The organism is Occultella glacieicola, from assembly GCF_004353825.1.
Classification (GTDB): domain Bacteria; phylum Actinomycetota; class Actinomycetes; order Actinomycetales; family Beutenbergiaceae; genus Occultella; species Occultella glacieicola.
This window is the reverse complement of the sequence record NZ_SMNA01000012.1, coordinates 1-56254: the sequence shown is the minus strand read 5'-3', so window position 1 is coordinate 56254 and position 56254 is coordinate 1. Positions and strand designations below refer to the sequence as shown.

Below are 56254 nucleotides of genomic sequence, written 5' to 3'. Positions count from 1 at the left end.
GGCGACCGGGACGGGATCGTCGGCGTCGGCCTGGTGCGCGTGCCGGACGGCCACGGGGTCCGGGTGAACCTGCGCACCGCCGACGACGCCCATGACCTGCCCGACACGGTCGACGGCGTGCCGGTCCGGACCGTGGTGGTGGGGACGGTCCAACCCCGGGCCTGAGCCCGCCCCGGCGACCGCGACGTCAGTGCCCGAACTGGATCTGCTTGAAATCGATGAGGTGCAGCTTCTTCTTCGGTGCGCTCGCATCGTCCGGGTGCGGGACCGACTGGGTGGTGACGATCGTCTCCAACCGGATCTGGGTGGTTCCCTGGGACAGCCGGATGTGGAACTGCTGCTTGTCCCCGGTCCCGATGATGGTGACGCTGTTGGCGTGGGTCTTCGCGGCCACGGCCAGCTGGTCACCGTGCTGGACGGCCGTGATGACGTTCGTGCCCTTGGCGATGGCCGCCGAGTTGCTCAGCGGGACCAGGATCAGCGGGCTCGCGTTCGTGATCACCTGATTGTGACCGTCGTGGGCGCCGTAGTACCGGCTCAGGCCGGAGGCTCCGGTCGGCTTCCCGGCGAGCTTCAGGTTCGCGGCACGCTCGGCCAGGTCGATCACGTCGGCCGTGAGATGGTCGAAACCGTCCCGCAGGTCGAGGATCCGCACGACCTTGAACCTGAGGCCGGAGAACGTCTGGTTCAGGGCGTCGACCTCCTTCTTCAGGGCCGTCTTGTTCTGCAGGCCGGAGGTGCCGAGGTGGTCGCGGATGTTGATGAGCGCGGTCTCGATCGTCACGGTCCGCGGGTTCAGCGCCGTCTTGACCGTCGACGCGGCGATCCGCTCGGCCCGGTAGGTGTCCCGGATGTTGGCGAACAGCGTCTCGATCTCGACGCGCTTCTCCAGGCATCGCTTCGCCCGGACAGCGTCCTGCAGTGCCTGGTCGGCCTTGCGGTAGGCCGCGACCAGGCTCGGCCGGCTCGCCACCCCGCGGGCCAGCTGGACGCCGACGAAGGTGCTCCACTGGAATTTCAGTTCCCGCATGGCCGCGTACTCGCTGTGCCGGCGGTCCTGGCGTTGCGCCTTGGTTCCGGTCGGATCGACCGGCGGCGGCTTGGGCAGGCCCTTCGTCTCGATCCGGCGCCGCAACTGCCGGCGCGCCTCGCTGACGATCCCGATCTGGCGGTGCTCGTCCGGGGTGCCGGTGATGGCGTCGAGCAGCCGCGAGAGGCGGCCGATGCTCATCTTCTCGAACTGGTAGTCCGTGCCGTTGAACGTGATGACGTTCCGGCCGCCGACGGCCTGCGGGGGCCCGCCGACGCGTTGCACCGGGGTGCGCAGGAGGGCGGCGACGGCCCGGTTGCCGGCGGTCCGCTGCAACGTGTGCACGTCCGCGTGACCCAGCGACGCGGCATCGGCCAGGGCCCGCTGAGTGACCCGCTCGTCCCGGTGCGGCGCGCCCGCACGGCCGCGCTCGCGGTCGACGGTGCTTCTCGAACTGCTCCGACTCAGGACCTGGTGCACGCCCATCGGATCCTCCCGTGGCGGACCGTCGATGTGTCCGAGCCACGTCCAGGGTAGTGACGGTCCCCCGACCCAGCAAGGCCGTGGGGGCCCAGCGGGTGTGGCCCCACGCCCGTGAGGGCTCCCGTGTCGGTGGTCGTCGCCAAAGACACCGGAGCTCACCTCGGCGGCTGCGGCTACTCGAACAGACGGATCGAGTTGATCGGGGTCAGGTCGAGGTCGCGGTAGCCGCCCGCGAGCACCCCGATCCGGCAGGAGGTGCCGTGGCTCGTGGCGCACAGGGTGGCGCCGGCGCCACCGGTCTGGTTGTTGAAGATGCGGTGCTCGCCGTACTGGTTGTAGATCCGGTGGGCACCGTAGGAGAAGAAGATGTACGACGGATTGCCGCCGTTCCAGTCCGCATCCGGGTAAACGCACACGGCTCCGCGCGGGCAGCCGGTGTACGCCCCACCGGGCGGGTCGTTGGAGGACGCCTGCGCGGCGGGGGTTGCCGTGCCGACGGCGGTCAGCGCGAGCGTCAGGGCGGCCAGCACCGCGAGGGTGCTCTGGCGGATACGGGCGATGATCACGGGTTGATGCTCCTCATCATGGGTGTTCGGTCGTGACCACCCTGGGCCGGCGTGGTTTCATCTCGCTTACATCGTGCTGACGCCCGTGCGGACGCTCGGCGATCGCGGCCCGGCACGGCAGGATGGCCCCCATGACTCTCAGCGACGACGAGCTAGCGGTCAGCGTGATCGGGCAGGCGGTGCGGGCCGGGCGCAAACGCTTGGGCCTGTCGGTGCAGCAGTTCGCCGACCGCGCCGACGTCAGCCTCGGCCTGGTCAGCACGCTGGAACGGGGGCGCGGGAACCCGTCGCTGCACACGCTGCGCCGGCTCGCGACGGTGCTGGGCGTCGGCGTGGCGGACCTGCTCGAGCCGGCCCTGGAGGATGTCAGCGTGGTCCGGGCGGGGGAGCGGCACCGGCTCCCGATTCGCGAGGGATCGGAGCGCCAGCGAGTCGTGCGCGAGCTGCTCACCCCGCGCGGGGACACCCGCCTGCAGGTGATCCGGTCGACGCTGCCGATCGGGTTCTCCAACGAGGAGCAGCCGTTCCGGCACCTGGCCACCGAGTCGATCACGGTCGAGAGCGGACGACTGCTGCTCGCCCATGGGGAGCGCCGGGAGACACTCGAGCCGGGGGACTCGGCGACCTACGGGTGCGAGACCCCGCACTGGTGGGCGAATGTCGCCGACGTGCCCACCGTGGTGATCGGGGCCGTCACGGCGTCCGAACGGTGACGGCGGCCGCGCGAGGCGCTTCCGCGGAAGCGGGTGGGCCCGTTGAGATCGGACCCGGCGTGCTGACCTCGTACGGCTCGGGGTACTAGGTCAGAGTGCCGGGTGCGAGGTCGGGCCAGCAGGTCCCGATTCGTCGGCGGCCAGGCATGATCTCACCGCCGCTTCCGCGGAAGCGGGTGGGCCCGTTGAGATCGGACCTGGCGTGCTGACCTCGTACGGCTCGGGGTACTAGGTCAGAGTGCCGGGTACGAGGTCGGGGCCACGGGTCCCGAGTCGGAGGCCGCCAAAGGCGCGGTCCCCTCCGTTCACGCCGCGCCGGTCCGCCGCGAGCGGGGCGCCGTGGGCTATCCCGCCCGTCCTCGCCCCTGGTCGAAGAGTTCGATCCGTGACTCGAGGACCCGAGTCATCGCCGTTGCCGCGTGCTCGGAGCCCTGGTCCCGCAACTCCTGGGCCGCCAGGTGCTTCAGGGTGGTGTCGTCCTCGAGGGTCTCGTCGGCGGCGGCCAGGTAGGCGTCACCGAGTTCGGCCAGGCCCCGCTCCGCGGCGTCGAGTGCCACCGTCTCGGCCCCCTCGGGCTGCGACGTAGCCACCGCCAACCAGGCCTTCGCCGCGGCCACCCGGCGGTGCGCCGGCCGCTCCGGCTCGCCCGCGGCGAGAGTCACCTCGCCTACACCGGCCGCCGCACCGTCGCCCACCGAGCGTTCCTCACGGATCACGGTCGAACCGTCCGGATCGGCCATCCTGTCCTCCTCGCGTCGTCACCTGCCATCATCGTGTAGCTGTAGCGGGCCGACCGCTCTCACCCGCCCGTGATCCAGGACCAGAGCCGGCCGAGCCATGACTGCTGCACCGGGGTGCCGGTGCCCTTCGCCGCGGTGTCGGTCGCGGCCTGCTCCGTGGTGGGCACGGGTGGCAGCTTCGCAGGCTCGGGCGGCAGGGTCGGTGCCGCGCTCTCCACGTGGGCCTGTGGCTTGGCGGTGACGGTGTCGTCCTTGCCCGCGTAGTACACCAGGTGGTACTTGTCGCAGACGGCCTGCGCCGCCTGCTCGACCCGGATCTTGAAGGCGAGCTTCTTCGCCGCGCCGGCGGCGAACGTGGTGTTCCAGAGCGCGTTCATCTCCAGGCGCAGCGCCGTCTTCTTCTCCGGGGTGTCCGCGGCGGCGACGAGCGCATCGAACTCGCTGGTCTTGGCGACGGCGAAACGCGCCGTGCCGGACTGCACCACCTTGACCCGCTCCTGCTGCCACACCATGTTGGACAGGTCGCCGGCGCTGAAGGCGATGTCGGTGAAGCCGCCCTCCGACGTGTCGTAGGGGTGGGTGTGGCCGGAGGCGACCAGCACCTCGTCCGGTCCGACGTCCTTGTAGTTGACCTGGAACGAGCCGCTGGCCTTGCCGACGCCCGCGCGCCAGACGTACTTGCCGTCCTTGGTCTTGACCAGGATCCCGCCCTGCTCCATCGACTTGCCCTCGGGGAAGGACGCGTCCCAGGCCGCCGCGAGCCCGGCGGCGAGTTCCGGCGGTAGCCCGAGCGAGTCCGGGGCGCCCTCCACGTCGAAGGCCTTGCCGAGGGCTGCCTCGTCGAACTTCGCGTTCCGCTGGACCGCCGGCAGGTGCGCGAGCGTCGGCTGCCCGCGGCCCGCACGGGCCAGGAGCTGGGCCACCGCGCGGTTCCCGGCCGCACCCTGCAGGGTGGCGAGAGTCAGCGGCCGACCGGGAGCGTCGATCTCGTCCGCCGGCCGCGAGGGGCGTCGCCAGGCCGTGGCCGGCGCGGGCCGTTCGGAGTGTTCGTGAGCCATCGCGGCCCTCCAGGATGCCGCCCGAACGGCGGCGTCAGCCCGGATCCTAGGCCCGCCCACCCGTTCGGTGCGGGGTGGCGGAGGCGGACCCGAGGGCACGTTCGTTGCCCGTTGGGGAACCGCGTCAGGGCGCGGAGGTCGACCCGGCGGCGCGCAGCCGCACCAGGTCCTCGAGGCGAGCGAGCGGGTCGACGTCGTCATCGACGCGCAGATCGTAGGCGACCGCCTCGGCGGCGACCTCGGCGACGAGCAGCGCCGCGCTCTGCCGCCCGCGGGTGTCGCCGCCCGCCTCCTGCCCGGCCACGAGCGAACGGAGCAGCGCCCGGGCGAGCGAACCGGCGCCGTCGGGCTCGGTCGGGGCGCCGAAGGCGGCCAGCATCGCCTCGAGCACCTCGGGCCCGGTGAGCAGATTGCCCAGGGCGATGACGCCGTCGCGCACCACCTGCCCGCGCCACGGCGTGGTGGCGCGGCCGGTGTGGGCGGCGCCGCGTCCGTCCAGCGCGAGCACGGCCACCTGCCGGAGCTCGGGCTCGTCGTCCCAGTGCCCGACGGCGGCGGTCGCCTCCGCGGGGGAGCGTCCAAACCGTACGGCGTCCAGCAGGAGGCCCCGCAGGCGCGGGTTGGTCCAAGCCTGGCTGGCCGCCGCTCCGACGCGCGGATCGAGCGCGGGCACGGTCGCGCCGACCGCGAGCGACCGGCTCGCCGTGGCGATGCCGATGGCCGTGCGGCCGCGGTCCAGAGCGATCACCGTGTACGTCATGTTTCCCCGGGGTCTCGTTTCGGTGACGGTTGCGCGTGCGCCTTGCCTCGACCCGCAGTCTCGCACATACTGATCGAATCATCATTTGAGTGATCGAAGGAGTCCTCATGCGTCGCCCCGCATCTCTGATCGCCGCGCTGGCCGGTCTCGCCCTGCTGGCCGCGTGCTCGCCGGGCGAGGGCGTCGACATCGACGACGGCACCGGCTCCGGGACGGACGCCGGGTCGGCGGGCGAGGTCCTGCGCGTCGCGATCGGCGGCGAACCCGACCAGCTCGACCCGAACAAGACCTCCTCCTACTTCTCCTTCCAGGTGCTCGAGAACGTCTACGACACGCTCGTCGAGACCGACGCGAACCTCGAGATGCAGCCCGCGCTGGCCGAGAGCTGGGATACCAGCGACGACCAGCTCACCTGGACATTCACGCTCCGCGAGGGCGTCACGTTCCACGACGGTTCCGAGTTCACCAGCGAGGACGTGGTCTACAGCTACCGCCGAATCATCGACGAGGAGCTCTCCAACGCGTGGAAGTTCACCTCGATCAGTGACATCCAGGCCCCGGACCCCATCACGGTCGTCATCACCCTGACCCAGCCCACCCCGAACCTGCTGTCCAACCTCGGCGGCTTCAAGGGCATGGCGATCGTGAACCAGGAGAACGTCGAGTCCGGGGAGATCACCACCGCCCCGGTCGGCACCGGGCCGTTCGCGCTGACCGAGTACGCCTCCGGCGACCACATCACCCTGGAGGCGAACCCCGACTACTGGGGCGGCGCGCCGAGCCTCGCCGGCGTCGAGTACCAGTTCATCTCCGAGCCGTCCACGGCGCTGGCGGCACTGCGTTCCGGCGAGATCGACTGGACCGACGTGGTCCCGCCGCAGCAGGTTGAGGAGCTCGAGGGGGACGACGCCGTGGAACTGGGCGTGGCGCCGTCCAGCGACTACTGGTACCTCGCGCTCAACGAGGCCCGCGAGCCCTGGAGCGACCCGCGCGCCCGGCAGGCGATCGCCTACGCGATCGACCGGGACGCGATCATCCAGGCCGTGAGCTACGGCACCGCCGCCGCGAACCAGCTCGCGATCCCGGAGCAGAGCATCTGGTACACCGAGTACGACACCTACTCCACGGACCTGGACCGGGCCCAGGAGCTCCTCGACGAGGTCGGCTACACCGGCGGCACCCTCGACCTGCTGGTCACCACCGACTACCCGGAGACGGTCACGGCCGCGCAGATCATCGCCTCGAACCTGGAACCGCTCGGCATCGAGGTCTCGATCCGCCAGCCGGACTTCTCCACCTGGCTCGACGAACAGAACACCGGCAACTTCGACATGCTGATGATGGGATGGCTCGGCAACATCGACCCGGACGACTTCTACTACGCCCAGCACCACTCCGGCGGCTCCTCCAACGCGCAGGGCTACGCCAACGCCGAGGTGGACGAGCTGCTCGACGCCGGCCGGGTCGAGACCGACCAGGATGCGCGCTACGACCTGTACGCGCAGGCCGCCACGATCATCGCCGACGAGGCCAGTTACATCTACCTCTACAACCCCTCGGTGATCCAGGCCTGGAGCCCGGACCTGACCGGGTACGAGGTGCTGCCGGACCGGGCCATCCGATTCCGGTCCGTGGAGCTCGCAGCCTCGTGAGGTCGGGCTCGCCCCGAGCGCTCTTCGTCTTCCTCGGCAGGCGGCTGCTGTACTCGGCGGTCGTCCTGTTCGGGGTGCTCGTGGTGACGTTCGCGATCGTCCAGCTCGTGCCCGGTGACCCGATCCGGCTCGCCCTGGGGACCCGGTTCAACCAGGACGCCTACGACGCGCTGCGGGCCGCCAGCGGGCTCGACCGGCCGTTGCACGAGCAGTTCGTCTCCTACGTGACCGGTGCGCTCACCGGGGACCTCGGCGTGAGTTTCCGCAGCGGGCAGCCGGTGACGTTGCTGCTTCTCGAACGGCTGCCCGCGACGATCTCGCTGGCGCTGGTCGGCGTGCTGATCGCCCTGCTCATCTCGGTTCCCGCCGGGATCTGGGCCGGGCTGCGGGAGGGCCGGCTGGCCGACGGGATCGTGCGGGTCACCTCGCAGTTCGGGGTGTCGATCCCGGACTTCTGGATGGGGCTGCTGCTGATCACCCTGTTCGCAGGGGTGCTCGGCTGGCTGCCCTCCAGCGGGTACGCCCCGCTAGCGGAGGATCCGGCCGGGTGGGCCCGCCGGGTGATCCTGCCGGCGCTGACCGTGGGCCTGGTGGCGGCCGCGATCCTGACCCGGTACATCCGTGCCGCCGTGCTCGAGGTGGCGCACGCCGGCTTCGTGCGGACCGCCCGCTCGAAGGGGCTGGCGCCGAGCGTGGTCACCGGGCGGCACATCGTGCGCAACGCGCTGGTGCCGGTGCTGACCATCGTGGGGATCCAGCTCGCGACGATCCTGTCCGGGGTGATCGTGGTGGAGGTCGTGTTCGCCTGGCCCGGTCTCGGCCGGCTCGTCTACGACGCGGTGGCCGCCCGCGACTACGCGCTCATCCAGGGCGCCGTGCTGTTGATCGCGGTGATGTTCCTGGTGGTGAACCTGGTCGTGGACGTGCTCTACGCGGTGGTCGACCCGCGGATCCGGCTGTCATGAGCAACGCACAGCGCCCGACGGCGCAGGTCGGGCCGGGCGGGTCGGCGTCCGTTGGCGGGGTGGACCCGCTGGGCGGACCGGCGTTCGGGCCTCCCAGCGCCGGTGGCGCCGGCCCGGTCGACGACGCCGCGCCTGAGCGCCGGGTCGCCGCCTGGCGGCTGCTCGTCGCCAATCCGGTCACCGTCGCCGCCGCGGCCACCCTCGCCGTCGTGGTGTTCGTGGCGCTCACCGCCCAGTGGATCGCTCCGTACGGCGTGAACGAGGTGGACGTCGCCGGCGCGTTGCAGCCGCCGAGCTGGGCGCACCCGTTCGGCACCGACGACCTCGGCCGCGACATCCTCTCCAGGGTGATGCTCGCCGCGAGCACCTCGCTGCAGGTCGCCGTGGTGTCGGTGACGTTCGCGTTCTGCGTCGGGGTGCCGATCGGGATCATCTCCGGGTACGTCGGCGGCTGGCTCGACACCGTCTCGATGCGCGTGGTCGACGTGATGTTCGCGTTCCCGGTGCTGCTGCTGGCCCTGGCGATCGTGGCGATCCTGCAGCCGGGCATGGCGACCACGATGCTCGCCATCGGGATCGTCTACACGCCGATCTTCGCCCGGGTGGCCCGGGCCTCGACGCTGTCGGTGCGCACCGAACCGTACGTGCAGGTGGCCCAGACCATGGGCACCCCGTGGTGGCGGATCCTGCGCCGGCACGTGCTGCCGAACATCACCGGGCCGCTGATCGTGCAGACGTCCCTGTCGCTGGCGTTCGCGATCCTGTCCGAGGCCGCACTGTCCTTCCTCGGCCTCGGTATCCAGCCGCCGCAGCCGTCCTGGGGCGGGATGCTGTTCGCCGCCCAGGGCTTCGTCACCCAGGCGTGGTGGATGAGCGTCTTCCCGGGCCTGGCGATCTTCGTGACCGTGCTGGCGTTCAACCTGCTCGGCGACGGACTGCGGGACGTCCTCGACCCCAAGCAGCGCACCCGGATGGAGGCCCGGCACCGATGAACGTCCTCGAGGTCGCCGACCTGCATGTCTCGATCGGCCGCACCGACATCGTCCGCGGGGTCTCCTTCGCCCTGGAGCGTGAGCAGACCCTCGGCATCGTGGGGGAGTCCGGCTCCGGGAAGTCGATGACCGTGCTCGCCGCCACCGGGCTCCTCGACGCCCCCGGCGCCAGGGTCGGTGGCTCGGCGATCCTGCGCGACGACCGACTCGGGCTGGCCCGGCTCATCGGAGCGAGCCCGAAGGCGCTGCGCCGCGTGCACGGGGACGCCATCGGGTTCGTCTTCCAGGACCCGTCCACGTCCCTGAACCCGCTGCTCACCCTCGAGCGGCAGATCACCGAGTCGCTGGAGGCGCACCGGAACCTGACCCGCCGCGCGGCCCGCACCCGCGCGCTCGACCTGCTCTCCGCCGTCGGGATCCCCACGCCCGAGAACCGCCTGGACGCCTACCCGCACCAGCTCTCCGGCGGCCAGCGCCAGCGCGTCATGATCGCGATCGCGCTCGCCTGTGACCCGGGCCTGCTGATCGCCGACGAGCCCACCACCGCCCTGGACGTGACCACGCAGGCGCAGATCATCGACCTGGTGCGAGACCTGCAGGAGCAACGCGGCACCGCCGTGGTCTGGATCAGCCACGACCTGGGCGTGATCGGGCAGGTCGCCGATGACGTGATCGTGCTGCAGCAGGGCCAGGTGGTCGAACACCGCCCGATCGTCGAACTCGTCGACGCACCCGCTCATCCGTACACGCAGGTGCTGCTCGCGGCCCGGCCGCGCCTCGGTGGCTCGCCCCCGCCGCCGGTGGACGACTCCGGGGCGGTGCTGCTGGACGTGGCGAACCTCGACGTCCGCTTCCCCGTCTCCACGCCGACCGGCCGCGCCCAGATCCACGCGGTTCGGGACGTCTCCTTCCAGGTGCGGCGCGGGACCACGCTGGGCCTGGTGGGGGAGTCGGGTTCGGGCAAGTCCACCATCGCGAACGCGCTCACCGGGCTCGTGCGGGCGAACGGGAGCGCCACGCTGGAGGGGCAGCCGTTGCTCGGCAAGGTGCCACGGGACCGACGGCGGCGCCTCGCCATGGTCTTCCAGGACCCGTTCTCCTCACTCGACCCGCGTATCCGCGCCGGCGACGCCGTCGCCGAGCCATTGCGGGTGCACCGGCTGCGGCCCGGGCGGCACCGCGAGCGGGTCGCCGCGCTGTTCGACCTGGTCCGGCTCCCGACGGCCTTCGCGTCCCGGTTCCCGCACGAACTCTCCGGCGGCCAGCGCCAGCGGGTCTCGATCGCGCGGGCGCTGGCGCTGGAACCGGACCTGCTGATCCTCGACGAGGCGACCGCCTCCCTGGACGCCTCGATCCAGGCGCAGGTGCTCGGCCTGTTGCGCGACCTGCAGCAGGAGCTGGCGCTGACCTACCTGTTCATCGCCCACGACCTCGCGATCGTGCAGGACATGAGTCACGACGTGCTGGTCATGCAGGAGGGTGTCGCGGTGGAGTACCGCCCCGCCGGAGAGTTGTTCGCCGACCCGCGCGAGGAGTACACGCAGCGACTGCTCGCGGCGGTCCCGCCGGAGCGGCCACGGGCCGCGCGTTCGGGGCGGTAGCGGTGTCGCCCTGCCTCAGAGCGGCTCCGCGGGGGTGACCTCCTGCGTGTGGACGAGCACGTCGAACCACTCGCGAAGGGTGCCGCCGTGGGCGAGCGACCCGCTTCCGTACTCGGGAAGGCCGCGGGTCCTGAGCTGGGCGTCGAGCCAGTCGCGGACCGCCCGTGGCACGTGCCGGTCGAGCCCGACGACGAACTGGGCGTGGCGGACGTCCGCGAGGGGCCGCTCGAACCAGCCGGGGGAGGCCGGCGGCATCGCGACGGTCGTGCCGTCCTCGGTGAGGTACGTGCCGTGGTCGAAGGTGAACCCGATGGTCACGTAGTGCCGCCCGTACCAGTCCTCGAGGTGGGATCCCGCGCTCGCGAAGGTGGTGTCCGGCTCACCCGGCTCGGTGATCGTCAGGCGCGGCGCGTCGGCGACGTGCGCGGACGCGGCCCAGTAGACGGTGCGCGCCCCCGTGTGGTGCTGCCACCAGCGCACGTTCTCCGCTGATCTGGCGTCCCGGTAGTCGGGAATGTCGTCCCACGGCAGGCTGAACGCCTCGTACCAGGAGTGGATCTGCCGGGCGTGGTGGGCGGCGAGGTCACCACTGTCGCCGCCTCCGATGGTTTCGACGAGCTGCTCGACCGCGGCGGCAGCCTCCACGTAGGGCGTCTTGTCCACGATCGCCAGGTACTCGCCCAGGTGGGTGCGCGGATCGACCCCGGGATCCGGCCGCACCCACTCGAAGTACGTCAGCAGCTCGGTCATCCGGTCGGGCGCGTTCGCGGCGACATGGGCCTCGACGGCGTCATAGGCGGGCGACCCGGTCGCGAAGTACTCGGTTCCGGCGATCCGCACATCGGTGACGTGCGTGTCGTTGTAGTGGCGGAGCCACTCGAGCACGTCGCGGAACTCGGTGGTCCGCCAGATCCTCTCCTGCACGTCGAGCACGGCGTCGAGATCGTCGCGGACGCCCAGTACGTAGTCGCTGACGCTGAGGGAGAGCGTCCAGTCCATCTCGAACGCGATCGCCCGCACTCCCTCGTGGGTGACCAGGTGGCGCAGGTAGCGGGCCTGCAGCGTGGTGACCTCGCCGATCGTGTGGCCGGGTTCGCCGAGTCCGATCACCTCCGCCCCGGCGGTGGCCCGAGCGATCGCCGCGAGGTCGCGGCCGGGTCGGGTCGGGTCGTCCGGGACGGCGACGGCGTGTCGCTCGACCCACCGGGTGACCGCCGATGTCGGTGTCGGCGGCGATCCCTGCGCGGGCGTGCTCGGCGCGACCAGGGCGAGCGCGAGCACGCCGGCGGCGAGGCCGAACGCGGTGTGACGGACTCTCATGATGACCTCCGTGAGCGAGTGGTGGAGGCCCTACATTCGCGCGTCGGAGGACTGCGCAGGTACCACCGGGCGCGACACTTCCCCTACGTCCTGTGACGTACCTCGGGACGGTGAGCCCGGGTCGCGGGCCCGCCGGGCGCCATGCGTCGATCGACGTAGCCGCGTCTACGCTCTCCGGCCGACGCGAGCCGACCTGCCGGGTCGTATCGTCGACGTGTCTCCGCTACTCCGCGCACTCCTCGGAAAGGTGTGGCATGCCGGTCGAGAGCATTCACCGCGGTTCCGACTCGCCGTATGTGGAGCGGGTCTGGCGCGGGCGCACCAGCGGCGCCGGGAGCATGACGTCGGTCGCGACGTCGACCTGGGAGCTGGTGTTCTGGGAGGACCGGGGCGTCGTCCATGCCGCCGTCCGGGGACCCGAGACGACGGCCTCGACCGTGCCGTTCAACGGCGACTCGGAGGCGTTCGGGATCACGTTCGCGCATGGCACCTCCATGCCGCACCTTCCGGTCGCGGACCTCGTGGATCGTGAGCGGCAGAGTCCGCGCGTCACCGGCCGCACGTTCGAGCTGCGGGACGAGGTGCGGGAGATCCCCGGCCTCGACGACGCCGAACTCCTGGTGCGCGACCTCGTCGGTGCCGGCGTGCTCGTCCGGGACCCGCTGGTGGCCGACGTGGTGTGGGGCGGCCTGGCCAGGGTGGGCTCGCGGTCGGTGCAGCGCCGGGTGGCCGCGGCGACCGGGCTCACCCAGGGGGCGATCCGGCAGATCCACCGCGCGCGGGAGGCGGCCGTGCTGCTCGGTGAGGGAGCCGCACCCCTCGACGCCGTCCACCGGCTCGGCTACTACGACCAGCCGCACCTGGCCCGGTCGCTCCAGCGTTTCATCGGCCGCACCGCGACGCAGCTCCGTCAGCGTGACCGGGTCGCGGAGCCGATGTCGCTCCTGTACAAGCCAGGGGACCCGGCGGGTTCCTAACGTCATTCCCGTCGCGGTGATCGACACCGCGACTCCCGAGAATGAGGAGAAACGTCCATGTCCGACGGCACTGTCACCTCGGCAGACGGCACCACCATCGCCTACACGGCGTGGGGTGACGGCGACCCGATCGTCATCATCGACGGCGCGACCGCCTACCGCGCCAGCACCCCCGAGAACGCGGCGACGGCGGACCTGCTCGCCGACGAGTTCCTCGTCATCAACTACGACCGCCGCGGACGCGGCGAGAGCGGCGACAAGGCGCCCTACGCCGTCGAGCGGGAGTTCGAGGATCTGGCCGCGATCATCGACCAGGCCGGCCACGGCGGTCCCACGACGGTGTTCGGCTGGTCCTCCGGCGGCAACCTGGCCCTGAATGCCGCCCAGGCCGGAGTCCCGATCGCGCGGCTGGCCGTGTTCGAGGCGAACGCCGTGACCGACGACTCCCGCCCGCCCCTGCCGGCCGACTACGTCGAGCGCCTCGAGACCGCCGTGGACGAGGGCCGGCCGGGCGACGCCGTCGCCCTGTTCATGACCGCCGCCGTGATGATGCCGGAGGAGATGGTCGCCGGGATGCGCGGCGAGGACTTCTGGCCCGGTCTCGAGGCCATCGCCCCGACGATCGCCTACGACGGACGCCAAGTGGGCGACGCCATGTCCGGGCGGCCGTTGCGGGCCGATCTGTGGGACCGGGTCGAGGTACCCGTGCTGGCCATGCACGGCATCGACACCTGGCCGTTCCTCGCCGACGCGGCGCGGACCATCGCCGCGCACCTGCCCACCGCGACCCTGAAGCCGGTACCTGGGCAGGAGCACAGCACCACCCCCGAGGTGCTCGCCCAGGCGCTGCGCACCTTCATCAAGGAGAAGTGAGATGGGCACGTTCGCCGTCGCAGGAGCGACCGGCCGGGTGGGATCGGCGACGGCACGCAGCCTGCTCGCGGCCGGTGCGAACGTTCGCGTCCTGGTTCGCCGTCAGTCCGACGGCGACGCCTGGCGGGCGCGGGGCGCCGAGGCCCGGGTCGTCGATCTCGAGGACCGGGCCGGGCTGGGAAGCGCGCTCGAAGGCTGCTCGGGGTTCTTCGTGCTGCTGCCGTTCGACCTGACCGTCGATGACCTCGACGCGCACGCCGGCACCCTGATCGACTCGATCGCAGGTGCGGTCGCCGACCGACGGGTTCCGCACGTCGTCATGCTCTCCTCCGGCGGGGCCGACCTGGCCGAGGGGACGGGTCCCATCACCGGGCTGCACCGGTTGGAGCAGGCGCTGCTCGCCACCGGTACCACCCTGACGGCACTACGCCCGGGCCACTTCCAGGAGAAGGTCACCGACCTGATCGACGTCGCACGCGAGCGCGGGATCTACCCGGTGTTCGCGGCCTCCGCCGACGCGCCCCGACCGATGGTCGCCACCCGCGACCTCGGGCACCTCGCCGCCGACGCGCTCCTCGCGCCTCCCACGGTCAGCGAAGCCGTCGACGTCATCGGGCCCGCATACTCCGAGAGGGCGGTCGCTGTGGCGCTCGGCGATGCGCTCGGCCGCCAGCTCCAGGTCGCCACGCTCCCTGACGAGGCCTGGGCTGGAGCGCTGGCGGACGCGGGCATGCGAGAGCACATCGCCACAAGCGTGGCCGAGCTCTACCGAGCCGATGAGCAAGGACTGCTGGCGCCGCGGGGCGACCGGAGCGTGCGCGTGCACACCAGCGTCGGCGGAACCCTCGACCGGCTTCTCGACGCGGCGGCTTCCGACGAGCGAAACAAGGAGTACTGACATGGGTACGATCGTGATCACCGAATTCATCTCCATCGACGGAGTCGTGGAGGCACCGGGCGGCGAGGACTTCAAGTACCCGGACTGGAGCTTCGAGATCGACCGGGGGCCCGACGGCGAACGGTTCAAGGAGGTGGAAGCGCTCCGGTCCGCGGCGCTGCTTCTCGGGCGCACGACCTACGAAGGGTTCGCGCAGGCCTGGCCAGGGTACGAGGGCGAACTCGCCGACAAGTACAACAGCATGCCGAAGTACGTCGTCTCCCGGACGCTCACCGACCCCGAGTGGACCAACACCACCGTGCTCTCCGGCGACCTCGTCGAGGACGTGTCCCGGCTCAAGAGCGAGATCGACGGCGAGATCTCGGTGGCCGGCAGCATCCAGCTCGCCCAGGGTCTGCTGGCGCACGACCTGGTGGATGAGATCCACCTGATGGTCTCGCCGGTCATCCTCGGGTTCGGCCGTACCCTGTGGCCGCAGACCCCAGACAAGTCCACCTGGGCGCTCACCGAGGCGACGACGTACGGCGACGGCGTGCTGGTCACCATCCACCAGCGCACCCGCTGACTGCCGTGCCCGCTATCGATCTGCCGACGGCGACGCTCGACATCACCGACACCGGCGGCGACGGCCCCACGCTCGTGCTCCTGCACGGGCCACTCCTGGACGCCAGCGTCTGGGACGGGGTGATCGACCGGCTCCCCGACCTTCGGTGCATCGCCCCGACCCTGCCGCTGGGCGCACACCGTCGTCCGGCACCTGGGAACGACCTGACCAACGAGTCATTGACCAGGCTCGTGGCGGACCTGCTCCTCGCGTTGGACCTGCGGGATGTGACGCTGGTGCTCAACGACTGGGGCGGGGCGCAGATCATCGTGGAACTGGGCCTTGCCGACCGGGTCGCCCGCCTTGCCCTGGTCGCCTGCGAGGCGTTCGACAATGTGCCCGCCGGACAGCCGGGGCGGATGTTGGCACGAATGTCACGCATCCCCGGTGGGCTCGCCCTTCAGGGGCAACTGACGAAGGTGCGCGCCGTGCGGCGCCGGCTCGCGGCCGCGATGGCTGCCCACCCCATCCCGGACGAGCGCCTGCGTCGATGGTTCGAACCCTCGCGTGAGGCGAGCATTCGCGGGGATCTGCGCCGGTTCAGCGCCCGGTTCCCGATCCCGGCTGCTCGTGACTGGTCCAGCGGACTCGCCGCGTTCACCGGTCCCGCGCTCGTGGCATGGGCCGACGACGACCGGATGATGCCCGCCGAACACGGCCCGCGCCTCGCGGACCTGCTGCCCGACGCCGAGTTCGTGCGCATCCCGGACGCGGCGACCCTCGTGCCGCTCGATCAGCCGGACCTGCTGGCCCATCACCTGCGAGGGCTGGTGTCACGCACCGTGAGCGAGCACGCGAGACCACGATGAGAGGCCCGATTCGTGGTCCAGATCTTGGTCACGTCCACACCTTCGTGGCCGGCGCCGATACCAGCCTGGCGCCCCTCGTGCTGCTCCACGGTTCGAACGGCTACGAAACGGATCTCCTGCCGCTGGCAGAGGAGTTGGCGCCGGGGGCGGCAAAGCTCGGCGTCCGCGGAACGGTCGCCATGGAGCCGGGGTATGCCTTCTTCCGGCGCTCCCCGGATCGTCGACTGGATGAGGACGCCATTGTCGCCGCGGTGCCGGCGCTCTCGACGTTCATCGAGAAGTCGTGCGTCGATCACAACCTCACCGGACGCCCGGTCGCCGTCGGCTTCTCCAACGGTGCGATCATGGTGGCAGCGCTGCTGATCACGCGGCCCGGACTGTTCGAGCGGGCGATCCTGTTCCGGCCACTGTCGCCGTTCGCCGTGGATCCGCCCCATCTGCTGGACGGCACGCCCGTCCTGATCGTCGACGGCGCGAAGGACGTCCGCCGATCGTCCGGCGACGGCCGACGACTGGCCGAACGGTTGCGCCGTGCGGGAGCTCTGGTGATCCAGCACGAGCTGCCGGTCGGTCACCGGATCACCAGCCAGGACGTGCTGACTGCCCGCCAATGGCTGGGCTGAGAAGGGGGCTCGGCTGGTCCCGTGTTACCCACCGCTACCGTCCGGCCGCGGCCCAGGACGTGCGCACCGTGCTCAGCTTCCGTCGGCGGTCGTACCGGATCTGGACCACGATACCGAGCACGGCGAGCACGAGCTGAACGACGTACCAGAGCGGCTGGTCGGCGATCCGGAACTGGGTCTGTGTGAGCCCGTCGAGATCAAGGGTGTCGAGCAGGATCAGTGCCCCGGCCACGGCGACCGCGGCCCCGGCCAGGGCACTGATCACGATCAGCACCAGCTCGGGCAGGTTCGTCAGGATGGCGAGCACGCCCAGCACGAGGCCGCCGAGGACACCGAGGACGATGAGCAGCCACACCTGCGAGACGCCGAACGCGACGGCGATCGTCTGGCCGAGCACGTAACCCATCGAGACGAACGCCAGCACCACAGCGACCGCGTAGAAGGCGTAGGCGAGCGCGCCGAACACGACCGCGAGGACGATCGCCGCGAACCAGGCGGCACCGGTGGCCAGGTACCCCTCGTCGGCGACCGCAGCGACGAGCACCACCCCGAGGCCGAACCCGATGGCAGCGCCCCACAGGGCCAGCAGGCCGCGCATCGCGCTGCTTCCGCGGAAGCACAGCAGCAGCCCGAGTATCAGCGCGAGGGCGCCCACGATCATGTCGGTCACGTTCGGTCTCCGTCTCGTCGGTGCGCGGCGGCGCCAGATCGAGGGTGGCGTCCTCGCCCGGCCGGTGCCGCCGATGGTACCGATCATGGCCGACGTCCGGTTCCGCGACCGGTCAGGAATCGAGAAGCGGGACCGGCGCAGCGCGACCTAGCGTGAGGAACACGCCGATCGTCCCGCGTACCGGCGCCCCGATCGAACCGAACAGAGAAGGTGCACCAGCGATGAGCTCCATCACGTCCCTGACCATCGAGGCGGCCGACCCGGCCGCCACCACCGCGATCTGCGCCGCCCTCCGCGTGAGCGAGCGGATCGGCGCGCGCGCCGGCGGCGAGCCGAGCGTGGGATTCCGCGGCTTCTCGATCTCCCTCGTGGTGTCCCAGCCGGGCAACGTCGACGCGTTGCTGAATGCGGCCGTGGAGGCCGGAGCAAATGTCGTCAAGCCCGCCGAGAAGTCCCTGTGGGGCTATGGAGCCGCGTTCCAGTCGCCGGACGGGACGTCCTGGACGCTTGCGTCGTCCGCGAAGAAGGACAGCGGCCCGGTGAGCCTGGACATCGAGGACATCGTGCTCCTGCTCGGGGTGGCGGACGTCAAGGCGAGCAAGCAGTTCTACGTCGAGCGCGGGTTCAACGCCACCCGCAGTTTCGGCGGCAAGTATGCCGAGTTCGCCGACACCCGGGGTGGCCTGACCTTGGCGCTGAACCCGCGCAAGCTCGCTGCGAAGAACGCCGGCGTCTCACCCGACGGGTCGGGCTCGCACCGGCTGCTGATCGGCGGCGACGCGGGGTCGTTCACGGACGCGGACGGCTTCGTGTGGGAGCAGGCGGCACAGCGGGTGGGATGAGTGCTGGCCGACCGCGAGGGCCGGGTTCCAGTCGCAGGTCGCCTTCACGGACGAGCGTGTCGTCCATGGGTCGATGTTCGCCGCTGACGCGCAGGTCGCAGTCGGCGCGGGCGAGCACGTCGCGCCGGAGGTCGATGCCGGGTGTGATCTCGTGGCCCTCCGAGTCCCGTGAGCGTGAGGCGCAGGACCGCGCGTCCGGTCGCGATCGTGACCCATTGGCCCGGCGCCCGACAGCATCGCCACGTCGATGCTCCACCGGCGAGCAGCGTGAACTGGTCGACGCCAGTCAGTCCTAGTTCCTACCGAGTGCTCGACCCGGACGGACTCCTCGGTCACGTCGTTCATCCGGGCGTCGGACTGTCTCAGATCCGCGCACGTACCCGTACCGACCTCGGTGAGCACGCCGGGTGGCGCATCGCCGCGGCCCGGTGCATCTGGAGGCGGAAGCGGCGCCCGAGCGACGGCGGAACCGCGTCGGGGCAGCCAAGCCCGGAAGGGAACGGGACGGTCGCGGTCGCGCCGTCGCGGACGAGATCTGCGGCTTGGCCGGACGTGAGGATCGGTTGGGTGCGCATGGGCCTCTTTTCGACCCTCGAGCGAGATCTGACGTAGATCGGTCTAATCCGTCGAGCCGCGATCCGTCGCTCACCGAACGCTCGCACGATGTCCCGAGAGTTCGGGAGGATGTGCGATGCGCCGGCCTCATAGCTGGTTGGTAGCCGTCGCTCGGTTGCAGGTTGACGACCTTCTATGTCTATCCTAGCGTGATCGATCTACCAGCCCGGCGTCTCCGAGTCGCCGGCCAGCCGTCACCGCGGTGTGACGGCGTCAACGAAGACTGAGAGGGTCCACCACCATGCGAACCACCACGACCGCACGCCGGGCCGGCGTCCTGCTCGTCGCCGCTGCGCTGACCGCATCGGTTGCCGCCTGCAGCGAGGACGCCATCAACGGGGAGGGCGGTGGGGCCGAGGATGAGACCTTCACGCTCGTCGCGGGCCATCAGCTGGCTGCCGATACCCCGTTCGATCAGGGCCTGGACGAGTTCGCCCGACTCGTCGAGGAGAAGACCGACGGGCAGGTCACCGTCGAGGTCCACCCGAACGCCGAGCTCGGCACCGAGACGGACATGTTCCAGGCCATGCAGTCCGGCACGATGGATGTCGCGATCGTCGCGCCGGGCTCGATCGCCGAGTTCGTGCCGCAGGTGTCGATCCTCTCGATGCCGTTCCTGGTCACCAGCCGGGAGCAGCGCGACGCGATCATCGAGGGGTCGATCGCCGAGGACCTCGCCACCAGCATCGAGGAGACCTCCGGCGTGGTTCCGATGACCTACTTCGGCGGTGGTATCCGCCAGATGTTCTTCACCGAGCCGGCCACCGGCCTCGAGGACATCGGCGGGCGGCTCTTCCGGGTTCAGCCCAGTGAGGTCCTCACGGACTCGTTCGCCGCGGTCGGGCTCGAGCCGACCGTGGTCGCCTACAACGAGCTCTACAACGCGCTGCAGACCGGGGTCGTCGGGGGCGCGGAGAACGAGTCCGTGTTCATCGAGAGCCAGAAGTTCTACGAGCCGGCACCGAACATCCTGATCACGAACCATGAGGTCACGATCCGTCCCCTGATGATCGCGTCGTCCACGCTGGAAGGGCTGCCGGAGGACCTGCGCGCGGCTGTGCTCGACGCGGCCGACGAGGCCGGCCAGTTCGAGCGTGACCTCGAGGCCGAGGTCGACGACGAGCAGCTGGCCGGCCTGGCTGAGCTGGACGGGGTCACTGTGGTCGAGGCGGACACCTCCGGTGCGATCGACATGGTCCGCCCGGTCTGGGAGGAGTATGCCGGCCAGTGGGGCATGGAGGACGTACTGGAGCAGATCATCGAGTTGCGGGGCTGACATGGTCGCCGCCGCAGACCGGCTCTACCGGGCGTTGCTCGTTGCCGTGACGGTGCTTCTCGGAGCGCTGACCGTCGTGGTCTCCTATCAGGTGATCGGCCGTTACGTGCCGTTCATCCCGCGCGCGATCTGGACCGAGGAGATCTCCCGGCTCTGCCTGGAGTGGCTCGTGTTCCTTGGTGCCGCGCTCGCCATCCGTCGCAACGAACACTTCATCATCGACGTCATCCCGTCGAGGGTCGCGACGAGGTTCCGGGTACCGATCCAACTCGTCATCCTGGCCTTCCTGGCACTCGCCTCGGTCGCGATCATCGTCGGCGGCCTCGCGCTCGCTGAGACCGGGCTCGGCCGGACCTCGACGACGTCGGGCATCACGCTCACCTGGGCGTTCGCCTCCCTACCCGTAGCGGGCCTGTGCATGCTCTTCTTCGTCATCGAGCTGGCCGTGCGGACCCTGCGCGGCGAGGCCGTGGAGGAGATCGGTGCTGATCTGGTCGACCAAACGGCCGTGACTCCTGAGGGACACGGCATCGAAGGAGTTGGTGAGTGATGGTCACCATCGCCGTGTCGCTGCTGGTCATCTTCATCGTCATCTGCCTGCTCCGGGTACCGATCGCCTACGCGCTGCTGCTGGCCTGCCTTCCGTTCTTCTTCCTGGCGGACCGGCTGAACTCCGAACTGTTGGTGCAGCGGATGTACGCGGGCGTGGACTCGTTCGTGCTGCTCGCCGTGCCCTTCTTCGTCCTCGCCGGCGGCATCATGAACGCGGCGAAGGTCACCGACCGGTTGCTCGCCCTCGCGAACGCACTGGTCGGGTGGGTCCGCGGTGGACTGGGAATGGTCAATGTCGCGACCTCGATGGGATTCGGGGGCGTGTCAGGTTCGTCGACCGCGGACGTCGCCGGCCTCGGGTCGATCCTGATCCCGCAGATGAAACGCCGCGGGTACGCGGCCGGGTACGCGGTCGGGATCACGGCCGCGTCCGCTGTGATCGGCACGATCATCCCGCCCTCGATCCAGATGGTGGTCTGGGGATCCCTGACGAACACCTCGATCGGGGCCATGTTCCTCGGTGGGGTGGTGCCCGGCGTCATGATCGGTGGCGGGATGATGCTGGTCGCCTATGTCGAGGCCCGCCGGCACGACTACCCGCGGGAGCCGCGGATGCCGTTCAAGGAGGTCGCCGTGGCCTTCCGGGACTCCGCCCTGGCCCTGGTCATGATCGTGATCGTGCTCGGAGGCATCATCGGCGGCTTCGTCACCGCAACCGAGGCGTCGGTCCTGGCCGTGCTGTACGCGCTGTTCCTCGGGCTGGTCGTCTACCGGACCATCAAGATCCGGGACCTGCCGAAGATCTTCCGGGAGAGCGCGCTGCTGACGGCGCTGCCGCTGTTCGCGCTGGCCGCCGCGGCGGTGTTCGCCTATTTGCTCGCGTTCTACCGGATCCCGTTCATCTTCGAGGACGCGCTCGCCGGCGTGCCGAGTTGGGCGATCCTGTGGGTGGTCGTGCTGATCTTCGTGGTCCTGGGGACGTTCCTGGACGCCCTGCCCGCGATGGCGATCATGATTCCGGTGCTCGCACCCGCGGTGCTGGCCGCCGGGGTGGACCCGGTCCAGTACGGCGTGGTTGCCGTCATCGCGCTCGCGTTCGGACTGATCACGCCACCGTACGGGCTGTGCCTGCTGCTCGCGGCCAAGATCGGCAAGATCCCGGTGATCCAGGCGATCAAACCAATGGCTCCGTTCGGATTGGTGATCGTGGCGACGATGGCGCTGGCGATCCTGGTACCGGACGTCGTCCTGTGGCTGCCCGGACTGGGTGGCGAGTAGCAGATTCGTCGCGTGGCCCCACCCGCTCGGTGGGGCCACGCTCAACCTTCAAGGAAGCTGCACGCATGAAGAGAGTCGAGATCCTCACCGCACGCGAGGCGGCCGAACTCATCGAGGACGGAGACGTCGTCACGGTCAGTTCCTCGTCCGGGCTCGGGTGCCCGGACGCGGTCCTGCGCGGGATCGGTCAGCGGTTCGAGCAGACGCAGGCGCCGCGGGCGCTGACGTCCGTCCACCCGATCGCCGCCGGGGACATGTACGGCATCCGCGGGATCGACCACCTCGCCCGGCCCGGCCTGCTGAAGCGGGTGGTCGCGGGCTCCTACCCCTCGGGCCCGTCCTCGGCCGAGCCGCCCGCGATCTGGGCGATGATCGAGCACGAGCAGGTCGAGGCCTACAACTTCCCCTCGGGCACGCTGTTCCAGATGCACCGGGCCGTCGCGGCGCACCAGCCCGGCGTGCTCACGAAGGTCGGTCAGGGCACGTTCATCGATCCGCGCGAGGGCGGTGGCCGGATGAACGAGACCACACCCGCGGACATCGTCGAGCTGCACACGGTCGACGACCAGGAGTGGTTGTTCTTCCGGTCGATCGTTCCGGACGTGGCGATCATCCGGGCGACCACGGCCGATGAGTTCGGGAACCTCACGTTCGAGGACGAGGGCTCCCCGCTCGGCGCCCTCGACCTCGCCTACGCCTCGCACAACAACGGCGGCCTGGTGATCGCGCAGGTGAAGCGAATGGCCAGCGGCCGCAGCCTCGACCCGCAGAAGGTGCGCGTTCCGGGGATCCTCGTCGACGCCGTCGTCATCGACCCGGACCAGATGCAGACCACCCACACCCACTACGACCCGGCCATCTCCGGGCAGCTGCGTCGCCCCCTCGCCGACCTGCCCCCAGTGGCCTACTCCCTCGAGAAGGTGATGGCCCGGCGCGCCGCCACTGAGCTCGCCGCCGGGGAGACCGTCAACCTCGGGTTCGGTGTCTCCGCCCTGGTGCCGCACGTGCTGAACGAGGAGGGCCACGGCACCGCGGTCTCGTGGGTGCTCGAGCAGGGGGCCGTGGGAGGCATCCCGCTGCTCGACTTCGCGTTCGGCTGCTCGCAGAACCCCGACGCGATCATGCAGAGCGCCGACCAGTTCACCCTGCTGCAGGGCGGGGGCTTCTCCCACAGCCTGCTCTCCTTCCTGGAGATCGACGCCCATGGCAACGTCAACGTCCACCACCTGCCCCACCGCCGGCACGTCACCGCCGGCGTGGGCGGCTTCGCGGACATCACCGCCGCGGCCCCGGAGATCGTGTTCGTGGGGTCGTTCACCGCGGGTCGGCGGCAGATCGACGTGGGCGCGGACGGGCTCGGGATCGTCGCCGACGGTCCGCACACCAAGCTGGTGCCCGAGGTCGCCGCGGTCACCTTCAACGGCCAGCTCGCCCTGAGCCGCGGCCAGCGGGTGACGTACGTGACCGAGCGCTGCGTGATGCAGCTGCGCCCCGAGGGGATCACCGTCACCGAGATCGCTCCGGGTGTCGACCTGGACAGGGACGTGTTGGCCCGCAGCGCGTTCGGACTGCTGGTCAGCGACGACCTACGCCTGATGGACCGCGCGCTGTTCCGCGAGGGCGCGATGGGACTGACGCTGCCCGAGCACCCGGGGCACGGCCGGCTCGCCCGCCGCGCCGCAACGACGGAGGGGAGCGGGCGATGACCGGGACACCGGACCACGGCACCGCCGCCATCTCGTTCGACGACTCCGGCGAGGTCGCGACGATCACGCTGGACCGGGCCGCGAAGCTCAATGCGCTCACCCCGGCGATGCTGCGCGACCTGGAGCGAGTGGCCCGGGAGGCTGACGACTCCCCGGCCCGGCTGGTCCTCGTGCGCACGGCCGGAACCAGGGTGTTCTGCGTCGGCGCGGACATCACGATGTTCGGCGCCCTCGGCGGCGTCGAGATGTGGCGCGACTGGATCAGCGTCGGGCACCGGGCGTTCAGCGCCCTCGAGGCGATCCGGTGTCCCACGATCGCCGTCATCGACGGTCTCGCCTTCGGCGGCGGCCTCGAACTGGCCCTGGCCTGCGACTTCCGCATCATGGCCGACGGCGCCCGGCTCGCTCTCCCGGAGACGGGCCTGGGCACCGTCCCCGGCTGGGGCGGCACCGGCCGGCTGCCGGCGCTCGTCGGTCCGTCCCGGGCGAAGGAGATGATCCTCGCCCGCCGGGAGGTGGCGGCGGACGCGGCGCTCGCCTGGGGGCTGGTGAACGAGGTCGCCGCACCGTCGGCACTGCCGGAGTGCGTGCAGCGCTGGAGCACCCGGATCCGGGGCGGCGCGCCGGTGGCCGTGGCCCTGGCGAAGCAGCTCGTCACGGCGACCCTCGAGGGTGCCCCGGCGTCGGTGGTCGAGGCCCTGGCCGGTGGCCTGTCCGTCGGCACCGACGACCTCGCCGAGGGCGTGGCAGCATTCGGCGAGAAGCGGACGCCGGAGTTCAGCGGTCGGTAGGGCGAACGGGCTCAGTCCCGCGACCGCTTGCCCCAGGAGAGGGTCGAGGCCCGCAGTCGGAGCGCCGGTTCGAGTTCCACCCGCACCGGCGGCGCGGAGTCGTCCGCGATCCTGGCCAGGAGCAGTTCGGCGGCCGCCTTGCCGACCCGCTCGGGCCAGGACGCCACCGAGGTCAGCGGGGGAGCCAGCCACGACGCCATCGGGATGTCGTCGAACCCGGCCACGGCCACATCCCGCCCGGGGGTCAGGCCCCGGCGGTAGATCTCCGCGTACATCCCCATCGCGACCACGTCGCTGTAGCCGACCACCACGTCGGGCAGGCGACCCTGGTCGAAGATGTGCGCCATGGCCCGTTCGCCCACGTCGGTGTAGTTCGTCGGGGTGGCCGTGGCCTCCCCGGAGTCGAACTCGATCTCCGGCCCGAGCGCGGCGCGCAGGCCGGCCACGCGTTGGCGACGCGCCGAGGACGTCCGGGGGCCGCCGACGAGGGTCACCGAGCGGGCGCCCAGGGTTTGCAGGTGCCGACCGAGCAGCACCCCGGCCAGCTCGTTGTCGGGACCGACGAAGTTGTCACCGTCGGTCAGGTACCGCATGAGCATCACGAGGGGAGTGTCGGTCGGCTTGGTGTATCGGTCTACCTGCTCCACGGTCAGGTCCTGGGCCGGCTGCAGGAGGATCCCGTCCACGTGCCGCTCGAGCATGGTGGACAGGACCTCGAACTCGCGTTCGGCCTGGTCGTGACTGTGCCCGACGAGCACGGTGAAGCCCTCGTCGTGAAGCGTCTGCTCGACGGACATGATCATCTCGCTGAGGTACGGGTTCCGGATTTCCGGCACCACTACGCCGATCGTCATCGAACGGGAGCCACGGAGCATGGCGGCGCGGCGGTCGTAGACGTAGCCGAGTTCGGCCATGGCGGCCCGCACCCGCTCTGTCGTCGCGGGCGAGATCCGGGTGCTGCCGCGGACTACGAGCGAAGCCGTCGCCCGCGACACGCCAGCCCGGGCACTTACGTCATTGAGGGTGACCCGCCCCATGGCCTTCGCTCCGTTCCGATACTCGGTGCTACGCTTCAGTAGATCGATATAACAGTGACCTTAGCGCCTTCTCGCCGAACGCGGAGTGCGCGGCCGGGACCAACGTGGCTCCCCGTCAAGACAGGAGGGTACGTGAGCATGATCAGCCAGTACGGGACGCTCGCCGGGGCGGACGGTGCACCCGACACGAACGGTGCGCCCGGATCGGACGGGCTGCCCCTGCACGGGGTGCGGGTCCTCGACCTGTCCCACATGATGCAGGGGCCCTGGGCCACCGAGATGCTCGCCGATCTCGGGGCCGACGTGATCAAGGTGGAACACGTGCGGGGCGGTGAGCGGGGCCGGGAGTCCGGAACCACGCGGATCGGCGGCCACTCCGCCTTCTACCTCGCCATGAACCGCAACAAGCGCTCCCTTGCGCTCGACCTGAAGTCGGAGGCCGGGATCGCGATCGCCCGGGATCTCGTGGCCCGCGCCGACGTGCTGGTGCAGAACTTCCGGCCCGGGGTGATCGGCCGGCTCGGACTGGGCTGGGACGAGGTGCACGCCCTGAACCCGGGCCTGGTCTACTGCTCCGGTTCCGGCTACGGGGGCGACGAGGCCGACCGGCCCGGGCAGGATCTCCTCGCCCAGGCCCGCAGCGGCGCGATGTGGCTGACCGGGCAGCACGGCGGCCCGCCGTCGCCTGCCGGTCCGTTCATCGCCGACGCGCACGCCGCGTCGATGCTCGCGCTCGGGGTGTGTGCCGCCCTGTTCGAGAGGACCCGCACCGGCGTCGGGCGGCACCTCGAGATCGACCTGGTCGGCTCGATGCTGCACCAGATGACCCAGGAACTCGTCTCCCACCACAACGGTGACCGCTCCTCGCGACGCTCGCCCTCGCCGTCGAACCCGTTCATGGAGGGCCCCTACGGCGTCTACGCGACGAGCGACGGGTGGATCGCGATCTCGATGTGCCCGACGGCGGACCTCGCCCGCGCGCTCGGGCTTCCGGACCTGCACGAGCGGTTCCCGGACAAGGCGGCCGCGCTCGAGGGGCGCGACGACCTCGTCGCGGAGGTCGGCGCACTCCTCGCCCCCCGCACCACGGCCGAAGCGCTGGCCGTCCTGGAGGCCAACGGCGTGTGGTGCGCCCCGGTCAACGACCTGGACACGATGGCGACCGACCCGGTCGTCGGCTGGGCGGGCCGGCACGCGAGGGTGACCCACCCGGGCATCGGGCCGGTCGACCTGGTCCTGAACCCGCTCTCGGTCGACGGCCACCGGCTGCCGGTGCGGCGCCCGGCGCCGCGCCACGGTGAGCACTCGGCCGAGGTGCTCGCGGAACTGGGCCTGGACGCCGGTGACGCCGAACGCCTGGCGAGGGACGGCATCGTGCACCTCGGCGGTGCCGCATGAGCGCCGGGTTCCCCGCGGTGGGCTCCACGAGCCGGTTCGCGAAGACGATCACGGAGGCGGACGTCGGTCTGTTCGCCGGCATCACCGGCGACTTCGCGCCCCAGCACATCGACGCCGAGTACATGAGGACCCACCCGGCCGGGCAGCGCGTCGCGCACGGCATCCTCACCCTCGGTGTCGCCTCCACCGCTGCGTCGCTGCTGTGCGCCCAGGAGGGCGTGGTCGCGGTCTCCTACGGCTACGACCGGCTGCGCTTCCTCCGGCCAGTGTTCCTCGGGGACACGGTCGAGGCGCGCTACCGCACCACCGAGGTGGACCCCGCGACCGGCAAGGCCTTCGCGGAGGTCACCGTCATGAACCAGCGCGGCGAGCAGGTGCTCGCCGCCATCCACATCCTGTACTGCTACCCCGAGGACGAAGGAGCACCGTCATGAGCATCCTCGACGAGCTCGACGAGATGATCGCCACCACCCTCGCGCCGCGCGCGCCCGAGATCGACGCCAGTGCCGAGTTCCCGCAGGACGTCGTGGACGCCGCCGCGAGGATCGGTCTGCAGCGGGTCCTGGTCGGCGGTGACGGCACGCTCGACGTCAGCCGGGCGACCCTCGTCCACGAGGTCTCCGAGCGGCTGGCGATGCACTCGATGGCCGCCGCGGTCGCGATCAGCAACGGGCGGCTGACCACCTATCTGCTGATGAAGTACGCGCCCGCGGACGTGATCGAGCGCTGGGTGGAGCCCACCCTCGCCGGCCGGGCGTTCGGTGCGTTCGCGATCACGGAGCCGCACGCCGGCTCGGACGTGCGGGGCATGACCACGGTGGCCACCCGGGACGGGGACGACTACCTGCTCAGCGGGCAGAAGTCCTGGGTCGGGTACGCCCCGAACGGCCACTACGCGATCGTGCTCGCCAAGGAGGCGACCACGGACCGGGACGCCCCGATGGTGGCCCTGGTGGTGGACACCTCGCTGCCCGGCGTGACCCAGGCGCACGGGCCCGCGTTCTCCGGCCTACGGGGCATGGCCAACGGCACGCTCGCCTTCGACCGGGTGCGCGTACCCGCGACCTCGCGCCTCGCCGTCGAGGGTTTCGGCGGCATGATGGACGGACTGAACCTGGCCCGGATCGACGCCGCCTCGTACGCGTGCGGCCTGCTGCGCGGGGCGCTCGAGGCGAGCATCGAGCGCGCCGCCACCCGGGAGGCGTTCGGCAAGCCGCTCGGTCACCTGCCCTCGATCCAGAGCAAGATCGGCCGGATGGCCGCCGACTACCGGGCCGCCCGCGAACTGACCCGGCTGGCCTCGGAGTCCTTCGCCCGCGGCGACGGCGGCGACCAGGACATCATCTCGATGGCGAAGATGTTCGCCTCGGACGCCGCCCGGCGGCACACGGATGAGGCCGTGCAGATCTTCGGGGCCGAGGGCATCGTGGAGTCCTCGTGGGTGAACCGGCTGAACCGGGACGCCAAGGTCACCCAGATCTTCGACGGGACCAGCGAGATCCACGAGACCATGCTCGGCCGGCGGGCGGTGCGGGCGTTCACCCGCGGCGACTCCCTCGAGTCCTTCCTGGTGCACGTGCCGTGACCGGTGCGCTCCTCGCGTCCCCGGCCCACCATGCCCGGCTCGAGGCGGAGGCGCGCCGGCTCCTGGAGTTCGCGCGGTTCGCCCGGTGTGCCGACGGTGGCTTCGGTTGGCTGGACGCGACCGGCGCGCTCACCCCGGGCCGACCGCGGCCGCTGTACGTGACCTGCCGGATGACGCACGCATTCTCACTCGGGGCGCTGCTCGGGGTCGACGGCGCCGAGGGCCTCGTCGACCATGGGCTGCGCGCCGTGCGCGAGGTGTTCGCGGACCCGGTGCATCCGGGCTGGTTCACCTCGGTGGGACCCGACGGACCGGTCGACGACCGCAAGTGGTCCTACCCGCACGCGTTCGTGGTGCTCGCCGCCGCGAGCGCCGCCACGATCGGGCGACCCGGCGCCGCCGAACTCCTCGACGAGGCCCTGCGTGTGATCGAACAGCGGTTCTGGGACGAGGACGCCGGGATGGTCCTCGAGCAGTGGGACGCGGGCTTCACCCGGCTCGACGACGAACGCGGCGCGAACGCGAACATGCACTCGGTCGAGGCGTTCCTGGCTGCCTGGGCAGTCACCGGGCGGGACGTGTGGCGCGAGCGCGCCCTGCGGATCAGCTCGCGGATCGTGGACGCCGCCCGCCGGTTCGACTGGCGTCTGCCCGAGCACTTCGACGCCGCGTGGCGCCCGGACCCGGACCGCTACCGCGACCAGCCCCGGGACCCGTTCAAGCCGTTCGGGGCCACCCCCGGGCACGGCCTGGAGTGGGCCCGGCTGCTGGTGCACCTGCACGTCGCCCTGGACTCGGCCCCGGGCGGTGCCCCGGACTGGCTGATTCCCGCCGCCGAGAAACTGGCCGATGCGGCGGTGCGCGATGGCTGGGCCGCCGACGGTGCTCCTGGCTTCGTCTACACCGTGGACTGGGACGGCACGCCGGTGATCCGGAACCGCCTGCACTGGGTCCTGTGCGAGGCCCTGGCCGCGGCCACGGCGCTGTGGCAGGTCACCGGCGACGAGCGCCACGCCCGCCGCTACGAGACCTGGTGGGACTACGCCGAGCGGTACCTCGTCGACGAGGCCCACGGCTCCTGGCACCACGAGCTCGATGAGGACAACGTCCCCAGCGCCACGATCCGCGACGGCAAGGCCGACATCTACCACGCCCTCCAGGCGGTCCTGCTGCCGCGGCTCGCACCAGCGTCGGCGCTGGCGCCGGCGGTGGCGGCCCTCCGGGTGGGCTGAGCGTCGGCGGGATACCGTGACCGCCATGGAGCTGCCCGAGTCCCAGGAGCACGTCCGCTCCGGCACCGTCATCGAGGGCGGTTCGCCCGCCCGCCACCTGATGCACGAGGTCGCCCAGGAGGCGCTGCGGTCGTCGCCGCACGCAACGGCGGCTACCACCCCGCCGGCGAGGTGCGCGACCTGCTCGCCACGCTGACCGGGCGCCCGGTCCACGAGTCGGTCGCCCTGTTCCCGCCGTTCTACTGCGAGTTCGGCAAGAACCTGACCCTCGGCCGGGACGTCTTCATCAACATGGGCTGCGCGTTCCAGGACACCGGCGGCACCACGATCGGAGACGGGTCCCTCATCGGTCACGGCACCACGCTGACCACCCTGAACCGCGGGGTCGACCCGGCCCGGCGGGCGGACATGGTCCCGGCGCCGGTCGTGATCGGCCGCAAGGTCTGGCTCGGGGCGAACGTGACCGTCGTGCCGGGCGTCACGATCGGCGACGGAGCGATCGTGGGCGCCGGTGCGGTGGTGACCAGGGACGTCCCCGCGAACACGATCGTGGCGGGCGTCCCGGCCCGAGTGATCCGCGAGACCGGGTTCGAGGTCCAGGCCGACTGACCGGGCCCTGCGGCAGCCAGTTCATCGGGATCCCACGGTTGGCAGACAAGTGCGTGTATGCGACACTATCTGTCATGGGTCTGTTGGCGGTTTCCGAGGCCGCTGCGCGCCTCGGCGTCTCGACGCGACAGGTGCAGCACCTGGTCCTACGAGGTGCGTTGCGCCAACCCGCTCGCGGCATCGTCGACGAGAGCTCTGTCGAGAGACTGGTCGCAGTCCGTGGCGGCTCGCACAAGCGAGCATGGGCCGAGGCGACGGCGTGGGGCGCGGTGTCGCTCCTGTCGGGGGGCGACGCGGAGTGGATGGGGCAGACCCAGCGGTCGCGTCTGCGGGCCCGACTCCGAGAACTCACCGCAGCCGAGTTGGTCGAGCGTGCTCGGAACCGCGCCGAGGTCTCCCGCTACCGGGCTCACGCCAGTGCCGGGCAGCACCTGCGCGGCGAGCTCGTTCACGTCATCGATAGGGCAGCCCGACTTGGTCTGGCCGAGGCCGGCAGCATCGACGGCTATGTGACAGCTGACGCCTTGACCGACCTGGTCCGCGATCACGGCCTGATTCGTGACGACGATGGTCGGGTCACGCTTCGAACGACCACAACGGATCTCGGAATCGTCAAGGACCTCGCCAACCGCGGTGTCGTGCTCGCTGCCCTCGATCTTGCAGAGTCACTCGATGTCCGCGAACGCCGTTCAGGCGTGGACGCACTCGACCGCGCGTTGGCGGCGTTCCGTGGCTGACCGTAGGACCATCGACGTCCCGAGCCCGCCGGCCGGGTGGATGGCGCCATGGCCGAACGTCGCCGAGATCGAAGCGGTGCTACCGCACGAGAAGTGGACGCTCGTGGGTGGCCTGATGACCCAACTCCATGGGATCTACCGCAGCATCGACACACTCCGTGCGACCAATGACGTCGACATGGTGTTGCATATCGAGACCACACGTGGAGTCGTTGGCGAGACCTCGCGAGCACTGGAGTCGCTCGGTTACGAGTTCATGCCGTCGATCGATGACCGCAATCACACGGCCCACCGCTTTCGGCGAGGAGAGGCGACCGTTGATCTCGTCACCAGCGAGGCAGACGTCGTCGACGTGCTTGTCGCCGACCACGCGGCACCGACGGTGACGCAGAAGATTCACGGCAGGAGAATGGTCGCGATCGAAGGGGGCACTCAGGCGCTCAAGCGCACCATCAATGCCAGAGTGGAGATCGTGGTCGGGCGGTCGACTACCGTGAGCGTTCCTTCGCCGTTCGGTGCCGTGATCCTGAAGGCGGCCGCCTACCAGACCGATTCCCGTGACAGGGAGCGGCACCTCCAGGACGCCGCGCTACTGCTTGCCGTGATCGACGATCCGCGAGCCGAGCGTCAGCAGCTCGCCGGGTCGGATCGGTCGCGCCTGCTGATGCTCGCTCGGGCGCTGACCGACCGTGCTCGCGAGTGGAGGTCACTGGAGGAACCGTGGCGTACGAACGGCCAGGTGGCACTGCGCATTCTTACTGCCTGAATCATCCACGGGGGCGTTCTTGGCGCAGGGGCTCAACATGAATCGTGCGTCGCCACGCTGCCCAGACCAATCGCGCCCTGCAGGGCGGCGGACCACACCAAATTGACACAGAGGAGCGACAAACGGCGTCTGACGCTGCCGAACACTGCGTAGCGTTCGTGCAGGTCAGACGCCGTTTCAGGCCTCCTCGCGGAGGTCGCTCAAACCCCGACTGTCAGATGTCGTAGTACAGCTCGAACTCGTGCGGGTGCGGGCGCAGCCGCAGCGCGTCGACCTCGTTGGAGCGCTTGTAGTCGATCCAGGTCTCGATCAGGTCGGGGGTGAACACGTCGCCCTCGGTGAGGTAGTCGTGGTCGGCCTCGAGCGAGTCCAGCACGGCCGGCAGCGAGTCCGGCACCTGGGCGATCTGCGCGTGCTCCTCGGGCGGCAGCTCGTACAGGTCCTTGTCGACCGGCTCCGGCGGCTCGATGCGGTTCTTGATGCCGTCGATGCCGGCCATCAGCATCGCGGAGAACGCGAGGTAGGGGTTGGACGAGGGGTCCGGTACCCGGAACTCGACGCGCTTGGCCTTCGGAGAGGTGCCGGTGACCGGGATCCGGATGCACGCGGAGCGGTTGCGGGCCGAGTAGACCAGGTTCACCGGGGCCTCGAAGCCCGGCACGAGGCGGTGGTAGGAGTTCACCGACGGGTTCGTGAACGCGAGCAGCGACGGGGCGTGGGTGAGCAGGCCGCCGATGTACCAGCGGGCGGTGTCGGACAGGCCGCCGTAGCCGCGCTCGTCGTAGAACAGCGGCTCACCGTTCTTCCACAGGCTCTGGTGGGAGTGCATCCCGGAGCCGTTGTCACCGAACAGCGGCTTGGGCATGAACGTGGCGGACTTGCCCGCCGCCCAGGCGACGTTCTTGATGACGTACTTGAACTTCATCACGTCGTCCGCGGCGGCGCGCAGGCTGTCGAAGCGGTAGTTGATCTCCTGCTGGCCGGCGGTGCCCACCTCGTGGTGCGCGCGCTCGACCTCCAGGCCGACCTCCTGCAGCGTGGTCACCATGGAGTCGCGCAGGTCCGCCATCTGGTCGTTGGGGGAGACCGGGAAGTAGCCGCCCTTGTAGCGGGTCTTGTACCCGAGGTTGCCGCCCTCCTCCTCGCGGCCGGTGTTCCACGCGGCCTCGTTGGAGTTCAGGTGGTAGAAGGAGCTCTGGGCGCTGGTGGAGAACCGGACGTCGTCGAAGATGTAGAACTCGGCCTCGGCGCCGAAGTAGACGGTGTCCGCGATGCCGGTGGAGGTGAGGTAGGCCTCGGCCTTCGCGGCGATGTTGCGCGGGTCGCGGGAGTACGGCTCGTCGGTGAACGGGTCCACGATGGAGAAGTTCACGACCAGCGTCTTCTGCGCGCGGAACGGGTCCACGAACGCGCTGGAGACGTCCGGTACGAGCTTCATGTCGGACTCGTGGATGGCCTGGAAGCCGCGGATCGACGACCCGTCGAACATCAACCCCTCGGTGAAGGCGTCCTCGGTGAAGGCCTCGACCGGAATGTTGAAGTGCTGCATCACCCCCGGCAGATCGCAGAACCGGACGTCGACGAACTTGACGTCCTGCTCCTTGGTGAAGGCGATGGCCTCCTCGGCAGTACTGAACATCCGTTGCTCCTTGGTCTTGGACCCCAACTGGGTTCGGACACACGGTAGGGGCGCGGCATTTCCCTACCGTGACCCAAATGTGTCCGCCATGTTAAACGCGACGCGACCCCCGCCGTCGGGGTGTCCATCTCGGGACTACGCTCGGGTCCATGAGTGGAGGACCCGCCGGGACCAAAGGCAGGGCGATGCCCGACGGCGGAGCGCACGTCGCGAACGCGCCGCTCGGTCGGCGACTGGTCGCCCTGGGCATCGACTGGGGCATCGCGAGCGTGATCAGTTACGCGTTCCTGGACTACCACCCGCTCGCCAGTCTCGGCGTGTTCGCGCTGATGACCTACCTGCTGGTGGCGACGCTCGGGTGCACCATCGGGCACCGGATCCTCGGCATCGGGGTGCGCGGCCTCGAGGGCGGGCTGCCGGGCCCGGTGCGCGCGGCCGTGCGGACCGTGGCCCTGTGCCTGGCGTTCCCGCCGGTGATCACGGGCCCGGACGGACGCGGACTGCACGATATGTGGGCGAAGACCAGGATCGTTCGACGCTGAAGGAGCGGCAGTAGACTAAGTTCATGACTAAGTCAACGGTGCGCAGTGTTGGGGTCCACGAAGCGAAGACACGACTCTCCGAGCTACTGCGCCTTGTCGACGCCGGGCAAGAGGTCGAGATTCGCCGTGGGGGACGGCCTGTGGCTCGTCTGGTGCCGGCATCTCTCCCTTCGGAGCGACGTCTCGGGCTGGACGAGGGTGTTTTCGTCGTCCCGGAGGACTTCGACGAGCCACTGCCGGACGACGTGCTCGCGGGGTTCCAGGCGTGAGCAGGGCGCTTGTCGACACGCACGTCTGGCTCTGGATGCACACCGAGCCAGGTAGCCTGCGTGGTGAGGCGCTGTCAATGATTGCGGACGCCGGGACGGAGATCTTGCTCTCGGCCGCCAGCGCATGGGAGATCGCAATCAAGTATCGGCTCGGAAAGCTGCGTCTGCCCGAGGCGCCGTCGACCTACGTACCGGACCGGATGCGTCGATCGGCAACGACCGCCCTCGCCGTGGAACACGCCCACGCGCTTCGCGCCGGCGAGTTGCCGGACCACCATCGCGACCCCTTCGATCGCATCCTCGTGGCACAGGCACAGATGCTCGGGACTCCACTTGTCACCGCCGATCGAATACTGCAGGAGTACGAGGTCGAGATCATCCCGGCATGACCCACCGGCGGGTGTGATCAGTCCGCCAGATCCCGGTAGGCGGGGGCGAGCAGTGCGGTGAGGGCTTGCCCGCGCACCGTGACGTCCACGTCCGGTGCCTGCACGAGGATGCCGACGGCGGCTGCCGGGCTCGGTCCGGGCAGCGCGCCCTGGAGGGTGAAGTAGGAGTCGAGCAGGTCGGCGAGGGGAACGTCCGGGCTCTCGGGGGCGGCCGCTCCGGCGCCGGCGGGGGCCCCGCCACCTGAGGCGATGGTCAGCTTGGCGAGGAGGTCCTCGCGGGTTCGGCCCCGCCAGGCGAGGATGCGGAACGGGTCGTCGTCGAAGGACTCCGCGAGCAGGTAGATCGCGGCCGCGACGTGCTTGCACGGCACGCCCCAGTCCGGGCACGTGCAGTCCATGGACAGCTCCTGGGGCCCCTTCGGGAACAGGCTCAGCCCGACCTTCGAGAACACCTCCTCGATGTCGGCCGGCATCTCACCGGCGAGCAGCCGGGCCAGGTACCAGGCGCTGCCGGCCAGTTCGCTCTCCACCGCTGCCCACTCGGCCTTGCCGAAGGCCGGTGCGCCGATCCGGACCCGGTACGGCTTCGGGCGGCTGCCCTGGACGACCGCGTCGACGCGGCCGGCGGTGACCTCCATCGAGATGACTTGGCCTTTACGGGCGTAGGTCTTGCCACGCTGCAGGCGGCCACCGATCCCGGCGCGCTCGAGGACGGCGATGAACCGCTCGCCCCACCAGGTCTGGGCGATGGCGCCCCGGCTGCTGCGGGCCTTGATCCCGCCCTGCACGGCGCGCGGCTTCCCGGTCGGGAAGAACCGGTCATTCACCCACGGCTCCTTCCGACAGCGTGAACAACTCGCGCAGATCACCGGTGGACAGCTCCGTCAGCCAGCCCTCGCCGTCGCTGACCACCATGTCCGCGAGCGCCGCCTTCTCCTCCAGCAAGGTGTCGATCTTCTCCTCCAGGGTGCCGGTGCCGATGAACTTGCGCACCTGCACGTTGCGCTTCTGGCCGATCCGGAAGGCCCGGTCCGTGGCCTGGTTCTCCACGGCGGGGTTCCACCACCGGTCCAGGTGGATCACGTGGTTGGCGGCGGTCAGGTTCAGGCCGGTGCCGCCGGCCTTGAGGGACAGCACGAACATCGGTGGGCCCTGGTCGGACTGGAACCGCTCGACCATCCGCTCCCGGGCGGCCCGCGGGGTGCCGCCGTGCAGGTAGAGGACGTCGGTGCCGAAGCGGGCGGCCAGGTGCGGGACGACCAGTTCGGCGAAGCCCGCGTACTGGGTGAACAGCAGCGCCCGGTCGTCCTCGGCGAGGATCTCCTCCACGATCTCCTCCAGCCGGATCACCTTGCCGGAGCGGCGCCCGACCGCGGACCGCTCGTGCAGGAGCTGGGCGGGGTGGTTGCAGACCTGCTTGAGCTTGGTCATGGCCGCCAGCACGTTGCCGCGGCGTTCGATGCCGTCGGAGCCGGCGATCCGGTCCATCATGTCGTCCACGACGGACTGGTAGAGCGAGGCCTGCTCGGTGGTCAGCCGGTAGTACTGCTTGACCTCGATCTTCTCGGGGAGGTCGTCAATGATCGCCGGGTCGGTCTTGACCCGGCGCAACAGGTAGGGACGGGTGACCTGCCGGAGCCGGACTGCGGCGTCGGTGTCGGCGTGCCGTTCGACCGGGATCGCGTACCGGGCCCGGAACGTCTCCGGGGAGCCGAGCAGGCCGGGGTTGAGGAAGTTCATGATGGACCACAGCTCGCCGAGACGGTTCTCCACCGGGGTCCCGGTGAGTGCGACGCGGTGCCGAGCCTGCAGCCGACCGACGGCCTTCGCGGCGCGGGAGTGCCGGTTCTTGATCGCCTGGGCCTCGTCGAGCACCACCCGGTTCCACGAGACGGGCTCGAGGTCGTCGATGTCCCGGGTGGCGGTCGAGTAGGTCGTGACGACGATGTCGGTCTCCGCGAGCCGGTCCGTGAGGTCCGGTCCGGACAACCGCTGCGGCCCGTGGTGGACGTGGAGGCGCAGGTGCGGAGCGAACTTGCGGACCTCTGCCTGCCAGTTGCCGATCAGCGACATCGGGCACAACAGCAGGGAGGGGAGGTGTTCGGCGGCCTCATCGGTGCCGTCGCGTTCGGTGGCCTCCAGGGCGAGGAGCTGGAGGGTCTTGCCCAGCCCCATGTCGTCGGCCAGGCAGGCGCCGAGGCCGACCCGGGACAGGAACGTCAGCCAGGACAGGCCGCGCTCCTGATAGGGGCGCAGGTTCGCCCGCAGTCGCTCGGTGGGTGCGACGGGTTCGAGCTGCTCGGCGGTGGTGCCCGCCAGCAGGGCGCCGAGCCACCCGTCCGCCTCGATCCCGCTGACCCGGAGCGGGAGGTCGACGTCTTCGGGGTGGGTCGCGGCGAGCGCGAGCACCTGCGCCGCGGTGGTGCGTCCGGTTCCCTCGCGTTCGAGGAAGTCCAGGCCCCGGCGCAGCTGCTCGGGGTCCACGGCGACCCACTGCCCGCGCAGCCGCACCAGGGGTGCCTTGGTGGCGGCGATTGCCTCGATCTCGGCGTCGGTGAGCGACTCGTCGCCGAGGGCGAGCCGCCACTCGAAGTCGGCGACCTGGTCGCGACCGAACCTGCCCTCGGTCGCGGCGGCGTCGGTGGGCGTGCTCGAGGTCATCCTCAGGCCGAGGGGGCGCCGGCGGCGCCACCAGTTGGGCATGAGCATACCGAATCCGGCCTCGTCCAGTGCGGGAGCGGCGACGGTGAGGAACTCGAGCGCGTCGGCATGGTCCAGGTCGAGGTGGTCCGGGCGGGCGCTGCGCAGGCCGGTGGCGAGGGCGGGGTAGAGGCGACTGGCCCGGCCGAGCTCGGTCAGCAGCAGTTCCTGGGGCCGGTCGACCCATCGGCGCAGCGGCCCGCCGCCGTCCCACGCCTGCGGTGCGGGGATGAGCAGGCTCGGGTCGGTCGTGGACTGCAGCAGGAACTCCAGGCGCCACGGCTGCGGGGTGTCCACGGCCGGCGTGGCGTCGGCCGGCGGCTCGACGAGCCGGAACGTCGCCCGAGCGGGCTCGTCCTCGCCGGACCCGAGCTGGGCCCAGGGCGACAGTGCCTGCGCGAGGCGGGCGACGCCGTCGGGCGGTGCGGCGAACCTCCCGTCGGGACCGGTGAGCGCGCCCAGCCACGCGTCGGCGACCGGTTCGACCGTCGGACGGCGACCGCGGCGCGCCGGGAGCAGGGAGCCCGCCTCGGCGAGCCGCTCCCGCACGGCGGCATCGGTGAGCCGGTGCAGCGCCTCGTCGACGATGGCACGGGCGTCGCCCTGCCCGCCTGCGGCCCGCGACACCGGCGGCAGGGCTGCCACGAGCCGATGCTGAGCGAGAGCGTCGGGTCCCTGGAGCACCGGCCGCCAGTGCGCTACCCCGCCGGTTCCGGTCGGCGTCACCGCGGGCAACACCCGGCCACGCTCGGCCAGGTCCCGGGCGAAGCGGGCCAGGTCCCGCAGGTGCGTCACGGAGGCGCCGAACCGGGCCGCGACCTGCCCGGGATCGGTCAGCCAGGCCAGGCCGGCCGCGCCCTCGAGCCGCACGGCGGGCACCCGCCAGGAGGACAGCACGGGATCGACCCGGGTGGCCCGGCGCGGGTTCACCCGGAGCAGCTCCGGCGAGTCCAGCGGCGCGCTGCGCTGGGACGGCAGCTGGAGTTCCGCCGTCGTGGGCGTGCCGGGGAGCAGGCCGGTGAGAGCGTCCGCGGTGGCGGCGAACGGGTGCGGCCGCACGGACCGGACCGCTTGGCTGGAGGTCGAGGTCGGGAGGTCGGAGTCCTCGGCCCAGAGAGACAGGCCGTCACCGGACCAGAAGCCGTGGACTGCGAACAAGTTGCCCTCTCTGCACGACTGCGGACCCTGCCCGAGGGTACCGCTGCATGGGAGCGGGTCGGGGTGTCGGTGCCGGGTTGCTCCTACTGTTGTCGCTGAGTCGCGAGCGCTACGTTCGTTTCCGTGGGCAACGAGGCGATGCGTGCGGTCTGGTCGACCGGCTCGGCGGGCTGGATCCGGCACCAGCACCTGTACGACTGCGTCTTCGCACCGTTCACGACGGCGCTGCTCACCGCCGCGGAACTGGCGCCCGGGCACCGGGTCCTCGACGTCGGCTGTGGCACCGGCACGCTGCTCGAGGCGGCGGCCGCGGTGGGCGCCGACCCGGTCGGCGTCGACATCTCCGCCGACATGGTCGCCGCGGCCCGACGGCGGGTCCCCGGCGCCCGCGTGATCGTCGCCGATGCGCAGGTCGAGGACCTCCGCGCCGGCACGTCCGGCGACCCGTTCGACCGGATCGTCTCCCGGCTCGGGGTGATGTTCTTCGCCGACCCGGTCGCCGCGTTCACGAACCTGCGCTCGGCGGCGGCGCCCGGCGCCCGGCTGGCGTTCGTGTGCTGGCGCGACGGCGAGACGGACCTGTTCCACCTCGGGCTCCGCTCGCTCATGGGGAGGCTCGACGACCCACCCGGCCCACCGCCGTCAGGCGTGCCCGGCCCGATGGGCCTGGCCGACGGGGCGCGGGTACGGCAGGTGCTCGCCGGTGCCGGCTGGCGGGACGTGACCGTGGCGCCGGTCGACGGCGACTGCGACTACGGCGTGGACGGCAGCGACGGCATTGAGGAACGCCTGGCCATCGTGCTCGGCGGGCAGACCGGGCGGGCCCTGCGGGCCGAGCTCGAACCACGCCTCGGTGCCGCCGGGTGGGCGGCGGCGCTTGAGCAGGCGCGCCAGGAGGTGCGCGAGCGAACGGTCGACGGCACGGTCCGGTTCGTGGCACACGCCTGGCTGGTCACGGCGACGACCTGATCGCGCGCGGTGAACGGTTGTACGTCCGAGTGCGCGTCGACCTCGTACCTGCCACCTCGAGATCGTCCATGCGCGGGTCCGATCTCGACGGGAGAGGTTCGATCTCGAGGGGAGCCTGAGGAGGGTGGGCGGGACTGAGTGCCCATTCACCGGACCCGCCGCGCCCAGCGATGACAGCATGACCGGGTGACGACAACCAGACTGCGGGTAGTGATCCTCGGCGCCGGCTTCGGTGGCCTGGAGGTGGCGTCGATGCTGTCGGAGGCCCTCGGCGAGGGCGTGGATGCCACGCTCGTCGACCGCGCCGACAGTTTCGTGTTCGGGTTCTCCAAACTCGACCTCATGTTCGGCCATACCGCGGCCGAGCGGGTGCACCTGGCGTACGCGGACGTCGCGCACCCGGGTGTGCGGATGGTTCGCGCCGAGGTCGTGGGCATCGACCCGGCCGCGCGGACCGCCACGCTGGACTCCGGGGAGGTACTCGAGGCCGACGTCCTCGTGGTCGCCCTCGGCGCCGACCTCGACCCGTCGGCGACGCCGGGCCTGGTGGAGGGCGGGCACGAGTTCTACACGGTGCCCGGAGCGGTCGCCGCGCGGGACGCCCTCGACGCGTTCGACGGCGGCCGGGTGGTCATCGCCGTGACGTCGACGCCCTTCAAGTGCCCGCCGGCGCCGAGCGAGACGGCGTTGCTCGTGCACGACTTCCTGACCGAGCGTGGCCTGCGCCGTGGGTCGAGCATCGACCTGGTGATGCCGCTGCCGCGGCCGATCCCGCCGTCGCCGCTCGCGTCGGAAGCGATCCTCGAGGCGTTCACCGAGCGTGGCATCGGGTGGCACCCGGGCTCCCTGGTCCGCTCCGTGGAGCCGGCCCGGAAGGTCGCGGCACTGGGCGACGGCGAGGAGATCGGCTTCGACCTGCTGCTCGCGGTGCCCAAGCACGTCGCACCCGCGGTGGTCGTGGAGTCAGGGCTGACCGAGGACGGGTGGATCCCGGTGGACCCGCGGAACCTTCGGACCAGGTTCGAGGATGTGTACGCGATCGGGGACGTGACCAGCGTCGGCACCCCCAAGGCGGGCGTGTTCTCCGAGGGTCAGGCGAAGGTCGTCGCCGAGCAACTCATCGCCCGCGCCCGCGGCGAGGGCTCCGACGCCACCTACGGCGGCCAGGGCATCTGCTACATGGAGTTCGGCGGGGGACAGGTCGCCAAGGTCGACGTCACGTTCCTGCCCGGGCAGGCGCCGTTCGGTGGGATGGACGGCCCCTCGCTGCCGAACAGCGCGGAGAAGCAGGCGTTCGGCGCCGAGCGGGCACGGCGCTGGTTCGGGCGGGACTGGGCGCCGGTGGAGGGCTCCCGATAGCCTCGAACGACCCGGCCCCGACGAAGGAGTCCAGTCATGGCGCCCGCGACCGGCCAGCCCAATCTCCTCGTGATCATGAGCGACGACCATGCCGCGCACGCGATCTCCGCCTACGGCAGTCGGGTCAACACGACCCCGAACATCGACCGGATCGCGACCGCCGGCGTCCGGTTCGACAACTGCTTCTGCACGAACTCGATCTGTACGCCGAGCCGGGCCGCGATCCTCACCGGCGAGTACAACCACGTCAACGGCGTGCGCACCTTGTTCGACGACCTCGACAACACCCGCCCGCAGGTGCAGGCCGAGCTGCGGGAGGTCGGCTACCAGACCGCGATCGTCGGCAAGTGGCACCTCGGCGAAGGGCCCGCGCACGACCCGGCAGGCTTCGACCACTGGCGGGTCCTACGGGACCAGGGGGAGTACCACGACCCGGTGCTGGTCGGCCCTGATGGCCCGCAGCAGCACACCGGCTACGTCACCGACATCATCACCGACCTGTCCCTCGAATGGCTGGAGCAGCGCGAGCGGGACCGGCCGTTCCTGCTCATGCTCAACCACAAGGCACCGCACCGGAGCTGGGAGCCGGACGCCAAGCACCGGCATCTGTACCCGGAGGGCACCATCCCCGAGCCGCCCACGTTCGACGACGACCTCGCCGGCCGCTCCCGCGCCCTCGACGCGCTCCGGATGAGCATGGCGGACCTGGACGAGCGGGACCTGAAGCTGCCGGTGCCCGAGGGGCTGACCGCGCAGCAGGAGCGGTCCTGGCGCTACCAGCGGTACCTGGCCGACTACCTGCGCTGCGTCGCGTCGGTCGACGACAACGTGGGCCGGGTCCTCGACTGGCTCGAGGAGCACGGCTTGACCGCGAACACCCTCGTCGTCTACACCTCCGACCAGGGCTTCTTCCTCGGCGACCACGGCTGGTACGACAAGCGGCTCATGTACGAGGAGTCGCTGCGGATGCCGTTCCTGGCCAGCTACCCGCCGCTGACCAGCCCCGGCACCCACTGCCCGGACATCGTCACGAACGTGGACCTCGCGCCGACCCTGCTCGAACTCGCCGGCGCTCCGCTGCCGGGCAGGCTCCAGGGCCACTCGATGGTCGACTCGCTCGCCGGGCGCGAGCCCGCGCACCGGCAGACCGACGTCTACTACCGGTACTGGGAGCACCTGTCCGACCCGCACCGGGTGCCGGCGCACCTCGGCGTGCGCACCGAGAAGTACAAGCTGATCTGCTACCTGGACGGCGCCGCGGCCGAGACCTCCTCGGAAATCGAGCTCTACGACCTGAGCGACCCCTCCGAGGTCCACAACGTCTACGCCGACCCGGCCTATGCAGAAGTGGCCGCGGACCTCATCGGCCTGCTCCGCCGTCGGCAGCTCGAACTCGGCGACACCGACCTGGTGACGGTCGCCCGATAGCCCGCGAGGGTGCCATCGTGCGGCGCACCACGCTCATACGCCGCAGAACCGCACCCCCGTGGACCCCGGTGGTCCCGTTTGGCCCGGCTCAGCGGCCGCGCATCCCCTTGCGGTCGGGGCGGGCCCGGCGCGGGTCCACGCCCTTCGGGATCGGCAGCGTGTTCCGGTGCAGCGCTCGCAGCCGCTTGGACACCTCGGCGACCTCGTTCTTGGTGAGCTTGCCCTTCTGCTTCTGGACCCGGGAGGCGATCTTCGGCAGCGGGATCTGACCCTCCTCCTGCCCGCACTCGAGCAGCACGAAGGGTACGTTCGGGATGACGCGGGCGGTGCGCCGGCGCTCGTTCTCGAGCAGTTTCTTCACCCGGTGCGGCGGGCCCTCGGAGATCAGCACCACGCCGGGCTTGCCGACGGCGCGGAACACCATGTCCTGGGTGCGCGGGTCGATCACGACCGGCTCGTCCTCGATGTTCCAGCCGCGCCGGATCGTGCCCAGAGCAGCCGAGACCGCCCCGGGCTCACCCTCGATGCGGCGGTACGCCGTCGACTCCGCCCGCCGGGCGAGCAGGAACATCGCGCCGAGCAGCGCGAACGGCAGCGCCAGGATGGTGAAGTAGACCTCCTGGTTGAAGATCACGCCGAGCCCGAACCCGAGGGCGGTGCCGCCGACGATGATCAGCAGCAGGATCCACGTGATCGACGGCTGCGCCTCGCGGACCATCTTGTAGACGTCCCACAGCTGGTGGTACCAGCGCTTCTTCTTGGGTTTCGGGGCCGCCGCTTCGGGGGAGGAGTTCTTCGCCATGATGGGGTCAAGCCTACCGGTCGCGCGAAGCGCCTCAGGGCGCCCCGGTGCGCCTCACCCGTGCAGCAGGGAGGCCGCCTCCTGGCGCGCCGTGGTCGGCTCGGTCAGGTGCTGCAGCGCTTCGGGGACGGCCTGCCCGCGGCGGGCCATCGCCTGCCCCCAGAGCCGCCCGGCCCGGTAGGACGAACGCACCAGGGGCCCGGCCATCACACCGAGGAACCCGATGTCCTCGGCCTCCTCCGACAGCGCCACGAACTCCTCGGGCTTGACCCACCGGTCCACCGGGTGGTGCCGCAGCGACGGGCGCAGGTACTGGGTGATCGTGATCAGGTCGCAGCCGGCGTCGTGCAGGTCCTGCAGCGTGCTCGCGGCCTCCTCGAACGTCTCGCCCATGCCCAGGATGAGGTTCGACTTCGTCACGAACCCGGCGTCGCGCGCCATCGTGATGACCTTGAGCGAGCGTTCGTAGCGGAACCCGGGGCGGATCCGCTTGAACACCCGCGGCACCGTCTCCAGGTTGTGCGCGAGCACCTCCGGCCGGGAGGAGAACACCTCGGCGAGCTGGTCGGGGTCGGCGTTGAAGTCCGGGATCAGCAGCTCGACGCCGGTGCCCGGGTTCACCTGGTGGATCTGGCGGACGGTCTCGGCGTAGAGCCAGGCGCCGCCGTCGGCCAGGTCGTCGCGGGCCACCCCGGTGACGGTTGCGTACTTCAGGCCCATCGCCTGCACCGACGCGGCCACCCGGCGCGGCTCGTCCGCGTCGAAGTCGGCCGGCTTGCCGGTGTCGATCTGGCAGAAGTCACAGCGCCGCGTGCACTGGTCCCCGCCGATGAGGAACGTGGCCTCGCGGTCCTCCCAGCACTCGAAGATGTTCGGGCAGCCCGCCTCCTCGCAGACCGTGTGCAGGCCCTCGCGGCGGACCAGGCCCTTCAGCTCGGAGTACTCCGGGCCCATCGTGGCGCGGGTCTTGATCCACTCGGGCTTCTTCTCGATCGGAACCGCGGAGTTACGCGCCTCCACTCGAAGCAAGCGTCGTCCCTCTGGCGCGATGGTCACCCGGTTCACCCGTTTCTGCGTCGATCGGAATGCCCTTGCCGTCACCCTACGACCCGGCGGGAGCCGGAGGGCGGTCGAGCACGCCCGTGGTCCAGTCAGTGGACGACGGCGGCGCTCGCCCCGGTCGTTCGGCTCACCGGGGCGGGGGCGACGGCGGCCCGCACCACCGCGAGATTGCGCGCCAGATGGGGGGTGAGCAGGTCGGCGCACTCGGTGACGTCCACCTGCCGGCCGAGCAGTTCCGTGAGCGAGATCACACCGGTGCCGGTGATGCCACACGGCACGATCCGCTCGAACGCGCTCAGGTCCGGGCAGGCGTTCACGGCCACGCCGTGCATCGTCACCCCCTTGGCCACGCGCACACCGATCGCCGCGAGCTTGCGGTCCGGGCCGCCGTCGACCCCCACGATCCAGACCCCGCTGCGACCCTCCACCCGCTCGGCGTGGACACCGAGGTCGGCGCACAGGTCGATGACCGCCTGCTCGAGCACCCGCACGTAGGCGACCACGTCGACCGGCTCGACGAGCCGTACGATCGGGTAGACGACGAGCTGGCCCGGCCCGTGCCAGGTGATCCGCCCGCCGCGATCCACGTCGACCACCCGGGTGCCGTCGGTGGGCCGGTCCCAGGTGGCGGTGCGTTTGCCGGCCGTGTAGACGCTCGCGTGCTCCAACAGCAGCAACTCGTCCGGCCCCCCGGCGACCACCCGCTCATGGATCGCCCGCTGCTGCGCCCACGCCTCCTCGTAGTCGACGAGCTCGGTGCCCAGGCCCCAGCGGTGCGTCAGCATGGACAACACCATAGGACTCGGACGACGTCGATGTTGCGGCAGCCGTGACGGAAGCCGGACGTCAGAGGTCGGAAGTCAACGCGAGGGTGATCGCATCCCGTTCTTGCGCGGCGCGCAGTTCGGCCGGGGTGACCGGCTGGATCTGGTCCCGGTAGTACCAGCGCGACAGGGCCATCCGGAGCCGGTCGCGCCACCGGAGCCGGCCGTTCGCGTCCGGCTCGATCGTCAACGGTTCGATGATCTCGTAGTCGACGAGGCGCCAGCGTTCGTAGGCGTCCAGTGGTGTGCGTACCTCGACGTACTCACCCGTCGAGGAGCGGACCACCTTGCCGGTCTCATGGCCGTGGAGCACGAGTTCCCTGTCCTTCCGTTGGAGGGCGATGCAGATGCGTCTGGTCAGGACGAACCCGACCACTGGGCCGAGCAGGAGCACGGCGCGCAGCGCCCATACGAGAACCTCGAAGGCGACGCCGAACGTCAGCGCGAGGGTGTCGATGCCGGCCGCGGCCCAGAGCGCGCCGTAGAACGTGACTCCGGCGACCCCGATCGCGGTGCGGTTCGGGGCGTTGCGTGGCCTGGTCGGGCGGTGGTGCGCGGTCCGGACCCCGGTGATCCACCGCTCCAGGAACGGGTAGAGCATCGCGGCCAGCAGGAACGCCCCGGACACCGCGAGCGGCACGAGGAGTGCCAGGGCCCAGGTCCGGCCGAGCCAGACGAACTCCCACCCGGGCGGGATCAACTTCTGGGCGCCGTCGAGGAAGGCGAGGTACCAGAGTGCGCCCGCGCCCGCCGAGGTGTTGCCCGGGTCGGCCGGGCCGTGGTCCCAGACGGGGCTCACGGTGACGGTCGCGGAGACCAGGATCAGGCCGCCGACCACGAACGAGTACACACCCAACCGTCTGACGGCGGGGGTCACCCGGGCCGCGCGGTTGTGGCCGCCGGTCGCGCGGCCCGCGTCGGCCCGGTCACGTCCGGCGATCGCACTGGCCAGGGCCCACAGCCCGAGCAGCAGCAGAATGCCCGGGAGCACGAACGCGTGGACCGGGTACAGCGTGGCGATCGCCCCGCCCGGGAAGTTGCCCTGGAACACCAGGGTGGACAGCGTGGCGCCCAATACCGGGACGCTCTTGAGGAGGCCGTCGAGGACCGCGAGGCTGCTGCCGGCGAGCAGGTCGTCGGGCAGGACGGCGCCGGTGAGGCCCGCACCCATGCCCGCGAACAGGGCGCCGAAGAGGACGAGCCACGTCCCGGTTCGGGGCCACCGGAACTGAGCGGTGAAGAAGACCCGCAGGATGAGCATCATCAGCGCGGCGATCATGAGGTTCGCGCTCCACCGGTGCAGCTGGCGCATGAGGAAGCCGCCACGGACCTCGAAGGCGATCTCCAGGGTCGACTCGTAGGCGCGGGAGATCTCGACGCCCCGGAGCGAGTCGAACGGGCCGTCGTAGATCACCCGGGCGATCGAGGGGTCGTAGAAGAACGTCAGGAACGCGCCGGTGAGGATGCAGACGAGGAAGCTCGCGACCAGGATCTGACCGAGCAGCACCGACCAAGTGTCCGTGAACGCGTGCAGTCGCCACCTCCGCAGGCGCGCGCCCGCCCGGGTCCGGTGCTGGAATGCCTCGGCCAGCCGGTCCATGATCTGACTGCCCCTGGCGCTGCCTGCGCTCACGTGGCACCCACTCCGTTCGCTACTCGATCGCCGGCTCGTGGAGCCGCGTACCTTGATGACGCCGTAGCCGGGCGATCTGTGACATCCGCCTGGACCTGCCCGCCGCGCCGTAGGCTCGGCGATGGCCGCGAGCGACAGGAGACCGAGATGGGCGGGAGCCCGAGGGCCGAGGCTGAGCCGGCCGATACTCCGGTGGAGGGCATGGCGGGCTCCGTCGTCGTCACCGGCGGCAGCGGCGGCATCGGACGCGTCATCGCCGAACGGCTCGCCCGGGCCGGCCAGGTGGTGACCCTCGACCCGGCCCCGCCCTCCCATGACCACGCCGGCATCGAGCATGTCCGGGCGGACGCCGCTGACCCGGAGGCATGTCGTGAGGCCGCTCGGCTCGCGGAGGCCCGCGCCCCGTTGCGCGGCTGGGTGAACAACGCGGCCATCTTCGCCGACGCCGGCCTCGGCACCGCGACCGCGGCCGAGATCGGCGACCTGATCGCCGCGAACCTGACCCTGGCCCTGGTCGGGACCCACACCGCCGTCGGGCACTTCCGCACCCACGCCCGCGCCGGTTCGATCGTGAACGTCTCCTCCCATCAGGCCCAGCGGCCCGTGCGCGGCGCGCTGCCCTACGCGACCGCGAAGGCCGCCATCGAGGGCCTGACCCGAGCGGCCGCCGTCGACCATGGGCCGGAGGGCATCCGGGTCAACGCCGTCGCCCTGGGCTCGATCACGACCGAGCGCTACGAGGTGTATCGGCGCGACCATCCCGGCGTCGACGCCCAGATGGCCGCGCTGCATCCGCTCGGGCGCGTTGGCCGCCCCGTCGACGTCGCGGAGGCGATCGCGTTCCTGCTGTCCTCACGATCGGACTTCATCTCCGGCACCGTGATCCCGATCGACGGCGGCCGGTCCGTGCTCGGGCTCGATCCGGAGGCGCTGTAGCGGGCGTCCGGCCTGGGGTAACGTCCGACGGGTGAGCGATCTGCAGTGCGCGGCGGTGTTGCTGGTGGCCCGGCACGGGCACGCCCACGAGCCGGAGCCCGGCGACGACGGCGACCTCGGCCTCACGTCCGACGGCGTCGCCCAGGCCTGCGCCTTCGCCGACTCGCTCCGGGGGCGGCGGGTCGCCGGACTGTTCACCAGCACGCTGCGCCGCGCCGTCGAGACCGGCGCCGTGGTCGGTGCCGAACTCGGGCTGGAACCCGAGGCGCTGGCGGGCCTGGTCGAGTTCGATCTGGGTCCGGACGCGCAGACGCCCGACGGCGAAGCCGCGGCCGTGCAGGTGATGCGGCGGTGGGTGGCCGGTGACCTCGACGCCGCCCTGCCGGGCGGGGAGTCCGGCACACGGGTGGTCGACCGGTTCCGGGATGCGGCCGAGGAGATCGCGGACCGGTTCCGCGGCGAGACCGTCCTGGTGGTCAGCCACGGCGGGGTGATGTCGCTGGTGCTGCCGCATCTCGCGGCCGGGCAGCCTGGCATGACCGGGGAGCGGTGGATCCCGCCGTGCGGCGTCGCCGAGGTGCACGTGGACGCGGACGGATGGTCCCTGAGGACCTGGCCGGGGAGCACCGACGTGACCGTCGCCGGTCACTGAGCCGTACCGCTGGAGCGTCCGCGAGGACGTCCGGTCCACCGTGAAGACTGACCTCCGTCCGTTGCATTGATGTGTGACGCACAGTAAAGTGCGTCGTGTGCCAATTGATGATGTCTCGGCCGGCCACCGCCAGGAACTGCGGCGTGGCACTGTCGCACTGGCGTGCCTGCTGCGGCTGCGCCGACCCGACTACGGATACGCGCTGCTGGAGGCGTTGGCGGCCGATGGCATCGACGTCGATGCGAACACCCTCTATCCGCTGTTGCGGCGACTCGAGAAGCAGGGCCTGGTCACGAGCGAGTGGAGCACGGGGGAGACACGACCCCGCAAGTTCTACCGCACCTCGGATGACGGCGAACGACTCGCTCGCGACCTCACCCAGGACTGGTACCGCCTGGACGCCGCTCTGCGCGGCGTCATCGACCAAGGGGAATCATGACGAACGCGACGCTGACCGACCGCTACCTGTTCGCCGCCACCCGAAGTGTCCCGGAGCCGCAACGTGAGGAGCTCCGCCGCGAGATCGCCGAGCGGATCGCCGACGCAACGGACGCGAGGCTTCAGGCGGGCGACGACCGGGAGGCCGCGGAGCATGCCGTCCTGGTCGAGCTCGGGGACCCCGACGCGCTCGCGGCCGCGTATTCCGACCGGCCGCTGCAGCTCATCGGCCCCGCCCACTACCTCCTGTGGAGGCGGCTCCTGAAGCTGCTGCTGGCGATCGTGCTTCCGGCCGCCGCGTTCGGGTACGCGCTCGCCCAGATGATCGACGGCGCCAGCTTCGGCGACATCATCGGTGGACTGGTCGTCGTCCTGATCATGGTCACCGTGCACCTCGCCTTCTGGACGACCCTGGTGTTCGCGATCATCGACCGGCTCAGCGGCGGCAGGTCGGTGCTCGAGTGGACTCCGGACCAGCTCCCGGCCCTGACCGAGCCGCCACGCAACCAGATGCTGGTCGACTACGTCGCGAACGTCGTGATGGTCGTTATCGCCGCCGCGCTGATCCTCGTGGGACCGCGGCTGGTGCCCTCGCCTGACGGTGGGGAGTCCGTGCCATTCCTCGAGCCGGCCACCTGGGCCTGGCTGTCGTGGTACCTGCTGGCGCTCCTCGCGGTCCACCTGCTCTTCTGGACCGTCCTGTTCCGCCACGGTCGCTGGAGCTACGGTTTCGTGCTGGTCAGCCTGCTGCTCGCGACCGCGACAGCGGTGCCGGTCGCGTGGACGCTGGCCACGGGGACGCTGTTCAACCCGGCGTACCTCGCCCGGACCGGCTGGACGGACGCCGTCGAGCAGCTCGGGTCGGGCGGCGCGGTCGCGTCGGTGCTCGCGCTCCTCGTGCTCGCGTCCGCCGCTGTCTGGCCGCTCGACGGCTTCGTCAAGGCACGGCGCGCGCGGCGAGACGCGGCCGTGGTGTAGTTCCCGGTCGCCTCGAGGCGCTTCCGCGGAAGCGCGCCGACTCGGCTGGGGAGTAGCGGACCTCTTTACAACGTTGGAAGACTTCGCTAGACAAGAGGCCGAGGTATCCGTTGTAAAGACGCTCGGAAGACGAATGACCGTCCCCTGACCCTGCCATGACTCGGCCGAACCACATTGCGCACCGCCTGAGCGACGGTGTCAGGTGCTGCGGTCTGAAAGGTTGACGACGATGCGACCCTCCCTCCGTTCGGTGCTCGCGGCCGCGGCGAGCCTGTGCCTGCTCGGCGCCGGGATCCCCGCCGCGACGGCCGACCCGCCGGCCGCGTCCTCCAGCCCACCGTCAGCCCCGACGGTCACGAACCCGATCTCCGACGAGTTCTCCGACACCTACGCCGACCCGGCGATCATCCGCGGCAAGGACGGGTACTGGTACATGTACGCGACCAGCGACCCGCTCACCGAGGCGCCGAGCCCGTTCGGTCTGATGCACATCGCGCGGAGCACGGACTTCACGAACTGGGAGTACCTCGGCGAGGTCTTCGACGAGAGCACCCGTCCCGCCTGGGCCACCTCCGGGTCGTTCCTCTGGGCCCCGGACATCCGGTACGTCGACGGCGAGTACGTCCTTTACTACACGGTGACCGACACGGTCGCCGACCCGGGGCAGTGGAACTATGCGATCGGTGCGGCCACGGCGCCCACTCCCGCGGGCCCGTGGACGGACTCCGGGGCCGCCGTCGTCGAGCCGCGTCGCGACGGCGGTGACGGGTACTTCAACACGATCGACCCCGCCCTGTTCGTCGACGACGACGGCACCCGCTACCTGTACTTCGGGGGGTTCCACGGCGGGCTGTGGGTCACCGAACTCGACGAGAGCGGCCTGAGCGCGGTCGGCGAGCCGACCCAGGTGGCCCGACCGGACCGGTACGAGGGTTCGTTCGTGGTGAAGCGGGACGGCTACTACTACATGACCGCGTCGTCGGCGAACTGCTGCGCCGGTCCCGTGACCGGCTACAGCGTGTACGCCGGCCGGTCCACCTCGCCGCTCGGCCCGTTCGTCGACCACGAAGGATTCTCGATGCTCGACTCCCGAGTCGGTGGCACCCAGGTGCTCGCCCAGAACGGGAACTCCATCATCGGGGTCGGTCACCATGCGATCTTCACCGACACCGCCGGCCAGGACTGGATCCTGTATCACGGCATCGAGCGTGACGACGCCTGGCTCGACGCACCCGGTGGCGTGAACGAGCGGCCGACGTTCGTCGACCGGCTCGACTGGATCGACGGCTGGCCCGTCACGAACGCCGGGGCCGGCCCGACCGAGGGCGCCCTGACCGGACCGGTCACCGGCACGGCGCTCGGTATCGACCAGAGCGACCCGGCCGCGAACCAGGCCCTGCGGGCAACGTGGGGAGCCTGGACCGCTGCCGACGAGACACTCAACGACGCCGGTGGGGTGGGCCTGCTCGAGCCGCTCGGCAGGACCGCGAGCGTGGTCTCGAACCGCCCGACCCCGAGGGACGTGCGGGTGGAGACCGACGTCCGCTTCCTCGACGGCGCCCAGACGTTCACGGTGGGACTGGCACACGCCGGTCGTAACGCGATCTCGGTGACCATCGACCGGGCGGCCGGGGAACTGCGCGCGGAGGTGACCCAGGGCCACGACACCACCGTCGAGGTGGCACCGCTGACGGACCTGTTCGCTGCGGAGGCCTTCACGGCGCTGTCGATCGAGATGCGCGACGGCGCCCTGCACGCGGTGCTCTCGGAGAGCCGGCTCGGTGACGTCCTCGCCGAGGTCCGGGTCGACCTGCCGCGGGGTGCGCAGAAGCAACGGCCCCTCGAACTGGTGGCCACCGGCGGTGCGGTACAGGTGGACAACCTGAGCGTCGTGGGCGCCTACGAGCCGGTGACCGAGGCGGTCGCCGAACCCCGACCCGGGACCGCGCTGTTCGCCGAGGAGTTCGACGGCGAACTGGACGCCGGCTGGGAGTGGGTGCGTCCGTCCGAGCAGATCGGCGTCGCGGACGGCAACCTGCAGTGGCCGCTCGAATCGGTCGACGTCGTGGGGGAGAACAACACAGGAGCACTCCTGCTGCGGGACGCGCCCGAGGGCGAGTGGATCATGCAGACCCGCCTGACCCTGGACCTCGGTGTCGATACGGTCCGCAACTACCAGCAGGCCGGGCTGATCGTCCATAACTCCGACGACGACTTCCTACGGCTCGGCACGGTCGCCATCTGGAGCAGCCGCCAGGCCGAGTTCGGCAAGGAACTCGTGCAGGACGGGAGGTTCAACTGGGGCGCCCACCTCGGCGGCCCGGTGGCACCGACGATGTGGTTGCAGCTGCACCACACCGTCGACCCGGACACCGGCGATCTGCTCTACCGCTCGGCCACCTCGCTCGACGGCGAGACCTGGCGCTGGGGAGCGACGTGGACCCTGCCCGCCGGTTCCGATCCGTCGATCGGGCTCTACGCAGGTGGCGGCGCCACGCCGTCGACGGTCGCCACGTTCGACTACGTCCGCGTGTTCGAGGCCGAGTAGCAGCCCGAGCCGCCTGTGGATAGCCGCGGCAGCGAATCCCGGACCGGTGTTTGCTGGGAGCCATGGACGGGGGAGCACCGCAGATACCGGGCTACCTGGTGGATGGGCCACTGGGGCTCGGTGCCGAGGCTCGCGTGTGGGCGGCCCGTGAGCTCGGGCCGCGAGGCCGGCCGGTCGCCATCCGGCTGACCGAGCCCCTCGAGCCCGACGCCCGGGCCGCCCGGCAGCGACGGCTCGGGGCGCTCGCTCGGATCGACCACGCCGGGCTGGCCCGGGTGCTCGCCGTGCTCGACTGCGACGACGGCCGCTCGGCGGTGGTCCAGGACCTCGTCGACGGCGCCACCCTGGCCACGGTGCGGGCCGCCCGGCACGGTCTGGATCTCGCCGAGACCGTCGGCCTGGTCTCAAGCGTGGCCGGCTCGCTCGCCGCACTGCATCAGGCGGGGGTGGTGCATGGCGACGTGTCACCGGCGAACATCGTGTTGGCGAACCCCGACGCGCAGCCGGTGCTCGTGGACCTGCTCGGCGGCTCGGGGCTCGAGGCCGGCACCGACGGGTTCCGGGCACCGGAGGTTGCGACGGGTCACGAGGTGTCCACCGCGACGGATGTGTACGGCCTCGGGGCGGTCGCCCGGTGGGCCGTCGCGGACACCGATCGGGTCGCGCTCCGGGAGGTCCTCGGCGACCTGACCGCCGGTGAGCCGCGGGCGCGACCCTCCCTCGTGGACCTGCGGGACCGGCTACGTGATCGGGAGTCCGCCCCGATCCGGCTCCCCGATGCCCGGGTCCTCGCCGGGGCGAGCCTGCGGGAGCAGGCCCGGCGGGAGGAGACCATCCGCCGACCGGTCCGCAGGGCGCGGCGCCGGGCCCGGCACCGGCGGTCCCGACGTTGGCAGGTGGCGGCCTGCCTGGTGATGTTGCTCGGCGCCGCGGTCGGCGCCGCGACCCTGACCGGATGGCGACCGGTGTTCGCCGAACCTGCGGCGCCGAGTCCCGCGGGCGGAGCGGGATCCATGACCGGCCCGGCGAGCGCCGTGATCACCCTGACCGCCGAGCGCGATCGGGCGTTGATGACCGGGGATGCCGTCGCCCTCGCCGCCCTGAGCGTCCCGGGCTCGCCCGCTGACGCAGCGGACGCACAACTCCTCACGGCACTGCGAGCCGCCGAGATCGAGCTGGTCGGCCTGGAGACCACGGTGACCGCCGTGGACCTGGTGCGCGAGACAGGCGAGGAGGCCGTGGTTCGGGCGTTGCTGACCCAGGGCGCGCACGAACGTCGCACCGCCGACGGAGCCGAGCCGGCCACCATGCCCGCGCTCGCTGCGCGATGCGTGGAGTTCACGCTCGCGGCCGTGGACCGGACCTGGCTGGTCAGGGACCTGACGCACTGCCCGGACTGACCCGACCTACCTGCGGTCGCCCTCGCTCACCCGCCGTACAGGTAGCGCGCTGCCGCCTCCGGCGTGGGGTGCGCGAACGTGAATCCGTCGCCGGCCAGCACACCGGGTACCACCCGTTGGGACTGCAGCAGTTCGCCGGCGAACTCACCGAGGGCCAGGTGCAGCGCGAACCCGGGCACCGGGACCACCGCGGGGCGGTGCAGCGCGGAGGCCAGGGTGCGGATCAGGTCCCGGTTGCGGGCCGGCTCGGGGGCACACAGGTTCACCGGACCGGTGACGTCGGAGTCCATCAGGTGCACGATCGCGCCAACCTGGTCGGCGAGTGTGATCCACGGCCACCACTGGCGCCCCGACCCCATCGGGCCCGCGAGCCCGAGCCGCAGCAGCACGTTCAACGGTCCGAGCGCGCCGCCGGTCGGGCTCAGCACGATCCCGGTGCGCACCCGCGCGACCGGCACGCCGGCGTCGGCCGCGGGCGCGACAGCGGCCTCCCAGGAGCGGCACAGCCCGGACAGGAACGTCGCCCCGGACGGGTGGTCCTCGCGGACCTCGGTCTCACCGGTGTCGCCGTAGAACCCGACGGCCGAGGCCTGGATCATCCGGATCGGCTCCCTGCGCCCGGCGAGCCTGGTGGCGATCAGCGAGGTGCCGGCCACCCGGGAGCGGAGCAGGTACGCCTTACGGGACCGGGTCCACCGGCGATCGCCCACGCCCGCGCCGCCGAGGTTGACCACCGCGGCGGCACCGTCGAGGACCTCGTCCGGCAACAGGCCCGAGTCCGGGTCCCAGCGGACCTCGCCCGGCGCCTGCGGCTCGCGGCGGACCAATTGCCGTACCTCGCGGCCCTGCGCCCGCAGCGCGTCCACGACGGTGGTGCCGATCAGGCCGGATCCGCCGGCGACGACCACTGCACCCACGTCGGCTCCGTCCCTCGCCCATCCGGTCCTCGCCACCCTACGCAGTGGGGGCGCTGCCCGCAGCAGCGGTGTGGAACGGACTCAGAACGCCCGCCCGCCCTGCGCGGACAGGGAACCGGGCGGGTGGTCGGACGCGACCTGAGCCGGACGCGGTGCGCGTGGCACCGTTCTGAGCGCCGCACCTGTCCTGGTGGCGACCACGAGGGTGCTCACCACGTCGCCCACGAACACCAGGTGCAGGATCAGGTTGGTGGTGAGGAACTGTCGCGAGGTCGTCCCCGTGCGCCTCAGCACCACGAGGCAGGCGATCCCGTACGCCGAGGTCGGGAGCATCACGAGGTAGGTCCAGACGACCGCGATCGGCGCCAGGAGGAACCCGATCCCGAAGAACAGCAGGCCGGTCGTGATCAACCACAGGAACAGGAAGTTCAGGACGAAGAACGGGATCCCGGCGAGCTTGACGAAGACCGCGCCGCGTCGCAGTCCGGCGAGGTCGCCGCGCCGCGCGCCACGAACCGCGTCCCAGATCGTCAATGCGGAGGCAACGAGGTAGAGCCCGCACCAGATGCCGAAGATCATCGAGGTGTCGCCGCCACCCTCGCCGGAACCCGTGTCCTCGACGTTCGGCAGTAGACCCGAGAACAGCACGATGACGGTCAGCAGGAGCATCCCGCCGAGCAGATACCTCATCTGCGCCCCTTCGCTCGACCCGTCCGCCACCCTACGAGACGGCGGCCGGCCCCCGGAAGGGAACGGCCGCCGTCGGGCAGTGCGTTTTCAGGAGAGCGTTCAGAGACCGAGGTCGGCCTCGAACGCACCCTCCTCCAGACGGTTCTTCATCGACATGAGGAACCGGGCCGCGTCCGCACCGTCCACCAGGCGGTGGTCGTAGGACAGCGCGAGGTAGACCATCGAGCGGACCGCGATGACCTCGGCGCCGTCGGCGTCGGTGACCACCACGGGGCGCTTGACGATGGTGCCGATACCGAGGATGCCGACCTGCGGCTGGAGCAGGATCGGCGTGTCGAACAGGGCGCCACCGCTGCCGGTGTTGGTGATCGTGAAGGTGCCGCCGGACAGTTCGTCCGGGGTGGCCTTGTTCACCCGGGTGCGACCGGCCAGGTCGGCGATCTTGCGGGCGATGCCGGCGATGTTGAGGTCACCGGCGTCCTTGATGACCGGGACCACGAGGCCACGGTCGGTGTCCACAGCGAGGCCGATGTTCTCCGAGCCGTGGTAGACGATCTCCTCGCCGTCGATGCTGGCGTTGAGCTTCGGGAACTCCTTGAGAGCCTCGGTGGCGGCCAGCGTGAAGAACGGCAGGAAGGTCAGCTTGGCACCCTCGCGGGCGGCGAAGTCGTTCTTCGCCCGGGCCCGCAGGCGGGCCACCTTGGTCACGTCCACCTCGACCACGGTGGTCAGCTGGGCGGACACCTGCAGCGACTCCACCATCCGGGACGCGACAATCTTGCGCAGGCGAGACATCTTCTCCCTGGTGCCGCGCAGCGGCGAGACCGCCGGGGTCGACTTCGCGGCCTGAGCGGCCGGAGCCGGGGCAGCGGCAGGAGCGTCGGCGGCGGCGGACTTCGCGGCGGCGGCCTTCTCCGCGGCCTCGGCGGCGGCGAGCACGTCCTGCTTGCGGACCCGCCCACCCACGCCGGAGCCGGTGACGGAAGCCAGGTCAACACCCTTGTCCGCAGCGAGCTTCCGGACGAGTGGGGTCACGTAGGAGGTCGGGCCCTCCTCGGAGGCCTCGGCCCGACTGGGCTCCGGCTGGGCCGGCGCGGGCGACTCGGCGGCGGGGGCCGGGGACGCGGCGGCGGGCGCGGGCGACTCGGCGGCAGGGGCCGGGG

The 56254-nt window shown here is 71.0% G+C and carries 54 protein-coding genes and 2 pseudogenes (1 of these 56 cut by a window edge); 38 read left to right on the top strand and 18 right to left on the bottom strand.

All coding sequences use genetic code 11. The features are described from left to right. Positions 1-165, top strand: the 3' portion of a protein-coding gene (locus EXU48_RS20305; RefSeq protein WP_133109513.1) for a hypothetical protein. Its footprint begins 54 nt before the window's first position; only the last 165 of its 219 coding nucleotides appear in the window; its start codon lies beyond the left edge, outside the window; it ends in the stop codon at positions 163-165. 22 nt (positions 166-187) lie between these two features. Here EXU48_RS20305 and EXU48_RS20300 read toward each other — a convergent pair whose 3' ends face one another. Then, complete coding sequence (locus EXU48_RS20300) at positions 188-1516, bottom strand: hypothetical protein (protein WP_133109512.1); 1329 nt, start codon at positions 1514-1516, stop codon at positions 188-190. 170 nt (positions 1517-1686) lie between these two features. Then, positions 1687-2079, bottom strand: a complete 393-nt coding sequence (locus tag EXU48_RS20295) for a hypothetical protein (protein ID WP_207947848.1) — start codon at positions 2077-2079, stop codon at positions 1687-1689. Positions 2080-2210: 131 nt separating this feature from the next. Here EXU48_RS20295 and EXU48_RS20290 point away from each other — a divergent pair, with 131 nt between their 5' ends. Further along, positions 2211-2792, top strand: coding sequence for a helix-turn-helix domain-containing protein (locus EXU48_RS20290; RefSeq protein WP_235857167.1), 582 nt, complete (start codon positions 2211-2213; stop codon positions 2790-2792). A 344-nt stretch (positions 2793-3136) separates the two neighbouring features. On the opposite strand, the gene EXU48_RS20285 is transcribed toward EXU48_RS20290, so the two are convergent. From EXU48_RS20285 to EXU48_RS20275, 3 genes are all read right to left on the bottom strand, one after another. Further along, a complete protein-coding gene (locus tag EXU48_RS20285; protein WP_133109510.1) occupies positions 3137-3532 on the bottom strand; it encodes a hypothetical protein in 396 nt (131 codons plus the stop codon). Between the two features lie 59 nt (positions 3533-3591). After that, positions 3592-4590, bottom strand: a complete 999-nt coding sequence (locus EXU48_RS20280) for a hypothetical protein (RefSeq protein WP_133109509.1) — start codon at positions 4588-4590, stop codon at positions 3592-3594. A gap of 124 nt (positions 4591-4714) precedes the next feature. After that, positions 4715-5350: a DUF1028 domain-containing protein gene (locus EXU48_RS20275; RefSeq protein ID WP_133109508.1), complete on the bottom strand. Its 636-nt coding sequence runs from the start codon at positions 5348-5350 to the stop codon at positions 4715-4717. Positions 5351-5457: 107 nt separating this feature from the next. Here EXU48_RS20275 and EXU48_RS20270 point away from each other — a divergent pair, with 107 nt between their 5' ends. The 4 genes from EXU48_RS20270 to EXU48_RS20255 are packed head-to-tail and all read left to right on the top strand — an operon-like array spanning position 5458 to position 10560. Next, positions 5458-7002 (top strand): ABC transporter substrate-binding protein, encoded by a 1545-nt coding sequence (locus EXU48_RS20270; RefSeq protein WP_133109507.1) that lies wholly within the window; start codon positions 5458-5460, stop codon positions 7000-7002. Then, the gene (locus EXU48_RS20265) at positions 6999-7967 is read left to right on the top strand and encodes an ABC transporter permease (RefSeq protein ID WP_133109506.1); all 969 of its coding nucleotides are present in this window, start codon (positions 6999-7001) and stop codon (positions 7965-7967) included. Before EXU48_RS20270 ends, EXU48_RS20265 begins: the two co-directional genes overlap by 4 nt. Then, on the top strand, positions 7964-8959 hold the full coding sequence (locus EXU48_RS20260; protein ID WP_133109505.1) for an ABC transporter permease: 996 nt from the start codon (positions 7964-7966) through the stop codon (positions 8957-8959). The genes EXU48_RS20265 and EXU48_RS20260 overlap by 4 nt, the downstream gene beginning before the upstream one ends. Continuing rightward, positions 8956-10560 carry a dipeptide ABC transporter ATP-binding protein gene (locus tag EXU48_RS20255; protein WP_133109504.1) on the top strand — a complete coding sequence of 535 codons (1605 nt, stop codon included), beginning with the start codon at positions 8956-8958 and terminating at the stop codon, positions 10558-10560. Before EXU48_RS20260 ends, EXU48_RS20255 begins: the two co-directional genes overlap by 4 nt. A gap of 15 nt (positions 10561-10575) precedes the next feature. Here the strand turns inward: EXU48_RS20255 and EXU48_RS20250 are convergent, their stop codons facing one another. Beyond that, entirely contained in the window at positions 10576-11880 is a 1305-nt protein-coding gene (locus tag EXU48_RS20250) for an erythromycin esterase family protein (protein WP_133109503.1), read from the bottom strand. Positions 11881-12134: 254 nt separating this feature from the next. On the opposite strand from EXU48_RS20250, the gene EXU48_RS20245 reads away from it, so the two are divergent. Genes EXU48_RS20245 through EXU48_RS20220 form a run of 6 tightly spaced genes read left to right on the top strand, consistent with a single transcriptional unit; the run spans position 12135 to position 16664 of the window. Continuing rightward, positions 12135-12857 carry a helix-turn-helix domain-containing protein gene (locus tag EXU48_RS20245; RefSeq protein WP_133109502.1) on the top strand — a complete coding sequence of 241 codons (723 nt, stop codon included), beginning with the start codon at positions 12135-12137 and terminating at the stop codon, positions 12855-12857. A gap of 57 nt (positions 12858-12914) precedes the next feature. Continuing rightward, the gene (locus EXU48_RS20240; protein ID WP_133109501.1) at positions 12915-13730 is read left to right on the top strand and encodes an alpha/beta fold hydrolase; all 816 of its coding nucleotides are present in this window, start codon (positions 12915-12917) and stop codon (positions 13728-13730) included. Between the two features lies 1 nt (position 13731). After that, positions 13732-14628 carry an NAD(P)H-binding protein gene (locus EXU48_RS20235; RefSeq protein WP_133109500.1) on the top strand — a complete coding sequence of 299 codons (897 nt, stop codon included), beginning with the start codon at positions 13732-13734 and terminating at the stop codon, positions 14626-14628. Position 14629: 1 nt separating this feature from the next. Then, positions 14630-15193 carry a dihydrofolate reductase family protein gene (locus EXU48_RS20230; protein ID WP_133109499.1) on the top strand — a complete coding sequence of 188 codons (564 nt, stop codon included), beginning with the start codon at positions 14630-14632 and terminating at the stop codon, positions 15191-15193. Between the two features lie 5 nt (positions 15194-15198). Continuing rightward, on the top strand, positions 15199-16041 hold the full coding sequence (locus tag EXU48_RS20225) for an alpha/beta fold hydrolase (RefSeq protein WP_133109498.1): 843 nt from the start codon (positions 15199-15201) through the stop codon (positions 16039-16041). Positions 16042-16085: 44 nt separating this feature from the next. After that, the gene (locus tag EXU48_RS20220; protein WP_133109497.1) at positions 16086-16664 is read left to right on the top strand and encodes an alpha/beta hydrolase; all 579 of its coding nucleotides are present in this window, start codon (positions 16086-16088) and stop codon (positions 16662-16664) included. Positions 16665-16698: 34 nt separating this feature from the next. On the opposite strand, the gene EXU48_RS20215 is transcribed toward EXU48_RS20220, so the two are convergent. Then, positions 16699-17334, bottom strand: a complete 636-nt coding sequence (locus EXU48_RS20215; RefSeq protein ID WP_165962917.1) for a DUF4203 domain-containing protein — start codon at positions 17332-17334, stop codon at positions 16699-16701. A gap of 221 nt (positions 17335-17555) precedes the next feature. Here EXU48_RS20215 and EXU48_RS20210 point away from each other — a divergent pair, with 221 nt between their 5' ends. From EXU48_RS20210 to EXU48_RS20185, 6 genes are all read left to right on the top strand, one after another. After that, the gene (locus EXU48_RS20210) at positions 17556-18176 is read left to right on the top strand and encodes a VOC family protein (RefSeq protein WP_133109495.1); all 621 of its coding nucleotides are present in this window, start codon (positions 17556-17558) and stop codon (positions 18174-18176) included. 856 nt (positions 18177-19032) lie between these two features. After that, on the top strand, positions 19033-20067 hold the full coding sequence (locus EXU48_RS20205; RefSeq protein ID WP_133109494.1) for a TRAP transporter substrate-binding protein: 1035 nt from the start codon (positions 19033-19035) through the stop codon (positions 20065-20067). Between the two features lies 1 nt (position 20068). Then, positions 20069-20617, top strand: coding sequence for a TRAP transporter small permease (locus EXU48_RS20200; RefSeq protein WP_165962916.1), 549 nt, complete (start codon positions 20069-20071; stop codon positions 20615-20617). Beyond that, on the top strand, positions 20617-21897 hold the full coding sequence (locus EXU48_RS20195; RefSeq protein WP_133109492.1) for a TRAP transporter large permease: 1281 nt from the start codon (positions 20617-20619) through the stop codon (positions 21895-21897). The genes EXU48_RS20200 and EXU48_RS20195 overlap by 1 nt, the downstream gene beginning before the upstream one ends. Before the next feature lie 65 nt (positions 21898-21962). After that, positions 21963-23603, top strand: a complete 1641-nt coding sequence (locus tag EXU48_RS20190; RefSeq protein ID WP_133109491.1) for an acyl CoA:acetate/3-ketoacid CoA transferase — start codon at positions 21963-21965, stop codon at positions 23601-23603. Further along, positions 23600-24394: an enoyl-CoA hydratase/isomerase family protein gene (locus EXU48_RS20185; protein WP_133109490.1), complete on the top strand. Its 795-nt coding sequence runs from the start codon at positions 23600-23602 to the stop codon at positions 24392-24394. The genes EXU48_RS20190 and EXU48_RS20185 overlap by 4 nt, the downstream gene beginning before the upstream one ends. Before the next feature lie 11 nt (positions 24395-24405). Here the strand turns inward: EXU48_RS20185 and EXU48_RS20180 are convergent, their stop codons facing one another. Then, positions 24406-25431, bottom strand: coding sequence for a LacI family DNA-binding transcriptional regulator (locus EXU48_RS20180; RefSeq protein ID WP_133109489.1), 1026 nt, complete (start codon positions 25429-25431; stop codon positions 24406-24408). Positions 25432-25569: 138 nt separating this feature from the next. Between EXU48_RS20180 and EXU48_RS20175 the strand changes: the two genes are divergently transcribed. The 8 genes and pseudogenes from EXU48_RS20175 (at position 25570) to EXU48_RS20145 (ending at position 31758) form a co-directional block, all read left to right on the top strand. Further along, positions 25570-26829, top strand: a complete 1260-nt coding sequence (locus EXU48_RS20175) for a CaiB/BaiF CoA transferase family protein (RefSeq protein ID WP_235857172.1) — start codon at positions 25570-25572, stop codon at positions 26827-26829. After that, the gene (locus EXU48_RS20170) at positions 26826-27263 is read left to right on the top strand and encodes a MaoC/PaaZ C-terminal domain-containing protein (RefSeq protein WP_133109487.1); all 438 of its coding nucleotides are present in this window, start codon (positions 26826-26828) and stop codon (positions 27261-27263) included. Before EXU48_RS20175 ends, EXU48_RS20170 begins: the two co-directional genes overlap by 4 nt. After that, positions 27260-28414: an acyl-CoA dehydrogenase family protein gene (locus tag EXU48_RS20165; protein ID WP_133109486.1), complete on the top strand. Its 1155-nt coding sequence runs from the start codon at positions 27260-27262 to the stop codon at positions 28412-28414. Before EXU48_RS20170 ends, EXU48_RS20165 begins: the two co-directional genes overlap by 4 nt. Next, positions 28411-29646, top strand: coding sequence for an AGE family epimerase/isomerase (locus EXU48_RS20160; protein ID WP_133109485.1), 1236 nt, complete (start codon positions 28411-28413; stop codon positions 29644-29646). The genes EXU48_RS20165 and EXU48_RS20160 overlap by 4 nt, the downstream gene beginning before the upstream one ends. 25 nt (positions 29647-29671) lie before the next feature. Then, entirely contained in the window at positions 29672-29842 is a 171-nt protein-coding gene (locus EXU48_RS25450) for a hypothetical protein (RefSeq protein WP_328591662.1), read from the top strand. 230 nt (positions 29843-30072) lie between these two features. After that, positions 30073-30222, top strand: a pseudogene (locus tag EXU48_RS25535) (DapH/DapD/GlmU-related protein); the annotation flags it as partial. Positions 30223-30329: 107 nt separating this feature from the next. Beyond that, positions 30330-30992 (top strand): excisionase, encoded by a 663-nt coding sequence (locus EXU48_RS20150; RefSeq protein WP_133109484.1) that lies wholly within the window; start codon positions 30330-30332, stop codon positions 30990-30992. After that, positions 30928-31758: a hypothetical protein gene (locus tag EXU48_RS20145; protein WP_207947847.1), complete on the top strand. Its 831-nt coding sequence runs from the start codon at positions 30928-30930 to the stop codon at positions 31756-31758. Before EXU48_RS20150 ends, EXU48_RS20145 begins: the two co-directional genes overlap by 65 nt. 214 nt (positions 31759-31972) lie before the next feature. Here EXU48_RS20145 and glnA read toward each other — a convergent pair whose 3' ends face one another. Next, positions 31973-33397: a type I glutamate--ammonia ligase gene (gene glnA, locus EXU48_RS20140; RefSeq protein ID WP_133109483.1), complete on the bottom strand. Its 1425-nt coding sequence runs from the start codon at positions 33395-33397 to the stop codon at positions 31973-31975. 149 nt (positions 33398-33546) lie between these two features. Here glnA and EXU48_RS20135 point away from each other — a divergent pair, with 149 nt between their 5' ends. From EXU48_RS20135 to EXU48_RS20125, 3 genes and pseudogenes are all read left to right on the top strand, one after another. Continuing rightward, the gene (locus tag EXU48_RS20135) at positions 33547-33939 is read left to right on the top strand and encodes an RDD family protein (RefSeq protein ID WP_235857165.1); all 393 of its coding nucleotides are present in this window, start codon (positions 33547-33549) and stop codon (positions 33937-33939) included. Positions 33940-33962: 23 nt separating this feature from the next. Continuing rightward, positions 33963-34091, top strand: a pseudogene (locus tag EXU48_RS25195) (type II toxin-antitoxin system Phd/YefM family antitoxin); the annotation flags it as partial. 113 nt (positions 34092-34204) lie between these two features. Then, positions 34205-34597 (top strand): type II toxin-antitoxin system VapC family toxin, encoded by a 393-nt coding sequence (locus EXU48_RS20125; protein WP_133109481.1) that lies wholly within the window; start codon positions 34205-34207, stop codon positions 34595-34597. A gap of 17 nt (positions 34598-34614) precedes the next feature. Here the strand turns inward: EXU48_RS20125 and EXU48_RS20120 are convergent, their stop codons facing one another. Both EXU48_RS20120 and EXU48_RS20115 read right to left on the bottom strand, forming a co-directional pair. Continuing rightward, positions 34615-35424 (bottom strand): SWIM zinc finger family protein, encoded by an 810-nt coding sequence (locus tag EXU48_RS20120; protein ID WP_133109480.1) that lies wholly within the window; start codon positions 35422-35424, stop codon positions 34615-34617. After that, on the bottom strand, positions 35417-38455 hold the full coding sequence (locus EXU48_RS20115) for a DEAD/DEAH box helicase (RefSeq protein ID WP_133109479.1): 3039 nt from the start codon (positions 38453-38455) through the stop codon (positions 35417-35419). Before EXU48_RS20115 ends, EXU48_RS20120 begins: the two co-directional genes overlap by 8 nt. Before the next feature lie 123 nt (positions 38456-38578). On the opposite strand from EXU48_RS20115, the gene EXU48_RS20110 reads away from it, so the two are divergent. The 3 genes from EXU48_RS20110 (at position 38579) to EXU48_RS20100 (ending at position 42211) form a co-directional block, all read left to right on the top strand. Continuing rightward, positions 38579-39424 carry a class I SAM-dependent methyltransferase gene (locus EXU48_RS20110; protein ID WP_207947846.1) on the top strand — a complete coding sequence of 282 codons (846 nt, stop codon included), beginning with the start codon at positions 38579-38581 and terminating at the stop codon, positions 39422-39424. A gap of 186 nt (positions 39425-39610) precedes the next feature. Further along, positions 39611-40783: an NAD(P)/FAD-dependent oxidoreductase gene (locus EXU48_RS20105; protein WP_235857164.1), complete on the top strand. Its 1173-nt coding sequence runs from the start codon at positions 39611-39613 to the stop codon at positions 40781-40783. 36 nt (positions 40784-40819) lie between these two features. Then, positions 40820-42211 (top strand): sulfatase family protein, encoded by a 1392-nt coding sequence (locus EXU48_RS20100; RefSeq protein ID WP_133109478.1) that lies wholly within the window; start codon positions 40820-40822, stop codon positions 42209-42211. 88 nt (positions 42212-42299) lie between these two features. On the opposite strand, the gene EXU48_RS20095 is transcribed toward EXU48_RS20100, so the two are convergent. The 4 genes from EXU48_RS20095 to EXU48_RS20080 form a co-directional block, all read right to left on the bottom strand. Beyond that, complete coding sequence (locus EXU48_RS20095) at positions 42300-43013, bottom strand: DUF4191 domain-containing protein (protein ID WP_133109477.1); 714 nt, start codon at positions 43011-43013, stop codon at positions 42300-42302. 54 nt (positions 43014-43067) lie between these two features. Next, complete coding sequence (gene lipA / locus EXU48_RS20090; protein WP_133109476.1) at positions 43068-44069, bottom strand: lipoyl synthase; 1002 nt, start codon at positions 44067-44069, stop codon at positions 43068-43070. 95 nt (positions 44070-44164) lie between these two features. Next, complete coding sequence (lipB, locus tag EXU48_RS20085) at positions 44165-44860, bottom strand: lipoyl(octanoyl) transferase LipB (RefSeq protein WP_235857163.1); 696 nt, start codon at positions 44858-44860, stop codon at positions 44165-44167. A 61-nt stretch (positions 44861-44921) separates the two neighbouring features. Beyond that, the gene (locus EXU48_RS20080) at positions 44922-46532 is read right to left on the bottom strand and encodes a cytochrome b (RefSeq protein ID WP_165962914.1); all 1611 of its coding nucleotides are present in this window, start codon (positions 46530-46532) and stop codon (positions 44922-44924) included. A gap of 201 nt (positions 46533-46733) precedes the next feature. On the opposite strand from EXU48_RS20080, the gene EXU48_RS20075 reads away from it, so the two are divergent. From EXU48_RS20075 to EXU48_RS20050, 6 genes are all read left to right on the top strand, one after another. Continuing rightward, positions 46734-47468 carry an SDR family NAD(P)-dependent oxidoreductase gene (locus EXU48_RS20075; RefSeq protein ID WP_133109473.1) on the top strand — a complete coding sequence of 245 codons (735 nt, stop codon included), beginning with the start codon at positions 46734-46736 and terminating at the stop codon, positions 47466-47468. Positions 47469-47499: 31 nt separating this feature from the next. Further along, on the top strand, positions 47500-48120 hold the full coding sequence (locus EXU48_RS20070; protein WP_165962913.1) for a histidine phosphatase family protein: 621 nt from the start codon (positions 47500-47502) through the stop codon (positions 48118-48120). Between the two features lie 97 nt (positions 48121-48217). Then, entirely contained in the window at positions 48218-48559 is a 342-nt protein-coding gene (locus EXU48_RS20065; protein ID WP_133109471.1) for a PadR family transcriptional regulator, read from the top strand. Beyond that, on the top strand, positions 48556-49536 hold the full coding sequence (locus EXU48_RS20060; protein ID WP_133109470.1) for a permease prefix domain 1-containing protein: 981 nt from the start codon (positions 48556-48558) through the stop codon (positions 49534-49536). Before EXU48_RS20065 ends, EXU48_RS20060 begins: the two co-directional genes overlap by 4 nt. 229 nt (positions 49537-49765) lie before the next feature. Further along, positions 49766-52084: a family 43 glycosylhydrolase gene (locus EXU48_RS20055; RefSeq protein ID WP_133109469.1), complete on the top strand. Its 2319-nt coding sequence runs from the start codon at positions 49766-49768 to the stop codon at positions 52082-52084. 62 nt (positions 52085-52146) lie between these two features. Next, the gene (locus EXU48_RS20050; protein ID WP_133109468.1) at positions 52147-53484 is read left to right on the top strand and encodes a serine/threonine-protein kinase; all 1338 of its coding nucleotides are present in this window, start codon (positions 52147-52149) and stop codon (positions 53482-53484) included. Positions 53485-53510: 26 nt separating this feature from the next. Here the strand turns inward: EXU48_RS20050 and EXU48_RS20045 are convergent, their stop codons facing one another. The 3 genes from EXU48_RS20045 to sucB all read right to left on the bottom strand — a co-directional run. After that, a complete protein-coding gene (locus EXU48_RS20045; RefSeq protein WP_133109467.1) occupies positions 53511-54401 on the bottom strand; it encodes a TIGR01777 family oxidoreductase in 891 nt (296 codons plus the stop codon). An 81-nt stretch (positions 54402-54482) separates the two neighbouring features. Further along, positions 54483-55091, bottom strand: a complete 609-nt coding sequence (locus EXU48_RS20040; RefSeq protein WP_133109466.1) for a hypothetical protein — start codon at positions 55089-55091, stop codon at positions 54483-54485. A gap of 99 nt (positions 55092-55190) precedes the next feature. Next, positions 55191-56254, bottom strand: a 1064-nt coding sequence (sucB, locus tag EXU48_RS20035; RefSeq protein ID WP_133109465.1) for a 2-oxoglutarate dehydrogenase, E2 component, dihydrolipoamide succinyltransferase, incomplete at its 5' end; no start/stop codon positions are given.

Excerpts from the sequence above, each read along its gene's own strand:
- EXU48_RS20055 (WP_133109469.1), top strand. The coding sequence starts at position 49,766 with ATGCGACCCTCCCTCCGTTCGGTGCTCGCGGCCGCGGCGAGCCTGTGC.
- EXU48_RS20290 (WP_235857167.1), top strand. The coding sequence starts at position 2,211 with ATGACTCTCAGCGACGACGAGCTAGCGGTCAGCGTGATCGGGCAGGCG.
- EXU48_RS20185 (WP_133109490.1), top strand. The coding sequence starts at position 23,600 with ATGACCGGGACACCGGACCACGGCACCGCCGCCATCTCGTTCGACGAC.
- EXU48_RS20285 (WP_133109510.1), bottom strand. The coding sequence starts at position 3,532 with ATGGCCGATCCGGACGGTTCGACCGTGATCCGTGAGGAACGCTCGGTG.
- EXU48_RS20205 (WP_133109494.1), top strand. The coding sequence starts at position 19,033 with ATGCGAACCACCACGACCGCACGCCGGGCCGGCGTCCTGCTCGTCGCC.
- EXU48_RS20095 (WP_133109477.1), bottom strand. The coding sequence starts at position 43,013 with ATGGCGAAGAACTCCTCCCCCGAAGCGGCGGCCCCGAAACCCAAGAAG.
- EXU48_RS20300 (WP_133109512.1), bottom strand. The coding sequence starts at position 1,516 with ATGGGCGTGCACCAGGTCCTGAGTCGGAGCAGTTCGAGAAGCACCGTC.
- EXU48_RS20180 (WP_133109489.1), bottom strand. The coding sequence starts at position 25,431 with ATGGGGCGGGTCACCCTCAATGACGTAAGTGCCCGGGCTGGCGTGTCG.
- glnA (WP_133109483.1), bottom strand. The coding sequence starts at position 33,397 with ATGTTCAGTACTGCCGAGGAGGCCATCGCCTTCACCAAGGAGCAGGAC.
- lipB (WP_235857163.1), bottom strand. The coding sequence starts at position 44,860 with ATGCTGACGCACCGCTGGGGCCTGGGCACCGAGCTCGTCGACTACGAG.
- EXU48_RS20210 (WP_133109495.1), top strand. The coding sequence starts at position 17,556 with ATGAGCTCCATCACGTCCCTGACCATCGAGGCGGCCGACCCGGCCGCC.
- EXU48_RS20170 (WP_133109487.1), top strand. The coding sequence starts at position 26,826 with ATGAGCGCCGGGTTCCCCGCGGTGGGCTCCACGAGCCGGTTCGCGAAG.
- EXU48_RS20230 (WP_133109499.1), top strand. The coding sequence starts at position 14,630 with ATGGGTACGATCGTGATCACCGAATTCATCTCCATCGACGGAGTCGTG.
- EXU48_RS20075 (WP_133109473.1), top strand. The coding sequence starts at position 46,734 with ATGGCGGGCTCCGTCGTCGTCACCGGCGGCAGCGGCGGCATCGGACGC.
- EXU48_RS20270 (WP_133109507.1), top strand. The coding sequence starts at position 5,458 with ATGCGTCGCCCCGCATCTCTGATCGCCGCGCTGGCCGGTCTCGCCCTG.
- EXU48_RS20145 (WP_207947847.1), top strand. The coding sequence starts at position 30,928 with ATGTCCGCGAACGCCGTTCAGGCGTGGACGCACTCGACCGCGCGTTGG.
- EXU48_RS20235 (WP_133109500.1), top strand. The coding sequence starts at position 13,732 with ATGGGCACGTTCGCCGTCGCAGGAGCGACCGGCCGGGTGGGATCGGCG.
- EXU48_RS20100 (WP_133109478.1), top strand. The coding sequence starts at position 40,820 with ATGGCGCCCGCGACCGGCCAGCCCAATCTCCTCGTGATCATGAGCGAC.
- EXU48_RS25450 (WP_328591662.1), top strand. The coding sequence starts at position 29,672 with ATGGAGCTGCCCGAGTCCCAGGAGCACGTCCGCTCCGGCACCGTCATC.
- EXU48_RS20260 (WP_133109505.1), top strand. The coding sequence starts at position 7,964 with ATGAGCAACGCACAGCGCCCGACGGCGCAGGTCGGGCCGGGCGGGTCG.
- EXU48_RS20165 (WP_133109486.1), top strand. The coding sequence starts at position 27,260 with ATGAGCATCCTCGACGAGCTCGACGAGATGATCGCCACCACCCTCGCG.
- EXU48_RS20280 (WP_133109509.1), bottom strand. The coding sequence starts at position 4,590 with ATGGCTCACGAACACTCCGAACGGCCCGCGCCGGCCACGGCCTGGCGA.
- EXU48_RS20195 (WP_133109492.1), top strand. The coding sequence starts at position 20,617 with ATGGTCACCATCGCCGTGTCGCTGCTGGTCATCTTCATCGTCATCTGC.
- EXU48_RS20135 (WP_235857165.1), top strand. The coding sequence starts at position 33,547 with ATGAGTGGAGGACCCGCCGGGACCAAAGGCAGGGCGATGCCCGACGGC.
- EXU48_RS20060 (WP_133109470.1), top strand. The coding sequence starts at position 48,556 with ATGACGAACGCGACGCTGACCGACCGCTACCTGTTCGCCGCCACCCGA.
- EXU48_RS20150 (WP_133109484.1), top strand. The coding sequence starts at position 30,330 with ATGGGTCTGTTGGCGGTTTCCGAGGCCGCTGCGCGCCTCGGCGTCTCG.
- EXU48_RS20255 (WP_133109504.1), top strand. The coding sequence starts at position 8,956 with ATGAACGTCCTCGAGGTCGCCGACCTGCATGTCTCGATCGGCCGCACC.
- EXU48_RS20275 (WP_133109508.1), bottom strand. The coding sequence starts at position 5,350 with ATGACGTACACGGTGATCGCTCTGGACCGCGGCCGCACGGCCATCGGC.
- EXU48_RS20175 (WP_235857172.1), top strand. The coding sequence starts at position 25,570 with ATGATCAGCCAGTACGGGACGCTCGCCGGGGCGGACGGTGCACCCGAC.
- EXU48_RS20245 (WP_133109502.1), top strand. The coding sequence starts at position 12,135 with ATGCCGGTCGAGAGCATTCACCGCGGTTCCGACTCGCCGTATGTGGAG.
- EXU48_RS20250 (WP_133109503.1), bottom strand. The coding sequence starts at position 11,880 with ATGAGAGTCCGTCACACCGCGTTCGGCCTCGCCGCCGGCGTGCTCGCG.
- EXU48_RS20040 (WP_133109466.1), bottom strand. The coding sequence starts at position 55,091 with ATGAGGTATCTGCTCGGCGGGATGCTCCTGCTGACCGTCATCGTGCTG.
- EXU48_RS20200 (WP_165962916.1), top strand. The coding sequence starts at position 20,069 with ATGGTCGCCGCCGCAGACCGGCTCTACCGGGCGTTGCTCGTTGCCGTG.
- EXU48_RS20190 (WP_133109491.1), top strand. The coding sequence starts at position 21,963 with ATGAAGAGAGTCGAGATCCTCACCGCACGCGAGGCGGCCGAACTCATC.
- EXU48_RS20240 (WP_133109501.1), top strand. The coding sequence starts at position 12,915 with ATGTCCGACGGCACTGTCACCTCGGCAGACGGCACCACCATCGCCTAC.
- EXU48_RS20050 (WP_133109468.1), top strand. The coding sequence starts at position 52,147 with ATGGACGGGGGAGCACCGCAGATACCGGGCTACCTGGTGGATGGGCCA.